Source organism: Luteibacter sp., from assembly GCF_036499525.1.
In the GTDB taxonomy this organism is placed as follows: domain Bacteria; phylum Pseudomonadota; class Gammaproteobacteria; order Xanthomonadales; family Rhodanobacteraceae; genus Luteibacter.
This window is the reverse complement of the sequence record NZ_DASYDO010000081.1, coordinates 57518-115188: the sequence shown is the minus strand read 5'-3', so window position 1 is coordinate 115188 and position 57671 is coordinate 57518. Positions and strand designations below refer to the sequence as shown.

Below are 57671 nucleotides of genomic sequence, written 5' to 3'. Positions count from 1 at the left end.
ACGACCAGGGTTGGCACGATGGATACCGTGCTGAGCACGAACAGCGAAGGGTAGCCCGCTTCCTTGACCAGGAAGCCCGAGAAGCCGCCGAGCAACTTGCCCGGCAAGTTTGCCAGCGCGCTCAGCAGCGCGTACTGCGTGGCGGTAAAGCTGCGGTTGACCAGTCCCGACATGAAGGCGACCAGCACCGGTCCGGCAAAACCCTGCGCGAAGTTGTCCCCGGAGAGCGTCGCGACGAAGGCCCAGGTCTGCCCCGGGTTGGTCGCCATGATCAGGTAGAGCATGTTGGACAAAGCCACGCCGAGGGCGGAGACCACCAACAGCCGGCGCATCTCGAAGCGGATCACCGCCCAGCCGCCGAGCAGCGCGCCCACGATGCCGACGATCACGCCATAACCCTTCGAGACCTCGGCGATCTGGATCTTGGTAAAGCCCGCATCGAGGTAGAACGGATATGCCATCACGCCCAGCATCTGGTCGGGAAGGCGAAACAGAGCGACGAAGAGGAGCAGCCCCAGTGCCAGTGCGAGGCCATACCGCGAGAGGAAGTCCTGGAAGGGCCGGATGAAGCCTTCCTGCACCGCCTGGCCCAGCGGCACACGCTCGCGCACCCGGTGTTCCGGTTCGCGCGCCACCAGCACGGCGATCACCGGAATCGCCAAGAGCGCGCAGATGGCAACGTAGCCCCCCTGCCAGCCGAAGATGTCGGCAACGACGAGGATGCCCGCACCACCGGCGATGAGCCCCAGGCGATAACCCAGCGTGTAGGTGGCGGCAAGCGCGCCCTGCGCCTCCTGCGGCGCGATCTCCACGCGGTACGCGTCCACCACGATGTCGATGGTGGCACCGGCGAGTGCGGCGACGAAGGTCACCGCCATGAAGCGCGCAAGCGAGACTTCGGGCGGCATCGCCGCCATGCCCAGCAAGCCGGCGCCCAGCAGGACCAGCGCGAACATGAGCCAGCCACGGCGCAACCCGAGGCGTCCGAACAGTGGCAGCCGGAACTTGTCGACCAGGGGCGCCCAGAGGAACTTGAAGTTGTAGGCGAAGGTGACGTAGCTGGCGATGCCAATGGCACCGTAATCCACGCCGGCTTCCTTCAGCCACGCGGACAGCGTGTTGCCCACCAGCAGGAATGGCAGGCCGGAGGCCAGGCCGAAGAAGAGCATGGTCACGGCGCCCGGCTGGGCGAACGCGGCGAATACGCCGCGCAGGCCTTTGTAACGTACAGCCCCGGTCATCTGGTTACTCGGCGTAGTCCACGGTAAAGGGAGCGTGGTCGGAGAACCGCTCGTCGCGGTAGATCGAGCAACCGCGCAAGCGGTCGCGCAGGCCCGGGGTGACGATCTGGTAGTCGATCCGCCATCCCACGTTGTTTGCGCGCGCCTGGCCACGGTTCGACCACCAGGTGTATTCCACGGCCTCGGGCTTGATGGCGCGGAAACTGTCCACCCAGCCGATCTCCTTGAACAGGAGGTCCAGCCACGCCCGTTCTTCCGGCAGGCAGCCGGAGTTCTTCTGGTTCGAGGTCCAGTTCTTGATGTCGTTCTTCGTGTGCACGATGTTCCAATCGCCGCACAGCACGTAATCGCGCCCGCTGGCGGCCCACTCGCGCAGGATCGGCGTCAGCCATTCCATGATGCGGAACTTGTACTGCTGGCGTTCGTCGCCGGACGATCCCGATGGGATATAGAACGACACCACGCTTAGATTGCCGTAGCGCGCTTCGATGTAGCGGCCCTCGCAGTCGAAGTCCTCGCGGCCCAGCGACACGCGCACCTCGTCGGGCTCGCGCTTCGAGTAGATCGCCACGCCGCTGTAGCCCTTCTTGCTGCGCGCGTCGTGATAGAAGCAGTGATGTCCGTCCGGGCGGAACATCGGATCGGTCAGTTGCACTTCCTGCGACTTGGTTTCCTGCAGGCAGACGACGTCGGCATCCTGCTTGCGTAGCCATTCGAACACGCCCTTGGTGGCGGCGGAGCGGATACCGTTGGCGTTCAGGGAAATGATGCGCATGGGACCTTGATGGGACATTCGGCGATCCGGCCATGATAACGGGTTGTACCATGGCGGCCATGCCGGGCCCGCGCGAGCTGCCCGCCCCCTTCGTCCCACATCGGCCCCTGAGAGATCCCCCGTGCACGATTACCAGCGCGAATTCATCGAACTCACCCTCGCCCGCGACGTCCTCCGCTTTGGCGAGTTCACGCTGAAATCCGGTCGCAGCAGCCCTTACTTCTTCAATATGGGCCGGATCGATTCGGGTGCGGCGCTGGCCCGCCTGGGCCGCTCCTATGCCGCCGCGGCCACGCGCTCGGGCGTGCCCTTCGACATGCTCTTCGGCCCTGCCTACAAGGGCATCGCCCTTGCCGCGGCCACCGCTATCGCGCTCGCGGACAATGAGGGGCGCGATGTCCCCTGGGCCTATAACCGCAAGGAAGCGAAGGATCACGGCGAAGGCGGCACGCTGGTGGGCGCGCCCCTTCGCGGCCGCGTGCTGATCGTGGACGACGTGATGACCGCCGGCACGGCCGTGCGCGAGTCGCTGGAACTCATCCGCGCCCAGGGCGCGGAACCGGCCGGCGTGCTGATCGCGCTCGACCGCCAGGAACGCGGCCAGGGCGAGCGTTCGGCGGCGCAGGAGGTGTCGGCACAATTCGGCATCCCCGTCATCGCCATCGCCAGCCTTGCCGATGTGCTCTCCTACGCGGGGGAACGGCCCGAACTCGCCCCCGAGCACGGTCGCCTCCTCGCCTACCGCGAGCAGTACGGCGTAAAGGCCTGAGGAAAACGGCGACTGCGTCACGTGCCCGACGCCGCTTGCCGGCCGGGCACAATCCGTGCACCTGTGCTGGCTATACTCCGCCCACAGGAGGGGACAGCATGCGAGCAGCGCGTTACATCCTGGCGGGGGCGGCCCTGTGCATCGGCACGGCCGCATTCGCCCAGAAGAATCCGACGAACAACAACGCCTACCGCTATCGCTGGAAGGACCCGTCGGGGCAATCTTATTTCAGCGACAGCCTCACGTCCGAAGCGATGAAGGCTGGTTATGACGTGGTCAACGCCCAGGGCACGGTGGTGCACCACGTCGACCGCCAGCTGACGGCGGACGAGCGCGCGGCGGCGAAGAGGATTGCCGACCAGAAGGCGGCCGCCGACCAGGCAAGGCAGCAGAAGCAGCGCGAGGATGCGCAGGTGCTCAATGCGTATCCCACCGAGGCCGACTTCACCGCGGCCAAGAACGCCGAGCTGGACAACTTCGAGCAGGCGGCGCGAACTACCCGGCTCAACCTCCAGGGCCAGGAAAAGGCCCTGGCCGACCTGCTCAACCGCGCCGGCGACCTCGAGCGCGCCAAGCAACCGGTTCCGAAGTACCTCACCGATCGCATTACCGACCAGCGCAATACCGTGGCTGCATTACGCGCCACGCTGCAGCGCCAGCAGGATGCGAAGGAAGCGGCACGGGTGGGTACGGAAGCGCAGCTGCGCCATTACCGCGAGCTGAAAGCGGCCGACACGGCGAACCCGGGGCGCTGACGCGGAGCCCCTGTGGGAGCGCGCCTTGCGCGCGGCAGATTTTCGCCCCTGCCGGGCCGTTCGCGCGCCAGCTCCAGTGCGCGGCCTCAGAACATGTCGCGCGCAGGGCGCGCTCCTACATAGGAGCTACCACTTTGGCCGCCTAGAACGGCAGCGGCAGGTTCCTGTCCACCGCCAGAAGGCGCTGGCGGAACGTCTGCTTGATCCGCTCCAGTGCGCGGCTGCTATCGGCGTCGAAGCGGAAGATCAGGGCCGGCGAGGTATTCGATGCCCGCACAAGGCCCCAGCCATCGTTCCAGTCCACGCGGATGCCATCGATAGTGGTGATGCGCGCATCGTCGAAGGTCGCCGAGGCGCGGAACGCCTCCATGAACCGGAAATGCGAACCTTCCGCCATCGGCAATCGCAATTCAGGGGTCGAGACGCTCTTCGGCAGATGGTCAAAAAGCTCGGCGACGGTACGCTCTTCCGGGTCGCCAGCCACGATCTCGAGAAGGCGCGCGGCGGCATAGATGCCATCGTCGAAGCCGTACCAGCGATTGTTGTCGGCGAAGAAGAAATGTCCGCTCATCTCGCCTGCCAGTGCCGCGCCGGTCTCGCGCATCTTCGCCTTGATCAGCGAGTGCCCGGTGCGCCACATCAGCGGCACACCGGCGGCTTCCTGGATCACGGGACGCAGGTGGCCGGTGCACTTCACGTCGTAAATCACCGTGGCGCCCGGATTGCGTGCCAGCACATCCTGAGCGAACAGCATCAGCAGGCGGTCGGGGTAAATGATCTCGCCGGTTTGCGTGACCACCCCGAGGCGGTCGCCGTCTCCATCGAAGGCGACGCCGAGATCGGCACCGATCGTGTTCACCGCGGCGATCAGGTCGGCCAGGTTGTGCGGATCGGACGGATCAGGGTGATGGTTAGGGAAGCGGCCATCGACGTCGCAGTACAGCGGAATCACTTCGCAGCCGATGTCCTCGAGCACGCGTGGCGCGACCGCGCCGGCCACGCCATTGCCTGCATCCACGACCACCTTGAGCCGTCGTTCCGCGGCCACGTCGCCGGCGATGCGCCCCACGTAAGCATCGACGATGGGCTGCTCGCGCCAGGTCCCGCCGCCATCCGCCGGCAGGCGGCCTTCGACGATGCGCCGGTGCAGGTCGGCGATGGCGTCCTCGGCAAGCGTTTCGCCGCCCACCACGATCTTGAAGCCGTTGTGGTCCGGCGGGTTGTGGCTTCCGGTAACCGAAACGCCGCAACCCGTGCCGAAGTGGTACGCGGCGAAATACACCAGCGGCGTCGGCACCATGCCGAGGTCGATCACGTCGATTCCAGCGGCACGCAAGCCGTCGGACAGCGCGCCGGCAAGCTCCGGGCCCGAGAGCCGGCCGTCGCGGCCGACCACGATCTCGCGCAGGTCGTGCTCGAGCATGCGCGCACCGATGGCCTGGCCGATGCGATGGGCCACGCCGGCGGTCAGTGCCGAACCCGCCACGCCGCGAATGTCGTACGCGCGGAAGATCGAAGGATCGACCGCCTCCGCTTCGCCCGGCGGCGAAGCGGGTGCCGGTGCCGGTGCCGAGGTAGACATCGCGGGAGGGAGCCGCGGCTTACGCACGACATCGGCGACGAGCACGTCTTCTTCCGGGGCGGGCTCCGGCAGTGCCACGGGCTCCCGGCGCATCGACCACAGAAGGAAGGCGCCACCGGCCAGGCCCACGAGGGCAAGCAGGATGGCCAATGCCTCCGAGTGGGGGATGACGATGAAGGCCCGCGGCATCGCCGCGAACACATAGAGGGTCGTGCCGGTCACCTGCTGGCCTTCGGCCTCCAGGTCGGCGGAACGCGAACCGTGGGAGAGCAAGGCAAGACTGTCGCGTCCGCCGCCCTGGCGCAGTTCGACGCGTCCGCCGCCAGGCGAGACGGCCTCGAAGCGATGCGCCAGATCGTCGAAGGGATACTCCAGCCAGATCCAGGCGCGCACCCCTCCGCCGCTCGTGACCGGCTCGACCATGGTGAGCCGGCGCTCGCCGTGGTCCATGGAGGTGGAAGCGGGCGGAGACCCCTCGCTGCCAAGGGCGGCCATCAGTTGCGCCGCCTTCGCGTAACCGAACTCGCGGTAGTTCGCCCGCACGACTTCGTCGAGCCCGCCGCTGTAGACCTCCACGGCCCGCACCGCGGGCAAGGTCCCGCGCAATCGAATGGCCGTGGCCTCGTGATCGTCGATCGTTTCCACCAGGCCACTGCCGGCCAGCGCGCGATGCAGCGCCTCGCGCTTCGCCGCGACAAGTTCGCCAAGTTCCCTCACCGCTTGCCGTTGCGCCGCGCGCGTCCGTTCGGCCGCGCCGCCTTCGTCGGCGATCAGCCAGGCCTGCCACGCGCAGAACGCTCCGGCGACGACCAGCAGCGTCGCACCCGCCAGGGGCAGCAACCGTCGCAGATCGATGCCGGGCAAGCGCCTTGCCCCTCCCTCATTCCGAGCCATGGTGCCCCTTGTGTCCCCGGAGAATCAGACTACACCGGTGGAACCGAATCCCCCTTCGCCCCGCAGCGAAGGCGTGAACCCGTCGACGACGCGCAAGCGCGCCCGACCTACCGGTACCAGCAATAATTGCGCAATCCGGTCGCCCGGCGCGATGGTCACGTTCGCGTTTCCACGGTTCCAGCAGGAAATCATCAACGGACCCTGGTAGTCCGCGTCGATCACGCCCACCAGGTTACCCATCACCAACCCTTGCTTATGGCCCAGGCCGGAACGCGGAACGATCAGGGCGCACCATGCCGGATCGCCGATATGAATCGCCATGCCGCTCGGTACCAGCACGCTTTCGCCGGGGGCCAGGACCACGGGGGCATCCACCGCGGCGCGCAGGTCCATGCCGGCGCTGCCTGCCGTGGCGGGCTCCGGCAGGGGGATGCTGTCGCCCAGCCGTGGGTCGAGGATCTTCAGTTCGATATCGATCAAGGGGTGGTTCCGGATCCGGAGAGGAATCGTTCCGCGATGCGCGCGACGAGCTGGCGGGCCAGTTCCGTCTTCGGCATCTCGGGCAGCGTCTCCTGGCCGCCGGGCCAGTAGAGGTGCAATGCGTTGTCCGCCACTTCGAACCCCTTGCCGTCGCCGACTTCGTTGGCCGCGATCATGTCGATGCCCTTCCGGCGCAGCTTCTCGCCGGCGTAGCTGGCGAGGTCGCGCGTTTCCGCCGCGAAGCCGACCAGGTACGGGTGCTCCGTGCCGGCCGCCAGCGAGGCGATGATGTCAGGGTTCTCGGTGAGTTCGAGGTGAAGCGGCGCGCTGGCCGTCTTCTTCAGCTTGTGCTCCGCCCTCTCGCTCGGACGGTAGTCGCCAACCGCCGCGGCACCGATGTAGATGTCGGCACCCCGTGCGGCGTGGAGCACGGCATCGTGCATCTGCCGGGCGCTGCGCACGTCCACGCGGCGCACGCCCGGTGGCGTCGGCAGGGCGACCGGACCGGCGACGAGCGTTACGTCGGCCCCGGCATCGCGCGCGGCCGCGGCCACGGCGAAGCCCATGCGGCCGGAACTGCGATTGCCGATAAAACGCACGGGATCGATATCTTCGTAGGTGGGTCCGGCGCTGACCACGACCCGGCGTCCGCGCAGGGTCTGGTCGCCGAACGAGGCGACAAGGATGTCGCGCAGTTCGTGCGGCTCCAGCATCCGCCCCGAGCCGATGTCGCCGCACGCCTGGTCGCCGTCCGCGGGGCCGAGCACGCCGATGCCGCGAACCCGCAGCGTGCCGACATTTGCCTGCACGGCGAGGCTCGCCCACATCTGCTGGTTCATCGCCGGCGCGACGTAGATCGGCGCGGCGGTGGCGAGCACCACGGTGGAGAGGAGATCGTCGGCGAAGCCATGGGCCAGTCGCGCGATGGTGTCGGCGCTGGCGGGCGCGATCAGCACGCGCTCGGCCCACCGGGCCAGCTCGATGTGACCCATGGCGGCCTCGCCCTGCTCGTCCCAGAGGCTCACGCGCACCGGTTGTCCGGACAGTGCCTGAAAGGTGGTGGGCGTGACGAAATGGGTGGCCCCTTCGGTCATGACCACGCGCACGTCGGCCTCGAGGTCGCGCAGGCGTCGCACGAGCTCGCAGATCTTGTAAGCGGCGATACCTCCGGTAACGCCAATGAGGATGCGACGCTGGCGAAGACTCATGACGGAACGACACTCTTCGGGTGGATCGTTAGCTTAACGGATTCCATCCGGGCACTCCGGGCCCGTTTTTCAGAATTGTTCTATCGCCACGCACCCGCGCCAACCCTAACTTGTAGCCTGCGCCGCGCGCCGCGTGCGGCATCGACATGAGGTAGGGAAAATGAAGTCCGGGTCCGACGATCCGTCCGCCATTCGCGAAATGCCCGTCGCGACTCCGGCGTACCGTTCACAGCCCATCCGCAGCTGGGCCGCTCACGAGCGCCCCCGCGAGCGCCTCTACGCCCATGGCGCCGCCGCGCTGTCCGATGCCGAACTCCTCGCCGTGCTTCTCGGCAGCGGAAGCGCCGGCAGCGATGCGGTCGCCACCGGGCGCGCCCTGCTCTCCCGCGCCGGCAGCCTCGGCCGCCTGCTGGCGGAGGCCGCAGAGATGCCGCCGGTCAGTGGCTTCGGGCCGGTGAAACGCGCCCGCCTGATCGTCACGCTGGAATTGGCGCGCCGCGCACTGGGCGAAGGCCTGATCGACCTGCCGCGCATCGAAAGTCCCCGCGACAGCGCGCAATACCTTCGTGCCCGCATGGTCCACCTGCGTCACGAGGTCTTCGCGTGCCTCTTCCTCGACACCCGGCACCGCGTGCTCGCCTACGAGGAACTGTTCCGGGGCACGATCGACGGGGCAAGTGTCTATCCACGCGAGGTGGTCCGGGCCTGCCTGCGCCACCACGCCAGCGCCGTGATCCTCGCCCATAACCATCCCTCGGGGGTGGCCGAGCCCAGCGCCGCCGACGTGGAGATCACACGCACGCTGGTCGACGCCCTCGCGCTGATGGACATCCGCGTCCTCGATCACCTGATCATCGGGCACGGCCAGCCGGTATCCCTGGCCGAGCGCGGCCAGCTTGGCCAGGGCTAGAAAAGAAAGACGGCGCGAGTGCCGCTCGCGCCGTCATGGGTTACCTTTCGAGGGAGGGGCAGGTAACCCGCCGTGCCGTTGGCCGGGGAGACACCGGGCACGTGGAGAATCATGACAAGGGGCCATGACAGCCGAATGACGCGCTGCCGCAATCCCCGTGACCAGCCCGGGCGTACACCAGTCCGTGGACTTATGCACATCGGCCAAATTTGGAACTTGGGCGTCACAGTTCTTGCTTCCGCGCAGGTCACGCCCGTAACTTATTGATCGATTTGATCATTACTCGTTACGCCATGATGTCAGCGGGCGCTCCCGGCGACCGGCGCGGCCGGCGGCCTTTCTTGCCCACAGAGTTATCCACAGCCTGTGGACATGCTGTGGGGCATGTCCGGCGGGCCCCATCTGATAGGATTGCCGGTTCCATGGCCGCGTCGCACATCCCGTGAAACAAGAGTTGAAACAACTGGTATTGCAGGCCATTGGCATCATGCGCGAGTCCGGCAAGCTGCCATCCGATTTCGTGGCGCCCGTGTTCGTGATCGAGCGGACCCGCAGCCGCGAACATGGCGATTTCGCCACCAATGCCGCGATGATGATGGCCAAGGTGGCCGGCCGTAAGCCGCGCGACATCGCCACCGATCTGGTGGAGGCCCTGCCGGTCTCCCCGCTGGTCGGCAAGGTGGAGATCGCCGGTCCCGGCTTCATCAACTTCTTCCTTCCCCCGGCCGCCTTCCACGCGGAAATCGAGCGCGCCTTGGGCGAAGGCGACCGCTATGGCCACAATCGCGATGGCGCGGGCCGCACCGCGGGCGTGGAGTTCGTCTCGGCGAACCCTACGGGCCCCCTCCATGTGGGCCACGGCCGCGCGGCCGCCATCGGCGATAGCCTGAGCCGCCTGCTCCAAGCCGCCGGCTGGAAGGTGACCCGCGAGTTCTACTACAACGACGCCGGCGTCCAGATCGCCAACCTGGCACTTTCCACGCAGGCGCGGGCCAAGGGCATCGCACCCGACGAGGCCGGGTGGCCGGAGTCGGGTTACCGGGGCGATTACATCGCCGAGGTGGCTCGTGCGTTCCTCGCGAAGGAGTCGGTCGAGGCCGACGGCGAAACCGTGGTCGCCAGCGGCGATGCCGACAACCTCGACGACGTGCGCCACTTCGCCGTGGCCTACCTGCGTCACGAGCAGGATCTGGACCTCAAGGCCTTTGGCGTCGGCTTCGACGTGTACTACCTCGAGTCCTCGCTCTACACCGAGGGCAAGGTGGAAGAAACGGTGGGCGAACTCGTCGCCCAAGGCCATACCTACCAGGAAGGCGGGGCATTGTGGTTGCGCTCCACCGATTTCGGTGACGACAAGGACCGCGTCATGCGCAAGTCCGACGGCACCTATACCTACTTCTTGCCCGATGTCGCCTACCACCGCACGAAGTGGCAGCGCGGCTACGAGCGCGCCATCACCGAGTTGGGTTCGGATCACCACGGTTCGCTGGCTCGCGTGAAGGCCGGCCTCCAGGCGCTCGATACCGGCATTCCGCCGAACTGGCCGGAATACGTGCTGCACCAGATGGTGACGGTGATGCGCGGCGGCGAAGAGGTGAAGATCTCCAAGCGCGCCGGCTCCTACGTCACCCTGCGCGATCTCATCGACGAAGCCGGCCGCGATGCCACGCGTTATTTCCTCATCGCGCGCAAGACCGATTCGCAGCTGGTGTTCGACATCGACCTGGCCCGCTCGCAGAGCAACGACAACCCGGTCTACTACATCCAGTATGCGCACGCTCGCGCTTGCCGTGTGTTCCGCGAGCTGGCCGATCGCGGCCTGTCCACCGACCGTGGCAATGGCCTCGCCAAGCTCGACCGCCTCGACACCGTGCACGAGTCGGTATTGATGGTCGAACTGTCGCGGTATCCCGAAACGGTGGAGTCCGCCGCCGCCAATCTGGAACCGCACCTGATCGCGCAATACCTGCGCGAACTTGCGGGCGCGCTTCACAGTTACTATCACGAGCACAAGTGGATCGTCGACGACGCCGACCTGCGCGACGCACGCCTGGCCCTCGTGGCCGCGACGCAGCAGGTGTTGAAGAACGGTCTTGATCTGCTGGGCATTTCCGCCCCGGAGAGCATGTAATGGCAACACGCAAGAAGGGCAAAGGCCGCCAGGCCGTCCGCAATGGCTCGAGCGGCATGCCGGGCTGGAGCTGGGCGCTGATCGGCATCCTCGCCGGCGTCCTCCTCATGGCCTTCGCGATGCGCGGCACCTGGATGCCGATGATGCGCCAGCACGAAGGTCCCGAGCCCAACCCGCAAGCCACGGCGCAGAAGGGCAGCGACCCGGGCGTGGTGGACCAGGCCGAGGCCGAGAAACCGAAGAAGCCGTCCTACGATTTCTACTCGGTGCTGTCGGAGAAGGAAGTCCGCATTCCCGACGCGGAGATCCGCGCGCAGGCGAGCGCCGAGGCGCAGCAGAAGCAGCAGCAGACGGCCCAGCAACAGGCCGCGCAGCAGGCTGCCGCCGCGCAACAGCAGCAGGCCCAGGCCACCGCCGCCGCGGCCAACCTGCCGAAGGCCACCACGCAGACCGTCACCGCCGCTCCGGCGCAGCCGGCACCTGCCGCCGCCTCGGGTACCTCTGGTTACCTGCTGCAGGTAGGCGCGTTCCCGAGCGCCGCCGACGCCGAGGCACTGAAGGCCAAGCTGGCCTTGCAGGGCTTCGTCGCCAACGTGCAGTCGGTGAAGGTCGGTGCGCAGACGTACAACCGCGTGCGCCTCGGCCCGTTCAAGTCGGCCACCGAGCTGGAAAGCACGAAACAGCGCCTCCAATCGACCGGGATCAGCGCGATCGCACTAAAGGAAGGCGGTTGATGTAGGAGCGCGCCTTGCGCGCGACATGTTTTGAGGCCGTGAGCAACAGGGCCTGCTGCTCATCGCGAAAAACATGTCGCGCGCAGGGCGCGCTCCTACAACGTCTTCGTGCGAACGATTAGGGACGGCGCTTCAGGCGGATGAGTGCCGAAATATCGTCGTCGCCGTAGCCGCGCGACATCAGTTCGCCGAAGTCGGCCAGCGATTGTTCGATGATGGTGCGGTCGGTGCCAGCGTCGCTGGCGATACTGCGGACGATGCCCAGGTCCTTGTGCAACAGGGCCAGCTTGAAGCCCACCGAGAACTCGTTGCGCAACATCGTGGCGCCGCGCTTGTCGAGGAACCAGTTGCCCGCCGCGCCGGCCGCCAGCGTGGGGAGCAGGCGCTCCGCTTCCAGACCGAGCGCTTCGCCAAGCGCCAGCCCTTCCGTCACCGCGTGCGCGATGCCGGCGACCAGCACCTGGTTCACCGCCTTCGTAGCCTGGCCGCTGCCCACGCCACCCATATGCGTGACCCGCGCGGCATAAGCCTCGAGCACAGTCCGGGCGCGTTCGACCACCGCGGCATCGCCGCCCACCATCACCGAGAGCTTGCCGTTCTTCGCACCTTCGACGCCACCGGATACCGGCGCATCGAGGAAATCCGCGCCCACCTCGGCAAGTATCTGCGCCGCTTTCTTCGCGGTGGCCGGTGCCACGGTGGAATGATCGACGACGATCGTGCCCTTCTTCAGTGACGGCGCCAGCGCTTCGACCACGCCGATCACATCCGCATCCGCACTGACGCAAAGCGCGATGACATCGCAGGATGCGGCGATGCCGGCCGTATCCGGTGCGGCAACGCCGAGTTCGGCGGCGAGCGCATCGGCCTTCGCCTGACTGCGGTTGCCCACGGCGGTCAGCAAACCCTTGGTCTTGAGGTGACCGGCCATGGGAGCACCCATGGCGCCGAGTCCGATAAAAGCTGCCTTCAGGCTCATGTCGTGGTTTCCGCGAGGTAGGTGTAGCCCGTGAGGCCCTTGTCCAGCGTCGCGGCCAGCGTCTCTGCCTCGGCACCGGTGATACCGGCGGCAGCGAGGCGGTCGCTGTAGGACTGGCGCAGGGCCTTCAGGTCGTAACCGACGTAGTCGAGCATCAGGTCGGTGGTGTCGCCGCGACGGATGTGCGCGAACTCATAGCCGTCGTCCGTGGCGCGCACGTTCACCGCGTCGGTATCGCCAAACAGGTTGTGGATGTCGCCCAGGGTCTCCTGGTAGGCACCGACCATGAAGATGCCGAGCCGATAAGACTCGCCGTCCTTCAACTCGTGCAACGGCAGGCTCACATCCACGCCTTCGGCATCCACGTAATGATCGATGCGGCCGTCGGAATCGCAGGTGAGGTCGGCGATCACGCCACGCCGCAAGGGTTCCTCGTCGAGGCGCGAGATGGGCACGATGGGGAAGATCTGGTCGATCGCCCAGATGTCGGGCACCGACTCGAACACGGAGAAGTTCACGAAGTACTTGTCGACCAGCTTCTCGTCGAGGTCGTCCAGCGCCTGGCGATGTGCGCGCTCGGCCGGCAGAAGGCGCGGCCGCACCGCGTTTGCGATGGCGTAGAACAACTCGTCCAGCCGTGCGCGGTCGCGCAGGTCGAGCTGGCCAAGCGCGTACAGCGTCTGGCCTTCGGCGAAGTGGTGCTGGGCCTCGTGGAAAAGCTCCAGCGGCGGTCGATGCTCCAGCTCCGCGTGCGTGTCGCGCAGGTGGCGGAGCACCGTGGGCTCGCCCTCGCGCTCCGGCGGAATGGCGCCTTCGGGTACCGGTTCCACCTCGCTCACGTTCACCACCATCACCGCATGGTGTGCGGTCATCGCGCGGCCGGATTCGGTGAAGATGATGGGTGCCTTCATGCCGTACTCGGCGACCGCCTCGGCCAGCGGCTGCACGATGCTGGCGGCGTACTGCCCCACGCTGTAGTTGATCGAGTTGTAGCTGCGCGAGCGCGTGCCCTCGTAGTCCACGCCGAGGCCGCCACCCACGTCCACCACGTCGATGGACACGCCCAGCCGGTGCAGTTCCACGAAGTAGCGCACCGCCTCGCGCATGCCGGCCGCGATATCGCGCACGTTCGAGATCTGCGAGCCCATGTGGAAGTGCTGCAGTCTCAGGGTGTGCTTGAGGCCCGCGGCATCAAGGCGCTCGATCAGTTCCAGCACCTGGCCAGGGCTGAGGCCGAACTTGCCCTTGTCGCCGCCGGTGTTCTGCCACTTGCCGGCACCGATCGAGGCCAGGCGCACGCGCACGCCCAGGAGCGGCTCGACGTCCAGCGCCTTCGCCTCGGCGAAGACATGATCCAGCTCGGACAGCTTCTCGATCACGATGTGCACGCGCAGCCCGAGCTTGAGGCCGATGAGGGCCAGGCGGACGTATTCGCGGTCCTTGTAGCCGTTGCACACCACCATGCTTCCAGGCCGGGCGTGGGCGAGCACCGCCATCAGCTCCGGCTTGGAGCCGGCTTCGAGGCCGAAGCCTTCCTCGCCGGCGGCGACCAGTTCGCTGACCACGCCGCGCTGCTGGTTCACCTTGATCGGGTAGATCGCGGTGTAGGAACCGGCATAGCCGGCGTCCTCGATGGCCTTGCCGAACGCCCGCTGCAGGTGGGCGAGGCGATCGGCCAGGATGTCGGGAAAACGGATGAGCAAGGGCAGGCGAAGGCCTTCGGCGGTCGCCTGCTTCACGATCGCCGGCAAGTCGAGGGCGGGACCCTCGTCGCCGCGGGGACGCATCAGCAGGTGGCCATTGCCGGCCACGTCGACGTAGCCGTTGCTCCAGTGGGGAATCGCGTAGGTCAGCTTCGCGCGATCGGTGGTCCAGTTCGTCATGGGGGTGACGATCTCCATTGATTGTGTCGAGTCCCCGGGAGGGGGCGCGGAACAGTCGCAGCGGCGAACCTTGACCTGAAGCGGGCCTGGTGGCCGGGAGCCTCGCACGCCGCGGGGCCGACCAGACGGGGTCTGCGTTTCCGGCCAGGCGGACGGCAGACCGCCTATTGTAGCGGTGCCTCATGACATCAGGGTATCGGCGGGCCATCTGTCAGACATCCCCTACCTGCGACCGGGCCAAGGACTTGGCCGCTTTCTGGCCCAGGGCGGTACAATCCACCGTTTAGCCCCCTACCCGTTTCCAGGAAAGCGTCATGTCGCAGCAGCAGCTCAGCTGGTTCACCGAAGCCCACCAGGCCTCGGGTTCCTCCATCGGTTTCCGCGTCGAGCGCCTGTTGCACGCCGAGAAAACGCCGTTCCAGACCATCGAGATCTACCAGACCACCGACTGGGGCAACCTCATGGTGATCGATGGCTGCGTGATGCTCACCGGCCGCGACAATTTCCTCTACCACGAGATGATGACCCACCCGGCGCTGTTCACCCACGCCCGCGCCAAGCGCGTGGTGATCATCGGTGGCGGCGACTGCGGCACGCTTCGCGAAGTGCTGAAGCATGAGGAAGTGGAGACGGCTACCCAGGTGGAGATCGACGAGCGCGTCACCCGTCTCGCCGAACAGTACTTCCCGGAACTGTGCGACGCCAACAACGACCCGCGCGCCGAACTGCTCTTCATCGATGGCATCAAGTACATGGCGGAAGCCGAGCCGGAATCGATCGATCTCATCATCGTCGACTCCACCGACCCGGTCGGTCCGGCCGAGGGCCTGTTCAACGCCGCCTTCTACGGCAGCTGCTACAAGGCCTTGCGCCATGGCGGCATCCTCGTGCAGCAGTCGGAGTCGCCGCTGGCGCACATCGAACTGATCAAGGCCATGCGTTCGGCCATGCGCACCTCGGGCTTCAAGGCCGTGCGCACCCTGCCGTTCCCGCAGCCGTGCTACCCCACCGGCTGGTGGAGCTGCACCATGGCGCGCAAGGATGGCGATCTGTCCGGCTTCCGCGAGCGCGGCGCCATCAGCAAGAACTTCGCCACGAAGTACTACAACGCCGACGTCCACAAGGGCGCGCTGGCGCAGCCGGAGTTCATGCGCGAGCAGCTGGGCGACTGATACCGACCTTGTAGGAGCGCGCCTTGCGCGCGACAGCTTTTCGCGCCAGTCCTGAAACTGGCGCGCCAGCTCCGGGTCACGGCCTCAACAGATGTCGCGCGCAGGGCGCGCTCCTACGGAAAGGCGCCCTCGTGGGGCGCCTTTTTTATTTTTCGACCGTTGCCGGCTGCCAGTCGGCCGGCGCTTCCGGCGGAATGCCATAAGCGCGTAGCGAAGCCAGGATCACGCTCATTTCCGTGCCGCCGCTTCGGGCCAGGGCGAGCAGCTTCTGCGCCGTGGCCTTGTCGCCCTGGGCCTGGATGTTGAGCTGGGCGAAGCGCTGCATCTGCCAGATCAGGTTGAGACGGGCGTGCTTCGCATCGGCCTGGTCGGTGTCGTTAGGCGACAGCGTCTCGCGCAGGTGCAGGCCAAGCGAACGGCCCAGCGGGCTGCTGCCCCATTCCAACACTTTCGCCAGCTTCAGGCAGTCGCCGACGACGGCGGCGTCCGCCTTGTTGTCCTCGCAATACTTCGCCGTGGCCTGGAAGCCGGGGGTTGGCTGCGCGCTGGCCAGCCCGAACACGATCACCATCTGCACCCCGGCTGCGCCGGCGCCCTGCAGTGCATTGAAGGTATCCGCCGGCGGCGGCAGCTGGCTTACCGACCTGGCCAGCGCCTTCAGGCTGGCGCCCAGGTAATCGTCGTACAGCTTTGCGTTCGCGGCGCGGCCGAGGTCGGCGCGGACGGCATCGCTCGCGTTCGCGTGTTCGTCCATGCCCAGCTTCAGCAACCACACCGCGGCGTTGTCCGGCGCCTGCTTCTCCAGCTGGGCCAGCGCGTCTGCGTTCGGGCAGGCGCCGCCCTTCGTGTCGCAATCGGCCAGTCGCGCCCAAGCCACCTGTGGACCGGCATCGGCATTCCGCGACGCGCGTTCCAGGAGGGAGTGATAAGTGAGCACGTCCGGAGGGTTGGCCAGCGGTCGGGCCAGCAACGTGGCGCCGAGCAGCGGCTCGGCCTCGGTCCGCAGGGCGAGAACGCTGGCAAGGTCCTTCTGGAATTGCAGCAGCGCCCTGGTCTGGTCTTTCTGTACGACCGGACCCTTGCCCGCACCCTTGGCGGCACCGGGCCACGGACCGTCGGCCAGGGCGGGCAGGGACAGCAGGCTCGCCAGGGCCAGGACTGCGATGCAGCGTCCGCGCATGGGCCATCTCCGTGAAATAAAGCGACAAGGATACGGTTCTTCCATGAACGGAAGCTGGGCCATTCGACCCGGATCCTCGCCTTTTACTTCTGCCGGCACTGACCGCCCCTGCAGGCTCCTGTCGCGGATCGGTGCCGGTGTTCATCGCTGGCCCGTCCTTCGAGCGCAGGATAGGTGTATTCCAAAAGCCGGGTCTGGTCGACGGGCGAATGCACGACGGCGGCCACCCTCTGTTGCCGCTCATCCGCTACTAGCACCGGTCCTCCGCTGTTGCCACTCCCCAGTCCACAGTTGGAAAGCCTGATGCCACCGACCGATCCCGTGGCGGTGGTGCTTTCGCATCCATACTGCTCCGCTCCCGAGTACGGACCGGCACCGGGATAGCCTACGACCCTCATTTTGGGAAACAGCACGGCGTCGTGCGTGATGAGCGGTACAAATCCTTCACCCACTACATCCTCGATGGGCCGGCCCAACTGGTCGAATACACCCGCAATCGCCAGATCGTATTCCGCGCGTAATAGATAAAATGGATTCACCTCAGCAATAGCTGGTACATAGACACGCGTGACCGGCCAGAGGCCGAACGGCGCGCGCTGTTCATCAGACAATCCGCGCGTGCCGTCGTAGGCGGGAACGAAGAGCGGGTATTCCTGCCAGACGATCGGAGATTGACCCGTAACGGAAACCACGCAATGGGCCGCCGTGACCAGAAGGCTGCGGCTTCGCGACCGCACCACACTGGCGGTGCAATGGCCGTCCTTGTTGCCGTTGGGATCGTGAAAGAACAATTCGCCGGTTATCCGGCCGACCGGATCGTCCTGGTACGGTGACGGAACCGGTGCATAGCCATTTTCATCGCCGCCGGGGGTGATGGGTGGCTCCGCAGGCATGGATACGGTGCCGCCGTCCAATCGTTCGGCTGTCTTCATCCTCTCCGGTGTCCAGTAAAACAATGTGCGCACGCGATCCTGCCAAGGGCCGGCGGTTGCCCCTTCCACGTGGTGTCTGGTCTTCAGCTGCTCAGCCGAAGCGGATGACGAAGCCGGCAAGAGCGTGGAGCAGCACGCCAGCAGTGCAGACCCGGCAGCGCATGAAAAACGTGTAACAGACAGGAGCCTCATTAGCCTCTCCCTGGATAACCCGAGCGGGCCCGAACGGTCCCTAGGGGGTATCGATCCTTGAAATGATCGCGGCCGAACATCTCGGCCGATCTCAGGCTATAGGGATGCGTAACGGCCGGCAACCGCATGGCCGCACCCGTTCTGGCGGTGCGGCCGGGACATACGCGACGGCTGCCGCAAAAACGTGCTCTTCGACAAGCAGGACATTCGAGGGAAACAGGCGTTCCTGCCCACAAAGCAGCCATGGCTGTCGCGAGCTCGGTTAATATCGGAAAGGGAAAGGACGTCCCACCCGTTGACCTGGATCGACCGAACCAACCAATCCTGCGACAGAACAGGAGCTTACCGTGGACCAATTCGTCCTCTTCGCCAGCGATCGCGCTGTCTTCTTCGTCGGCTGGGGCACGCTCTCGCTGATCAACGCCGGTCTTGCCCAGGGTAAAAACCGCAGTGGTCTCATCTGGTGGATCGTTTCGCTGTTCCTCGGCCCCCTCGCCACCTTCATCCTGGTCGTGATGCCCAAGGTGCGCGCCAAGCTTTTCTGAAGAGCGGACTTGGCCGCTTGCTCCCGGGGTGTGTAGGCTAGGGCTCTCCCAAGGCAGGTGCGCGCGAATGCTTACGACGCTCGTGGCAAGCAGCAAGGGCGGTTGCGGAAAGACCACGCTGGTGACCCAGCTCGCAACCCATTGGGCGCAGGCCGGAAAGCCGACGGCCGTGATCGACGCGGATCGCCAGCACTCCAGCCTGCGCTGGGTCGGCCGACGACCGGAAAACGCCCCCGCCATCACCGCCATCGAGGGCAGCCGCCGCGCCTTCGACCGCCTGCCCGGCGATGTGGAGCGGGTGATCGTGGATACGCCCGCCGGCGTGGACGAAAAAGACCTCGAGCCGTACCTCGAGCGCGCGGACGTGATCATCGTGCCCGTGCTGCCCTCGCACTTCGACCTGGACGCCACGCTCGACTTCCTGAAGGTGCTCAAGGGGTTCAGCCGGGTGAAGCGCGGCAAGCTCCCCGTGGGGCTGGTGGGGAACCGGCTCAAACCGTGGACCAACGCAAGCCAGTCGGCACTCGCCGAACTGGGCGAGCGCGCCCCTTTTCCCGTCGTCGCGGAACTTCGCGACTCGCAAGCGTACGTCTTGCTCACGGCGCTCGGTAAGGGCATCTTCGACTACCACTCGGAAAACGTACGCGGGCACCAGGACGACTGGGCGAAACTGCTGCGCTGGATCAAGCGCAGTACCTAGAGCCGGATGGGACGCGTCATCGATCACGCCACCGAAGGTGGCCTTGCGGAGAGACGGTACCCATGCACGAACTCATCCTGTTACGCCACGCCGAAGCCACCCCGCACGGCAAAGACGGCAAGGACGACCGCGAGCGAAGCCTGACCGAACACGGCCGCAGCGAAGCCCGCGCCGCCGGCGAATGGCTTTCCGAACACCGGATCGGCTACGACCGCGTCCTCTGCTCCCCCTCTGAACGCACCAAAGAAACCGCCGCCCTCGCCCTGGGCCAGGTGGAACCCGATTACGAAGACCGGATCTACGACGCCACCGTCGGCGAGCTCTACGACGTGCTGGACAAGAACTGGGACGCCGAGAGAGTGGTCCTGGTCGGTCACAATCCTGGCATCGAACAACTGGTAGCGTTCCTCGTCGAAGGTCGCTCCGAGGACTATCGGGGCATGCCCCCGGGCGGAATCGCGCGTATCCAGTTCGACGGCGCGCTGAGCCCCGGCGTGGGCAAACTCACGGTTTTCTGGTCCCCCCCGAACTGAGCCTGCTTGAATGCGCCACTTGCTGTCGGCGATCGTCGTACTCCTTGCGGCGACGCCCCTGTCCGCCGCCGACCTCCGCATCGACCCGGTGCGCTCGCGCGCGGAATTCAGCGTCCGCCTGCTCTGGGTCAGCACGGTCACCGGCAGCTTCGAGGGCATTCGTGGGCAACTCGCCATCGATCCGGCGAAGCACACGGCGGTCGTCAGCGCCGACATCGATAGCGCCAGCGTGCGCATGGACTCCGCCCGGTTTCGTCGCTGGGTGCTCGCGCCTGAGTTCTTCGACGCCAACCGCCATCCGCAGATCCACTTCGAGTCGTCGCCCCTCGCCCTGCAACTGCTAAGCGAGGGCGGCGACGTGGCGGGCCGGCTCACCATGCGCGGCGTGACCCAGCCGGTGACCTTCCGCCTCGCGCCGACCCATTGTCCGCCCCAGGCCCTGAGCGGCTGCGTGCTCCAGCTGAAAGGCAGCATCGACCGCACTGACTTCGAGATGCGCGGCCGTCGCGGCGCCTTGTCGGACCGGGTGAACCTGGGCATGGCGATTGTCCTGACAGCCCCCTGAGGTGGTTCGCAAGCCCCGAAACTCACGTGGCGTTGCGACTCGTCACCTATGATCGGCGGCATGCTCCGCCTCCTTACGATCCTTTTTATCGCCGCCACGCTCACCACAAGCGGCTGTTCGCTCTCTAGGGCGCGCATCCAGAAGGCCGACGCGGTCGTCGCCCTCACGGTGGACCGGCAGGAAACCTGCGATCCCGCCGACGCCAGCCATTGCGCCACGCCCTCGCCATTGATCGACGCCGCGCTCGAGGCCGACGCGGCCTCCACGGACGCGAAGCCCGTGCACGTGGCCACCCTGCTCGAGGACGGGGAGAGTGCCATGGCCGCGCGCATCAACCTCATCCACGCGGCCAGGAAGAGCATCGACATCCAGACCTATATCTGGGAGCAGGACGATGCCGGCAAGCTCGTGCTCGACGAACTGGTGCGCGCCGCGCGCCGTGGCGTCCACGTACGCATCCTGGCGGACCAGCTGTTCTCCTTCAGCGACCCCGGCCTGCTCGCCGCCCTGGCACGCGCCAGCGACCGCATGGAGATCCGCCTCTACAACCCGACCTTCCATAGCGCACGCACGCCACCGCTGGAATTCGCGGCCGGCGTGCTGTGCTGCTTTTACAAGTTCAACCAGCGCATGCACAACAAGCTGCTGGTCGTGGACGACCTCATCGGCATCACCGGGGGGCGCAACTACGAGGATCGCTACTTCGACTGGGACGGCAGCTTCGACTACGTGGACCGCGACGTGATGGTGGGTGGCCCGGCGGCGAAGGCGATGGGCGCCAGCTTCGAGCAGTTCTGGACGCACAAGCGCTCCGCGCCGCTCACCCACCTGCGTGATGTGAACCGGGAACTCCTGGCCGATACCGACGATCCGCGGCATTGGGATCCGCCGCGCTACGAACATCCCGACCGCGTCGCCCAGATGGTTGCCGATGCGGCGGACCCCACGTGGATCGAAGAACACATCGTGCGCGCCAGCCTGCGCTTGAACCGGGTGGAGTACCTGTCGGACCTGCCCGGCAAGACAGACGAGCCGAAGCGGCGCGAAGTCCGTGCCCTCACCCGGCACATCATTGGCCTGCTGCGGAACGCGAAGAGTGAGATCGTGCTGCAGACGCCCTACCTCGTGATGAGCAAGCCGGCGCAGAAGATCTTCAGCCGATTGCGCGAGCGACCGACGCCGCCGCGCGTGGTGGTCTCGACCAACTCGCTGGCTTCCACCGACGCGTTCGCCGTGTATGCGCTCTCGTACAAGCACCGCAAGCGCTACCTCACCGACTACGGTTTCGAGATCTACGAGCTGAAGCCGCATCCGTTCAATGCCGACCCCGAGACGCTCGAGGGACGCCCCGGAGGCATCGCCACACCGGCAGTGGAGGATTCCATCGCAGGGCCGCCCGTTGGCTCGCACGGAAGCGGACGAGGGCGTCGCTCCGGTGCCGAGAGTGCCGGACCACCGTCGGAATCGTCCGGCTTCCTCGGCATGGGCAGCCGCGCCAGCCGTGGCCCACGCAACCGGCCCGCTCCGTTGCTGACGGCGGGCGTGCGCTTCGGACTGCACGCGAAGTCCATCGTGGTCGACGACACCTTCGCCATGGTGGGCACGCACAATTTCGATCCACGGTCGGACCACTACAACACCGAGTCCGGCGTGATCGTGTACGACAAGCGCTTCGCCGACCGGCTGCGCGATTCGATCATGCAGGACATCCAGCCCGGCAACGCCTGGGTGATCGCGCCGAGGCAGAAGAAGGTGCCGGTGCTGTCGTCGATCAACGAGTTCATCGGCGACGTGTCGGAGCGCCTGCCATTCTTCGACCTGTGGCCGTTCCGTTATGCCACCAGCTACGAGCTCAAGCCCGGCTGCATCCCGATGCGCTGGACCGACCCGCGGTTCTTCGAATGTTACGAGCCGGTGGGCGACTTCCCGGAGGTGAACGTGTCGCTGAAGCTGATCTACACCCGGATGATCACGGCGTTCGGCAGCTCGGCAGCCGGCATCCTGTAGAAGCGCGCCCTGCGCGCGACAGCTTCTCGCGATGAGCAACAGGCCCTGTTGCTTACGGCCTCAAAACATGTCGCGCGCAGGGCGCGCTCCTACCTGAAGGGTGGGGTCCCTTCAGTCCGTTCGGGTCAGCTGGAAATTCACCGGCAGGTCGGCCGTGTAACGCGCTGGACGGTCGTCCGCAGCGGCGAAGCGCCAGCCGCGTACGGCTTCCTCCGCCGCCCTGTCCAGCGATTCGTCGCCGCTGGACCGGCCCACGGAGACACGGGTGACATCGCCGTCCGGCGTGACCGTCACACTGAGCACCACCCGCCCTTCGCGCTGCGCACGCAAGGCAGCTATCGGATACCGAGGCGACGGCATGTACACAGGCACCAGCTCCGCCGGCGTCGGCGTCGGCGCCGGTGCCGCAGCCGCCTTGCTCCGGCTCTGCGTGGGAGCCGCTTCAGCGACGATACGCGACGCAGCACGAGGCACCATCGCCCCGCGCGAAGGCGCCACAGACGAAACTGTCCTGGAAACCAGCGCCGGTGCAGCCGTCGGCAACGTCACCTCGGCCAGCCCACGTGTCTTCGGCGCTCGCTCGTAGGTAAGGGCGGTAAGCCAGCTGGTGCCCGCGATACCGAGCAGCAAGGCCAGCGCGCTGAGCGATGTACTGCTACGTAAGGCGGCCATCGGTCAGGGACGTTCGAGGATCGCCGTGACGCCCATGCCACCCGCCGTGCAGATGGAGATCAGGCCGCGGCCCGAGCCCTTCCGCTCCAGCATCTTGGCCAGCGTGGCGACGATGCGCGCACCGGTCGCCGCGAACGGATGGCCGGAGGCGAGGCTGGAACCGTTGACGTTGAGCTTCGCCGGATCGATCGATCCCAGCGCGGCATCGAGGCCAAGCCGGTTGCGGCAGTAATCGTCGCTTTCCCAGGCACGCAGCGTGCAGAGCACCTGGGCGGCGAAGGCTTCGTGGATCTCGTAGTAATCGAAATCCTGCAGCGTGAGCCCGGCCTGCTTGAGCATGCGCGGCACGGCGATGGTCGGCGCCATGAGCAGGCCCTCGCCATGGACGAAATCCACCGCCGCGACCTGTGCGTGCGTGATGTAAGCCTGGATCGAGAGCCCGCGCGCGGCCGCCCACTCGTCGCTACCCAGCAGCACGGCAGCGGCGCCATCGGACAGCCCCGTGGAGTTGCCCGCGGTGAGCGTGCCCTGGCCGGAGGTCTTGTCGAAGGCCGGCTTCAGCGCGCCCAGCTTTTCCAGTGTGGAATCCGGGCGCAGGAAACCGTCGCGCTTCAGGCCGCGGAACGGCACCACCAGATCGTTGAAGAATCCGGCGTCATAGGCGGCCGCCAGCTTGACGTGGCTGGCAAGAGCCAGTTCGTCCTGCTCCAGCCGGCCGATCTTCCATTCCTTCGCCATCGACTCGCAATGGTCGCCCATCGACTTGCCCGTGCGCGGCTCGGCCACGCCCGGGAAGGAAGGCTTCAGTTCCTTGAACGAAAAGCCGCGGGTGGCGATCTGCAGCTTTTCCTTCAGCGTCTTCGCGCGGTTCATCGCCAGCAGGCGCTTGCGCAGCTTCTGGCCGTAGACGATGGGGACATCGCTGGTGGTGTCCGAGCCGCCGGCGATGCCCGCGTCGATCTGCCCGGTGGCGATCTTGTTCGCGATGATGATGGCGTTATCGAGCGAGGTGCCGCAGGCCCGCGCCGTGGTGATGCCGGGCGTGGTGGGCGCCAGCCCCGAGGACAGCACCGCTTCGCGAGCGAGGTTCCAGTCGGACGAGTGCTTGATGACGGCGCCCATGGCCACTTCGCCCAACTCGGCGCCATGCAGCCCGAACTTCTCCACCAACGCCCCAAGGACCTTGACTGACATCCCGAAGTTGCCGACGTCGGCATAGGCGGTGTTGTTGCGGCAGAAGGGAATGCGGACACCGCCGACCACACCCACGCGCTTTTGCGTCTTTTCCATGCTTGAGAAACTGTCCAGGCCGAGGGATGCCCGCGGGCAGCCGCATTGCGAAGAAGGGATCGCGGACGCCGACGATCGCCGACGAACACGTATCGGCAAGGCTAACCCGCATCCCCGCCCGGCGAAAGCCCGATCCGGGCGGATGATAGAATCGTGTTCCTTTGCCGTTCGGAAAAACCTGCCGTGAACGAGTCGCTGATCGCCTGCCCCGCCGTCCTGGCGCTGGAACTGGCCGGGGGCGGCTCGCCCGATCGGCTGGAACTCACGCGGGACGAGGCCCAGACGCTCGCATCCCTCATGGCCAACGACCTGCGTCCCCTCCTTCCGGGCATCGAGACGGCACGACTGGCCGTGGCCGGCGCCATGTTCGACGGCGTGGAGCTGCTGCGACCCGGTTTTCCCGTGTTCGCCACGCTGGAAGAACTGGCCCGACGCATCCCGCGTGTCGCCGGCGCCAGTGGCGTCGTGGCCTTCGGCACGCATGAAGGCCACATGCCGGCCCAGCCCCTGGTGCCCGATCCGGCCTACGTCGGCGGCCCCATGCGCCTGATCCCCTGGATGCTGCTGGCGCCAGCCGACCAGGCCGAGGACCTGGCCAGCGGTATGGAAGTGGAGTTGGTAGGACGCGGCGAAGCCGGCACGGCCACGGCGGATTTCCTCATGCGTACCCTCGGCATGCGGCTGGAGCATGCGCGATATCTCAGCCGCAACGACGTCCTCGCCCTTACCTGCGTGCAATACGAGCACGTCAACCTGGCCCCGTTGTGGACCGTGCTCGAGTCCGCCCTGCTCACCCCATACAAAGACGAGACCGCGCTCGGTTCGCGCGGCCTGCCCCTGCACTACGCCGACGGCCGCGTGGGCATTCCGGGCCCGGCGGCGTGGTTCGCCCGCGCCGGAAGCCGGGGCAACGATGCCGCCCACGAATTCGCCGGGACGCTTTTCGAACTGCGCCAGTACGCCGCGCTGCTGGCCGCGCACCACGTGCCGCTGCACCTCGAAGGCGAGCCGGCACAGACCGCCGGCTACCTGATCGAGCCGATGGCGGAAGCCGATCCCGACCTGCCGCCGCCCGCGCTGTACGCCCACGAGGCGGCCGGTCTGGGGATGGCCGCGATCACGGTCGCGCAGCCCGCGCCCGGCAAGGCCCGCGTGCTCGCCCATGGTTACCCGCTGGCGCCGGATGCGCTGGCACCGTTGCTCGACGCCATGGTGGAACGCTATGACGCCACTGCGGAAATCCACGCGCTGGGCAAGGTGCTGCTCGACGCCGAGGGCAAGTTGTCGGCCCCGGCGCCCGTGGTGCATTGAGACACTTTTCACGAATCGTTCGATGTACGCGGCGGGACTGACGAATTAGAGTGGGGTCACGTCACCCTGGCGGTTGCATGCGCTCCTCCATTCCCCCTACGAACGACTCATCTTCCGACTGGTCCGCTTACCTCATGGAGCGCGCACCGGCGATGATCGCGTACGTCGACACGACGATGCGCTATCGCTATGCGAGCCCGGCGTACCTTGCCTGGATAAATGTCCGCGACACCGACGTGGTCGGGCGGCGCATGGCGGAGGTGATCGACCCCATCCTCTATGCGCGGATCGAACACGACATCCGCGCGGCGCTCAGCGGCACCGTCATGGTCGCCGACCGCAGCATCCGCAACGGCGTGGGCGACCACTACGCCCAGGCGACGTTCTCGCCCGATCTCGACGACGACGGGAACGTGCGCGGCCTTGTCATCCTGCTGGCCGACATCTCGAGCCGCCGCGTGCTCGAGGCCCGGCTGAAGGAAAGCGAGCGGCGCTTCTCGCAAGCCTTTCGCTATGCCGCCATCGGCATGGCCCTGGTGCTGCCCGACGGACGCTGGCTGCAGGTGAACAGGGCACTGTGCGCCATGCTCGGCCACGGGGAAGAGTCGCTGATGGCCACCTCGTTCCAGCAGATCACCCATCCCGACGATCTGGCCGCCGACCTCGGTTACGTGACCCACCTGCTGTCCGGCGAGCGCCTCTCGTACCAGATGGAGAAGCGCTACCTGCATCGCGACGGCCACGTCGTGCATGTGCAGCTCAGCGTGTCGCTGGTGCGCGACGAGCACGGCGAGCCGCTGTACTTCATCTCGCAGATGCAGGACATCAGCGAGCGCAAGGCCTTCGAGGATGCCCTGTTCCGCGAACGCGAGCTGGCCGAGGTCACGCTGAAGTCCATCGGCGACGCGGTCATCACCACCGACACGCAGCTCAACATCACATCGCTCAATCCCATCGCCGAAGCCATGACCGGCTGGTCGCACCACGAGGCCGTCGGCCGGCCGATGGACGATATCTTCCAGCTTCGCGATCCGCTCACCCGCCGGCCGATTCCGAACCCGCTGATCATGGCGGTGAACAAGAACAGCATCGTCGGCCTCACGACCGACGCCATCCTCATCCATCGCAACGGCTTCGACAGTCCCATCGAGGATTCCGCCGCACCCATCCACGACCATGCCGGCAACGTGGTGGGCGGCGTGGTGGTGTTCCATGACGTGAGCGAAACGCGCGCGCTGGCGCTGAAGATGGCGCATCTTGCGCACCACGACACGCTCACGGGCTTGCCCAACCGCGCCCTGCTTACCTCGCGCATGGAATTCGCCGTCACCGCGGCCGCACGGCGTAACCAGCGCGTCGCGCTGCTCTTCGTCGACGTCGACCACTTCAAGCAGATCAACGACTCGCTGGGCCATGCCGCCGGCGACGCCCTGCTCCAGGAGTTGGCGCGTCGCATCCGCGGCGCCGTGTGCGCCGACGACACCGTGAGCCGCCTGGGCGGCGATGAATTCGTGGTGCTGCTGCCGCATATCGACGGCCCGGGCGATGCCAGCGCCGTGGGCGAGAAAGTGCTGGCCGCATGTAGCCAGGCCGTGGGCGTGGGGCCCGACGCCTCGGCGCTCACCATCAGCTTCAGCATCGGCATCAGCGTGTACCCGGATGATGCCGAGGACGCCGAGTCGCTCCTGCGCAATGCCGATACCGCCATGTATGAAGCGAAGATGCAGGGCCGCAACGGCTACCGCTTCTTCAATCCGAGCATGAACGAGCGCAACACCGCCCGTGTGCGCATCGAGGTGGAACTGCGCAAGGCCCTCGCACGCAACGAATTGAGCCTGCACTACCAGCCCAAGGTGGATGTGGAACTGGGCGCCATCGTCGGCGCCGAGGCCCTGCTGCGCTGGCAGGTGGATGGCGAGGACGTCTACTCGCCCGAGCAGTTCATTCCCGTGGCGGAGGATTGCGGCCTGATCGTGCCCATTGGCGAATGGGCACTGCGCGAGGCATGCCGGCAGGCGGAAGCGTGGACGCGACTTTACCGGCCGCTTTCCGTGTCGGTCAACGTGTCCGCCCTGCAGTTCCAGCACACGCGGTTCTATGAGTCCTTACGCGCGATCCTCGCCGAGACCGGCATGCACCCCACGCTGCTGGAGCTCGAACTCACCGAGCGCACCGTGATGGAAGGCGGCGACCACATCGCCGGACTGCTGCGCAACATCAAGTCACTGGGGGTGGCCCTCAGCCTCGACGACTTCGGCACCGGCTATTGCAGCCTGTCGTACCTGAAGCACTTCCCCATCGACATCCTGAAAATCGATCGCGCCTTCATCCGCGACGTCGCCTGGGACAACGACAGCGGCGCCATCGTCAGCGCCATCGTGACGATGGGCAAAGGCATGAACAAACAGGTGCTGGCCGAAGGCGTGGAAAACGCCGAACAGGCGGCGTTCCTGAGCTCCACCGGCTGTTCCCAGATGCAGGGCTTCCTCTTCGGCAAACCCATGACCGCCCGCGAATTCGAAGAGCGCATCTCCGTCGTCGACATGGGCGACCCGACTGTCGCCGTCGACTGAGCCCCTCGGGGAGGAGCCAGCGCCCGGTGGGAGCCGACCCTGTCGGCGATTCAATCTTGCAGCGGCGCCTCATACATGAAGTAGTGACACCGCTCCATCCCAAGCCCCGAGTAGGTCGCCTGCGCCCGCTCGTTCTCCAACTCCACATAAAGCCGAAGCCCCACCGCCCCGGCCCCTTCCGCCATCGCCTTCACGTGCGCATACATCCCACGGAACGCACCGGAACGCCGCGCTTCGGGAGCGACATACACGCTCTGTACCCACCAGAAATCCCCACAGCGCCAGTCGCTCCATTCATAAGTGACGAGCAGACAGCCAACGGCAACACCATCAAGCTCCGCCACGAGATAAAAACCCCGCCGCGGCTCGTCAAATACAGCCCGCACACCGCGCCCGATGGTGTCGGGATCGAGCGTCTTACGCTCCGTCTCCCAAGCCATGGCGATATTCCAGCGAGCAATGGCTCCGGCATCCTGCTCAGCCGCGCGACGAATCTCCAGTGACATGACGTTATCCATTCGAAGGCCGCCGCTTGCGCGACGCGCCGAGTTTACGGGTAAGGGTGTTGCGGCCGACGCCAAGGGCAGCGGCCGCATTCTGCCGGTGACCATCATTGGCGATCAGCGCGACTTGCAGCAAGGTTTTATCCAGCGCCTCGCGAGCGCGGGAGTGGATGTCCGGCTCGCCCTGGGCCAAGGCGTCCTGCGCCCATAGGCGCAAGGCTTCCGTCCATTCGGTGCCACGCGGTTGCCCTGTCGAAAGACCGCCGAGATCGCCCGCCTGGATTTCCCCGCCGGGTGCGATGACGGCGAGCCTGCGGCAGAGGTTTTCCAGCTCGCGCACATTGCCGGGATATTCGCGCTGTTCGAGCAGCTTCATCGCGCCACGGGAGAAACGCTTCGGCGGCAGGTTCAGCTCGGTCGCTGCCTGGGTGAGGAAGTGTTTCGCCAGCAGGGGAATATCGTCGCGGCGGTCACGCAGGGGCGGAAGCCCGATGTGCACCACATCGAGGCGGTGCTTCAGATCGGCGCGGAATTGGCCGGCCGCCACGCGCGCTTCGAGGTCCTGGTGCGTGGCCGCAATGATGCGCACGTTGCTGCGTATCGGTTCGCGACCGCCCACCCGATAGAACTCGCCTCCGGCAAGCACGCGCAGCAGACGCGCCTGCAAGGCCATCGGCATGTCCCCGACCTCGTCGAGGAAGAGCGTGCCACCTTCGGCCTGCTCGTAGCGTCCCGCATGGCGGCGCGTGGCGCCCGTCAATGCGCCGGCCTCGTGGCCGAACAGCTCGCTCTCCAGCAGTTCTGCGGGAATCGCCGCCGTGTTGAGCGTCACGTAAGGTTTCCCGCCTCGCGCGCTTTCATCATGGAGCGCGCGCGCCACGAGCTTCTTGCCCGTACCCGTCTCGCCCGTGACCAACACATTGAGGTCGGTAGCGGCCACACGCCCTATAAGCCGGAACACCTCGCGCATCGCTGCGCTTTCGCCCAGCAACGCATGGGTTTCCGCACGCGTCGCCGGCACGACGACTTCTTCGCGCGCAGCGGCAAGCGCACGTTCCACGGCATGCACGGCCAGATCGAGATCGAAAGGCTTTGCGATGTAATCCGCCGCACCGGCGCGATACGCCGCAGCCGTGGTCGCTACATCGGTATAGGCGCTCATCACGATGACCGGGCCGATGTTGCGACGGGTCAGGTATTCAAGCAGGTGCAGGCCATCCTCGCCGGGCATGCGCACATCCGTAACGAGCAGGTCAGGACGCCCTTCCGCCAGCGCAGCGCGCACCGCGTCGCCCGCGCTGAACTCACGTACGTCATGGCCCGCGTCGCGCAGAGCCTCGGCAAGCACGAAGCGCACGCCACGATCGTCTTCGGCGATCCATATCTCGGTCATGGGCGTTCCATCGGGAGGTACAGGGAGAAGGTCGTCTCGCCGGGGTAGCTGGTGTAGCGGAGGTCGCCGCCGTGTTCGAGGGCGATTTCCCGGGAGAGGGCGAGGCCCAGGCCGGTGCCATCGGGTCGTCCCGACACCAGTGGCTGGAAGACGGTGTCACGCAGGTATTCCGGCACGCCCTGGCCGTCGTCTACGACGTCTACCCGAAGGGCGGCCCGTATGATGCGGTCGCCGAGGCGGACGGCGTGTTCGACTCGCGTGCGCAGGGTGATGGTTTGGGCACTTGCCTGGCTGGCGTTGCGGGTGAGGTTCAGCAGGATCTGGAGGAGGCGGTCGGTGTCGCCGAGGATGTCCGGCAGGCTGGGGTCGTAGTCGTGGCGAACGCGCGGTGCTTCCGCTTCGGCGGTAACGAGGCCCTCCAGACGTTCGAGGAGTTCGTGGACGTTGACCGGCGCGATCCGCGCCGCGCCGCCATGTCGTAGCAGGTCGTCGGCCAGGGCTGCGAGGCGGTCGGCTTCGGCGATGACCATGGTGGCGAGCCGGCGTAAGTCGTCGTCGCCTACCCGGCGTTCCAGTAGCTGGGCTGCTCCGCGAAGGCCCGCGAGTGGGTTCTTTACCTCGTGGGCGAAGCCGCGAAGGGTGGCGGATAGCGGGGTACCCGTGGGAGCCAGATCGGAGGCGAGTGGATGGACTTCGACCAGGATCTGGTTCTCGTCAGTTGGCTGCATGGAGACGTCAGCCGTCAGTTCACGGCCTCGTCCGACGCCGAAGCTGGCGCCTCTCAGACTGAAGGCGCGCTGCTCCGTCAACGTCCGTTCCAGACGGGAAGCCAGTGCAGGGTTTCGCATCAAGGCGGCCAGATCCTGGCTCATCGCCGTTCGCGGGCCTACGCCGAGTATCTCGGCCAGGGCTGGGTTGAGCCAGAGCACGCGGCCGGTCGGATCAAGCAGGGTAAGGCCTGTGCCTAGGAGCGTCAGGAGGTCGGCTTGATTGGGGGCGGGCATTGCACCAATGTAGGGATTTTACGGGGTGGGTGCAATTTGGTCGCGGGCGCTGGAGTGGTCAAGACTGAATCGCCCTTGAAGGCAATGCGGGTTCCGGATCGGCGTTGACCGTGCTCGACGGCACTGGGCAGCGTCGTCTTGGCTTCATACTGGGATTCCCTTGTTTCATGCTTCCGAGAGCTTCGACCCCGCCTACATCTAGGTTGCGTCGCCAGACCACCACCTGGTTGGGATTGCGGATGTCATAGACCGCCACTTGACGGCTCGATAGCTGTTCACGATCCTGATGGGACAGCACCTGCAGCTTGAATTCCGTGCTGTATGCGCTGCGTTTGGGACGCAACGCATCGACGCCATGCAGGCGGTAATGGCTCACCCAGGTGCGGATCTTCTCCTCGGGCACCAACCAACGCCGCGCCAACAACTTCGCACCGCCTTCACCGGCCAAAAGCTTTTGACTACCTTGAGCTTGAACTCTGTTTCGTACTTTGCCATGAAACCCCTTGAAGTTCGTCCAACTTCTGGGGGTCAGTTCAAACCCGGGGCGGTTCACTTCGGCGATGCCGGCTACATCGGCGCATCCCGTTACGCGCCCGAGTGCACACACCAGTGGCATATCGCAGCCAAGCGCGGTTCGGTGAAGGCGATTGAGGACAAGGTTTTGCGTGAACTGACCGAGCAAATCGAGCACATCAAGGCATCGATCCGCGTCGCCGTCGAACACCCCTTCCGGGTCATCAAGCGACAGTTCGGTCACGTCAAAGCGCGCTATCTTGGCCTGGCGAAAACGGGGCACAAAATGCAGACGCTGTTCGCCCTGGGCAATCTGTGGATGGCACGCAAATGTCTCTTGCACGCAGGGTAAATCCGTCTGGCGGATGCGCTCAGGCGCTTTCGCCCGACGTAATCACGGAGAAATCCGTCTTTTTCACACGTTACGACAGCGCGATCGAGCGCCAGACAGTATCTGATACAGGGGGGGCGCCGTGGCGAGCGTTGATCAGATGATCCCTAGCGCACGCTGCGGCGGAGCGCGAACGGGAGGAAAGGGCAAAGTCCGAAGGCGCGGAGTTCAGACGGAAAATGGACCCCGCTCCTACGAGCGGAGCGGCCATTTCCTAACGTCAGCTCCTAGCCTCGATTTTCGCAAGTGCCCTCTTCCGATCCACGATCGCCTTTCTCCACTCCTCCAACTTTTCGATGTCAGCGCTAATCTCGTCGGGGGTTGGCACCTCGACGTCTCCCCTCTTGGGCGTGTCATGCGCATGGTTTGAGCAGTGCGCCATGTTCTCCACGACGATGGCGACGTCGCCATCGCGGACCTCCACCTGCTTCAGTCGGTTCGTTTCGACTGATTTCCTAAATCGCTCCACCGTTCCGTTCAACAGCACCTCCTCAACGCAGCCTTCCCAGGCATCACGCAAGGTCTTGTAGAGTTTCCCGACAGCTTCTTGGTAAGCCAGCTGCTCGCCGTTTTTCCGGAGTGTGGCGCACTTAACCTGCTCATTGCGAAGCCGACCGACTCTCGCGGACGTGGTCATCCCTTCGAACGGAAGGGCATCGGTTGCAACGCCGTAGCCGTCTTGCGTCTGGGACAGAGTCCGCGTGGTCACGGCTACCTCGATCTTCTCTACCGCCTTGGTGAGCGCGAACAGAAAGAAGATGTCATGGGTGAACACGATGACCTGGCGCGCCTTCGCCTCCGCGGCAATCCTGCGTGCCACACGCTGACGCCGCAGATGGTCCAACGAACATACCGGATCGTCAAAAATGATACCGCTGCCGTCCCCCGACAAGCGTCGCTCGGTCAGAAATGAGGCAATGGCGACCGCCCGCTGCTCGCCTTCGCTGAGCACATCCCTGGCCGGATGCTTACCCGGTCGCTCAAGCACCAGTTTGAATGTGGAGCGGCCCCGCTCTCCTTCTGGTTTCATGGCTACCCGCAGGTCCGCGATGTCCAAAATCTCAAGTTCCTCGTTGAGCGCGTCTGCGAGGATCTGGGTGGCCATGTTGTTGGTCAACTCGGTGGACTTCCGGGTGATGCCCGCGGTTGCCACGTCCGCGAGACAGGCTACTAACTTTTTCTGGTGCGCATGCCGTTCGATTGCTCGGATGGCCGCTTCCTTCAGTTCGCCTAACAGGCGCCGGTCTTCGAGTTCAGCCCGTTCTGCCACCAACGACTTCTTCAGCTCTTCGTCGGTAGCCTTCTCCATGGTCTCCTGCTGATTTTTCAGAGAGGCGATCAAGTCATCCAGTGCCTTGACCGGACTTTCCGACAACTCAGGAACTTGATCCCACTCGCTACTCCCTGATGCGCGGACAATGGCGGCCTGTCGCTCGTTTAAGGATTTCTGGAAGGCGGCGCACAGCACCGCCAGAGGTTCGGCCAGTTGTTTAAGTTCGCCATCAACCGCCTCTGTCAGGCCGATATCCGCGGATGCCGACCGCAAATCGACAAATGCGGCCGACGCCGTTGCCTTGGCGGCTTCCGCCTTCCGCTGGGCCTGATCCGTAACGAACCGTTCAAAGGATGCGAGGCGTTCGGTGGCCTCAGGCGTCAGTGCCTGCTGACACAACGGACAGGCCTGTCCTTCATGGAGGTGCGGGAACGCTTTGATCGGCTCCGATGTGATCGCAAACGCACGGGCAGCTTCAAACATCGAACGCCACAGGTCCCCACCCGTGTTCGGTAGCTGACCAGGCGTTTCGTGGAAGGCCTTGGCCGTCAGCGCGGCTTCCGACTTAGCTTCATTGGAGCGGCCAATCAGGGCCTTTAGGCTTTCTGTTTTCTCTGGGCCGATCGCCGCCATGGCGGTATTCGCACTGTCCCTGACCGCCTGGATGCGGAGCGCCTGATTTTTCAGAGCGAGTGCCTGTGCTGCTGGATCAGGAACCGCCAACGCCCGAATGATCGTTTCTAGCCGCTCCTCTTGCTCTGCTTTCAATCCGGCGGCACCGAGGACCTGAGCCTCCGATACGTTGCCAGGAAGCCCGGCCGCGATTTTTCCCGCAACTGTGCTTCGCCTGGCCAAGTCGACGAAAGGCTGGGCATCGGGAGTGTGCTCGCCGCTCTCCTTCTGAATCAGCGCGCGCAAACGGCCGCATGCCGTCCCGAGGTCGGCCAGGATGTCGAGGCCAGCGGGGCTGTAAGCAAAGTCCCCGTTGTTGTCGAGAAAGGCGCGCGCACACCGGTGATCGAACACCGCGATTCGATTGACAGGTGGAACCTCAACAGCGCCGTTGACCCACTCGATGGCATGCTCTTCATCACCAACCGCGGCCACCAGTTCCGCCGTGGGAACGCCCGCATCTTCCGTCGGAACGTTCGTGTTCGGGTAAACCTTCTCGCTCTTGTCCCGGGCAAAGCAAGCCTGCTTTAGCACTCTGGCGTAGCCAGATTTTCCGGAGCCATTCGAGCCGTAGATCACGGTCAGTCCAACGGTGGAAAACGTGAGGTTTCCATTCGGGGCAAGCGCATTGACGTTGCACGGGCTCCGGATCGCCAAAAGACCCACCGGTGGCCCGGCTTGGTCTCGAGCAGGACCCTCACCACCGACCGCTCGCGCCTCCCGCCTATCGGGATCAGCGATGCCATGCTTTGATTTCAGGATGGCAAAGAGATCGCTGTCGTCGTCGGCGCTGAGGGAACCGGCTTCATCCAAGCGCGCAACTGCCTCCCGCTGCCAATCAATCTGAGCCCGCGACCAGGCTCTCACCTCGTCCAATATCGTCATTAGCTTTCCCCTGTTGGCGTCCTGCCGCAGCGATCTTCGCCTCGGCCAGCAGTCCGGAGCATACGATGTGTCGGTCAAGCGGGGGATTTAGCGAACGGGGAAATCATGCGCATTTTCGGATGTATCTAGGGCCTCGGACGCGACCCGGGCGGTTGGTAAGCCAGCACTGGTTCGACCATCGGGGCTGGACGACTACAACCTCGAGATACCGCACGACAGTGTTGGCGGGCTAACGCCCGCCGAATTCAGGCACGTCAATGATCCGGCCGCCTCGGGTTATGGTTGGGACCAACCAACGGGGGCGACAATGCGTGTTGTCCTACCCGGAAGCCCCGCAACGAAAAACGCCCAGTGACCTTTCGGATCACTGGGCGCCAACGGTTTTACTGTGCTTGGCGGAGAGGGTGGGACACCGTCGCCCCCTTCCGCGCCAATCTCATCAAGCCACGGACCGATATACCGGTGTGTGGCCCGATCTTGAACCACCCCCCGTTCGGCGACAAGATGCCTTACTGAACGGCACTGGTCGGCACAAGGCGGGCAGAGTCGATCAATTGCCTCAAGGGAACAGGTGCGCGAGAGGAACTCTCGGCGGCCCATAAAGGTGAGGAGAAGCCCTGAACTGTTCGGCCCACTGCCGGCCGAGCTCAGGAATCCGCTCCTCTACTTCCCGACCCACGATAACTTCCGTCACATAGCCCATATTGAGCATGTCGACCAACCGGCACAGGTACGAGCGGCCGCACTCCCACCAGGTGAAGTGGCTGTCGATAAACAGAAAGTGCTGGGCGGTAATGTTCTCGACCTGTGCCATTTCTTCGAGCTCGGTGGCATCAAGAAGTGTTTCATAAACCCCGTCCGCGACCCTGCTACCAAAGGTCTTGGTGTAGTAATACTCCTTGATTTCCCAGATCGCGATTGGATTGACCGCAGAAGGAAAAGCCCCATCGACTCTTCGGGCAAGCGTACGCACCGGCACACCCTCCCGAGTAAATGTGGTAAGAACCCGTGGGTCAAAATCGCAGGGCAATCCACCGGTCGCCTCGTCTACAAGCATGTTCACGAGCCCGGTAAAGAAGTTGTACGCTTTCTTTTCCGCTTTCTGCTTGTTCATGGGGAGAGGACTAGTCGGCCGGAGGCGGCTGAGATGAAACTCGAACAAGCGCCGCGCCTCTTCGACGTCCATGAGTCGCGGCTCGACATATCGGTTGAGAAGGTCAGCCCGGCATTGGAAGTACCTCTCAAGCATGTCCCCCAGCGCTGTCGGTGCTCCGTTGACGAGAACGGCTTCTGGTTTCAGTCCTAGGCTAACAAGAGCCTCTGCCATGCTTCTGACGCTATGCACCGCAACTTGTTTATCCTCCCCCCGTGACCCCTTGAGGGTATAACCCAAGCGCTGGGACAACGTTCTCACCATCGCCCAAAAACTCTTTGGCTGCGACGCAAACAATGGGCTTGCCTTCACTGGCTGCTTTCCTCGAAGTGTTGGGTGACCTGTGATAGCGTGAGCCCCAGAGCGCGAGCCAAAGTTTCGAGTTCGACGAGGTCCAGTCGCCTCTCCCCGGATTCATACTTGCTGACGTAGGACTGTGGCTTATCCAGAGCAGAGGCGAGCTCCGTTTGTGTGAGCCCAGCCGCCGTCCTGAGTTCCCTCAGCGCATGTGCAAGGTCAAGGTATCGGTCCGATTCACGCTTCATTTACAAAGCGTACTGGCTGCTTGACCAGTATCCCAAAATAGGATATTTTTCAGCCATGACGATCATGCCCTCCGACCTCCTGGCTTCTCCCCTCATTGGCCGCAAAGCGCACAAAGGTCAGCCACAGCAGCTCCTTAAGTGGATTGGAAACAAGCAGCGCTACGCCGTGGAGATCATCAGCCATTGGCCGAAAAGTTTTAGCACCTACTTTGAACCCTTCACCGGAAGCGCGGCGGTCTTGGGAGCCTTGGGGCCAGAACGCGCGGTGGCCGGTGACATTTATGCACCGCTTATCGAAATCTGGCACGCCGTGCAGAGGTCTGCTATTGAGGTAGGTGAGTGGTATGCAGAACGGCACGCACTGATCGAGCGCATGGGAAAGACCGAGGCATACCTCTCTGTCCGCGACTCTTTCAATAGCCGTCCAAACGGTCCTGACTTTCTTTTTCTTTCGCGCGCTTGCTATGGCGGCGTTGTCCGATTTCGGAAAAAAGACGGAGCGATGTCCACACCGCCCGGTCCGCATAACCCTATTTCTCCCGAGAAGTTCACGGCTCGTGCGCAGTCTTGGCATGAGCGCCTTCAGGGCACCGAATTTATAAGAGCGGACTATCGCGAAGTGATGGCCCGCGCAGGGGCTGGGGACGTCGTCTACTGCGATCCTCCTTACTCTGACAGCCAGTCCATTCTTTATGGGGCGCAGGATTTCCGGCTATCAGACCTCTATTCAGCTATCGAAGCCTGTAAGAAAAGAGGGGCGTTCGTCATCTTGAGCATCGACGGAACTAAGAAGTCTGGCTCTGACAACATTGATATTGCCCCCCCGGAAAGCTTGTTTGAGCGGGAAGTATTTGTTAATTGCGGACGGTCCATGCTCCGGCGGTTTCAGATGGTAGGTCAATCACTTGAACAGGAAGAAGTCACCGACCGACTCCTTCTGACGTGGTGAGCTAGAACGGGCAACCCACCTCTCCTCAGGCGGTCCCCACGTCTGCCGTCTCGGAAATCCTCTGGAACTCCTTGATGTACTCCGGTCGGTGCCGGGCGAGCCACCGGACGACCGAGGCATTTCTCAGCCACTTGCCCAAATGTCCTTTGACAATGGTCAGGTACAGCACGTCAGGGCCGTAGGAATCCTCAACGGCCGACGTCTGCATTTGCAGCGCGGCTAGCTCTCGTTCCATTCGGCCCATGGACTCGACAGTCCCGGGGCTGGCCGCCACCTTCGGCTCGAAGGCAGGAAGGGGTGGCGGGGTCGCAGCCAACATGGCGTTGGCAAATTGCACCATGTGGTTCTTGTTGCCGACCATCAGTTCCGCTGCCTCAATTTGGCGGACAGCTTTCATCTGGCGAAGGATTGAAAAGACTTTGGCGAACTGTTCCAGCGTCTTCACCGCCGGCATCGTATGCGGACATTTTATGCTTCGAACGGTGCGGACAACTTATGCTGGGTTCTGGCGGTGACCGTGATGGTTTGCGGTTGCTGGGGCGGGTGGTAAGCCTTGCCAAGTAGGCGCACTGCGGGCATGAGACGAGCACAAATCCGCGAAAAAACGGCTAACTCATGCCGCCCCACCGCATGAAGAACAAAAGGTAAGGATCGCGGATATCAAACACGTCCTGCGTCGCGTCCCACCCGACGATGTCTCTCGCCTGCCCGTCATTCGCCAGCAAAGCGATGTGCTGACAAGAAGTGGTGACGCTCGAACCCGGAGGCGTATCGGATTCGCAAACGACTTTGATTCGTGCGAGAAGGTCTGCGTACTGAAAATGCAGCGTCGGAGGGTCTTGCGCGAGCGCCTGAAGAAGAATCGTGTAAACATCGCCTACGGATCTGTCGGTCAGCCGATACTGGTTTCGCTCTGTCCCACGCGTCTTGGGTCCCTCGTGGAGTCGTTCGAGCGTGCCTGAGTAGTCCGCGGAGTGTGCCGTCCGACCGCATACGGTCCTTGCCACCCCTTCTTCGAACGGCAGCGATGCTAAGTTCTTTTGCACCTCGCGAAACCCAGTCTCAAGGCATGCGTTAAGGCAGAGCGCTTGCATGAGCTGCGGAGACCCAGCAGCTTCGCTTGCGAACTTTGCGATCAATACAGGATCCGCCTCCACCTTCAACGCGGCGAAACCTAACGCACCGATCTTTCGCAGAGTCGGCTCGTCCCAATAGTCAAAATCGATGCCAACGACACGTCCACGCAAATCGGGGTTAGCACGCAGCACATCTTCCGAACGATACGGAACCGAAGCACAGATAATTTGCACACCGCTTGCGATCGCGTCTTTGATTTGCCGGGCTAGTTCTTCTTGGAGTTCCCTCGGGACGTAGTGGAAATCATCAATGAAAAGCACCATCCCAGTACCCGCCATTTCTCGGACGAGGAGGCCAAGGTGACTGGACGCTTCCGTGTTCGACACTGATTCTGTATCAGACGATGCCTTCTCTACGTTCACGCCGATCTGACCCTTTGCAACGAGAACCGACCCGGACACCTGGCCGGTAGCGCCCACCTTCGAGCTTGCCTGGCTCGACGTGGAACTGGTGCTGGTAACGGGGGTACCGATGGCATGGAAGACGCGCTCCCAGAGCTGGTCGGGGGATGTAACCCCGGCGCCTGTCACGAAGACCACGCACTCGGCCCCCAGAACGCTTCGAATAAATACCGTCTTCCCAGACTTCGATGGCCCTGAGATAGAGATCAGCATACCGCCCTGTTCCAGGGCGTCCCGCAACATGCCTTCCCGCTTCGCCAGATGGTCACCAACGAAGGTGACAGTGGGCGCCTTCCCAGGCGTAAAGATGTCGACCGCTCGCATGGCTTCCGCTCCCGTGCATATGAAGCTGCAGGATGCCTGAAATCCCTGGCGCCTGCGACCGGTTGAGCGGCCCGTCGTAGGCGGCTTAGTGTGTCGCCCGCACGGGATGGCACTCGGATCCTGAGCACGAGATCACGACCTTGTGATCAGAGCAATCCGCTAGAAACTCGTCGGCGACCGCTCCACTCCGGACATCACCGCAACCGAGTCTTCCCGACATTTTTTGAGCCGCGAGGACCGTAGTGGCCAAGCCCTCCGCGCGGAATACCAGTGAGGCCTCCGGTGTTGCGGCCGCGGTAGTGGTCCGCGACGCGGTTGAAGGACCCGGATTGACCTCTCCAGACGACCTCGGCCTGATGCCGTACTTGGTCCGCATGGACGCCGCCAGAAACCGCGCATCTAGTACGCCGGGCCGCTGGTCATGGAAGAACCGGGCGGTCACCCATCGGGGCCGTGACCTTGAACCCCGAACGAGACGCCGTCATTGACACGCACGCAAGAGGCATCCGAAAGCAGCTTATAGCTGGGCGGTTTCAAGGACCACGCGCAACACGGTCAGTGCATTCCACAACGCAGGATCATCCAGTTTACGAACGATGCACGGTTTGCGCCGGCAGGTCTTTGCGTGGCGGTGCGCAGCCTGGTCGCGATAACTGTCGTTGCTGACCGGGACACGCCGGCGCTCACGACTGATCGTGCTTGGCGCGCGTCCGAGCGTACGGACTATGCGCGGAAGCTATCACCAGCCTGCATGCGCTGCTGAGTTTCCACGCGCTCGTCCAAGGACAGCTGTTGGTACGTTCTCATTGCAACAGCCTATCCTTCGAAGTTGGTTGTTGCACATGGAGTTTGAGATCGCTCTCCTATCTGCTCAAGGGAACCGTTATTACCCAGACGACGACTAGGAAGAGGGCAGCAACAAGGAAAAGTGCAGCCCACGCGACGCTATAGAATAAATTAGCCGCGTTCTGAGCAGGGCCATCTACGAGCTGGTCATAGTCCGTCGTCGCCATGAATCCGTAAGTTCGGCTCTTCCACTGAGCCCTTACGTCGTTCTGCAATTTGATAGATCGGTGCCCCGCCCATATCGCCGCGAGCACGTACGCCGTGATGACCACGGTCACTGCACCAATCAGCCGACCATCGGCTCCAGCCGCTACTCGGGCTGCAACCAAGCCGATACCGACTGACAAGGCCGTAGCCACAGTCGCGACGAGTTGCCGTGTGGCATCACCTACTTTCGAAGCCTCATCTATAACGCTCTTACGCAAATCGGTGAGCATCTTCAGCGTATCGCTGCTGAGCTTGGACATGCCCAGTTGGTAAGCCGTTTTCGCGCCTTCTATCGCATTGACAAGCTGCACCCGCAATGTAGCAAGGGTAGCTTCAGGTGGCATGAACAATCGAGAAAGCTCTGCGCTCATCAATGGATGGCGCATGTCGGTTTCTGAGGCCATTTCATAGACCCATATCGCAGCCTCCTGCAAGCTATCAAAGCCCTCCTTTCCCAAGATATCCAGTAGGTCGCCGGCAGGAACCGGAACGGATCGTTTGGGTGGCCCCCGGAGCACCAAGGAAGGCGGCTCGCCTTCCACCTCGTCAAATATAGCGTACAGAGATGCCCGCGCAGCCCGAGAAGCCCAGACCATGAACATTGGTTCGTCCATGTTCCAAGTGCCTTGTCGAAGGAGCCATGGCCGTATGTCTGAAACCACCCTGCGAGGCTCAGTGAAGTCTCGGACGAACTTACGTGGACTCTTCATTATGGAAACCGGAAGGTCGCCAAAATCCTCTGGCGCACCCCAGCGAACGAAGCGCGATGAGTAGGTGGAAAAGTCTTCAACCAGTGTTGCGATACGCCATGCTTCGACGTCATCTAAAGACTCTAACAATTGCTCGAAACCGCGCCTGGTGAGCACACATGCTTCGCCGACACGTACTAACGGCTTTGTTAGTACGACCCGAAAAGGAGCAAGATCATCCATGAGATTTCCACCCTGAACCACCGCCTCTGACGCGTCAATTCCGAACCATTCCCACCCGAGGCTACCTGCACCATTGATGACGGACTTGGCGTCCTCGGTGTTCAAGCTGGAAAGCGCAACAGACTCTCGCGACTCCACAATATCGCAACCGCCTCGGTTACGACATTCATCGATGAACAAGCCAAGCTCGGCCAATTCCATAGGATGTTCCAAGCCCGTCAACGGTCACGAATTACACGATCTTCAACGACACGCTCAGTCTTCACTGTAATCGTCTCGCCCCCACCTTCGTTTTGTACACGATCAACGATGGGCGCTCCAGGACCGTCTGTATACTGAATGGTCACACCTTCGGCCGTTCTTATATATCGCTGGGAGGGACGTCCGAGAGCCTCAGCACTTGGCGAAAAGTCAATCCCGTCCAATCTAGCAGAGGCCATACGACGATTTAGCGAGCGTTGCATCGCAATCGAAGCAGCTTCGTCATTTGGGTCGGCGACAACGCTCACAACAATCTCCACGACGGCCTCGTACGTGATGTTCTGCCTTTCTCTGAGCGCATTCTTTGCACGCTTGAACGCAACCGCTATATTTCCTTCAGGCAAATGCTCTTTACAGTCGCCGAGCACCTGTCTCACCACCTCCACAACGTCCCGCGTCAGATCAACATCTGTTCTTGTTCGAATCACGCCGAGGTAGTTGTAGAAATAGTCGCTAAGCTCTGGAGCAGGCTTTACGCGATCTCGAGCAGCCACCGCCGTCTCAACCTGACCGTTCACCACCCGGATCAGGCAGCACTTCTGGACAGCACGCTTTTCCTTAACAAAAGCGTGGATTATCTGCCGAAGAACACTCTTGCCTTCTTCGTCTCGCTGTTCGATTGCTTCGTGATAGTCATACTTGATTAGACAGAAGATTCGAGCACCGTCATTCGCCGAAAGGTCGAATACGAAGAATGCGCCCTCTTTACTGGTTGCGACATGTAGTCTTGAGAAGTCAAACGCTAATTGCTGTGCGCCTGCCTCAAAACTCAGCTCACCGGAGACGATCTGCTGCAAAATTCTTCGGACAACCGAGTCCTCTTTGAACGCGTACACGGAGTCGATGTCGTTTCCGCGCACCCGGTCCACAAAGAATTCTTCATGTTCGATAACCTCACGACGCGGCTGTGGCTCGAAATCCTCAAGGCCGACCACATGCAAACTCATATCGCTTATGGACAGCGACAAGCGCTCTCCATCTGTTAGGTAGCCCATCCCCTGCTCCTTGACCCCTGACTGGCGACAGTATGGTATCCGCGTCGCGTACTGCGAGACTACCGGATCGTAAAAGACTCACTGGACGAGGGATGCCGAATGGAGTATCGGAAATATCCGCAACTTACACTTTGCCGTAGTATCAATACGTTATGATGCAGTTGTGGGGCTGGCGTGTCCTCGACAGAAGACGCATCCACGGCCGTCTCCGTCAAGATACCGCAGGGAATTATGGTGGTTGGCCGGTATCAGCTGTTGTTCGCCGCACTTTCGGCGCTCCCTCACCACACGATCGGACTTACCTCGCTTCTCCGACAGCCATGCCCTAATCACTCTGTGAATCCAAGGTGCGAAAAATCACGGCCTCCTGCTAAGGCCGCCAGTAATCGACCGGTGCGTCGATGACGGCCGCCGGATGGACGAGGCATGAAACCTCCCAAGCAACAACTAACTTGAGAAGTCAGCCACCGAGCGCGACTGTTCCCACACCATCCGCCCGTGCGCCTCCGCCGCGCAACGCATGCCAATGCTCATGAGTGCGTCCACGGTTTCCAGCGCGTAAGTCATCCGTTTACCCTCCACGCCGCCAGCCTCACGAACTAGGTCGATCAGTAGCCGATTGAGCCTCTGCGTGTATTGCAGCCACTCGTTGGCCGCATTCAACAGATCGTGCGCGCTGGTGTCCGGGTCGATGTGGAAGTGACGATCGATCAAAGCATTCATGGCTTGCTCCCTTGTGATCTTTTGCGTCCGTGAGGTGCGGCACGTCGCCACGAGGGCGACGCACCGCGGGTGGAACAGTGAAACGACGGACTCGCGGGTTCACCGGCGGCCCGTGACCGGGCGCCGGGCGATTTCGATGGAGAAGTAGGTGGCGGCCCCGTCAACTCTGGTCAGCCGGCCACGCGACAACGCGCCGGGTTGCGCGGCTGAGAAAAAACTGGGGGAGAACGGGGTCGCCGTTCTTCAGTCGGGTCGGGAAGGGGGCCAGACGGCCCGGTAACCGGTGAGGGTGTCGCCAGTGGGGAACCGGCGGGCGAGCGAGTGCCTTATGATGCGCATAGCGTCAATCAACCTATGTCGTTGGTTGTCGTTAGCGGTCCGGGGGTGTGCAACCACCCTCGGACCGCGCCTTCACCGCGATATGCGATGGTTGCCTGCGCATGGTTCTGCACCGGAGAACGCTGGCAACGAGCACACGCTACCAAATCTGCTTTGGTGTTGTCTGTAGTTACGCGTGTTTTTCAGAATCTTCGTGGTTTCGTCGCGTTAGTCGACCGCCGGAAAGTCAACATCGGTGCCGTTGATACGATTGAAGGTATTGGTGAAGATACCGAGTGCCATGGTCAGCGATATCTCCGCCAATTGGCTGTCGGTGTAACCCGCCGCACGGATGGCATTGAACTCGTCGTCGCTGATCGTGCCGCTCGTGGTGTGCAGGTGGGACACGAAACGCACCAAGGCGTCACGCTTGGCGTCACCCGTGGGTTGTCCCGCACGAATCGCACGCAGCGTCTCGTCCGGAAGGCCCACGAGTTTGCCCACGAAGCTATGCGCCGCCACGCAAACGTCGCAACCGGTCTTCTCACTGATAAGCAGCTTGATGACTTCGTGCTCTTGCCGGCTCAGGCTGCCCGAGTTCAATGTGCCCTGGGTGTCGAGCACCGCAGCCAAAGATTCCGGCATAAGGTAGCCCAGCGTGGCATACGTATTGGGGATGCGGCCACCGGAAATCTTCTTCACGCGCGCATAGATATCGGCAGTGGCGCCAGTGGCGGATGCGATGTCGGGAATAGCGATACGGCTCATGGTGTCAACTCTCGATCAGATGGCTAGATTCAGACGGGATTTGGGGGCTGATCTTCTGCCGCACAAGCAACCCCAGCCACCCGCTGGACATCCTAATGGTGGACGAAAGCCGAGATCCCACTCGTTCGGGGGTTGAGATCATCGGAGATACTCGCGCCGTGGGCGCAAAGATTGTGAAGATGATCAACGCAGCCCGGGCCAGCGCGCGCGTAGTATCGGACGGGGTCGACCTCACAGGTCTCACTCATCTTGATTTCCGGGAGGGTGTACGCGAAATGCTTTCAAACAAATCGTCGGAGTATCACCGCAGCATGAGCCGGGCCGTGATGACAGCCCTATGCCTTATCACGATGTGGTGGATGGCATCGCCCGCGAACGCCGGCGATACCGTGTTCGACGCGGCCCCAGCACGCGCCTCACTGATACGCCTGATCGGCCATCCCCATGCCGACCAGGTCGACCTAGTCGCGACACCCCGGCGTGAGAACGCCGATTATTTCCGCATCACCGGGCAGAACCACCGCCTGGTCATCGAAGGCACCAGCCCAGCCACACTGCTCGCCGGCTTTGGCTGGTATCTGGAATACGTAGCACACGCGAACATTTCGCTGGCCGGGGACCAGCTGGATCTACCCGCCACCCTGCCCCTGCCCACGAAGCCGATCGTCCGGGAATCCAATGGCGCCAACCGCTTCGCCCTGAACGACGTCGATGAGGGGTATACGGAGCCCTACGCCTCCTGGGAGTACTGGCAGCACAAGATCGACGTGCTGGCATTGCATGGCATCAACCAGGTGCTCATCTATCAGGGCCAGGAGAAGGTCTACGAACAGACCTTCCAGGGTTTCGGCTATAGCCGTGGCGACTTGCTCGCCTGGATACCGCAGGCGGCGCACCAGCCATGGTGGCTGCTGCAAAACCTGTGCTGCTCGCCGCAGCCTTTGGCGCAGGGCGTCATCGACCGGCGAGCAGACCTCGCCCGCAAGATGGCCGACCGACTGCGCGAGCTAGGCATGATTCCGGTGTTCCCGGGCTTCTACGGCACGGTGCCGCCCGATTTCGGAAAACGAAACCCGGGTGCCCACGTCATTCCCACGGGCGAGTGGGATGGCTATCGACGTCCGGACTGGCTCGACCCGAACGATCGCTGGTTTGCCAAGGTAGCCGCTGAGTTCTACGCCAGGCAGACGGCGCTGTTCGGCGAAAGCAGCATGTACAAGATGGACCCGCTTCACGAAGGCATCGAAGGCGGCGATCACGGTGGCCTCGATCTCACGGCGGCCACCAAGAGCATCCAAGGGGCGCTCAACAAGGCCCATCCGCATGCCACGTGGGTCCTGCTCGGCTGGGAAACCAATCCGCTGCCACCGATCGTCGAGGGCCTGGACAAATCCCATACGCTGATCGTGGACGGTGAATCCGAAGCCACCCTGGCCGATACCGATCGCGAGGCCCAATGGAAAGGCACGCCGTATACCTTTGGCACGATATGGAACTTCGGCGGTCACACCAATATCGGCGCCAATCTTTCAGTGTGGAACGAGCGCTTCTGGCAATGGAAGAAGAAACCGGATAGCCGAATGAACGGCATCGCCTTGATGCCGGAAGCCAGCGACAACAACCCTGCGGCCATGGCCTTCTTTACTGAACTGGCATGGCGCAAGGAACCAGTGGATGTCGACGAATGGTTCAGGCAGTGGGCGTGGCGTCGTTACGGCGGCGCCGCGCCGGATTCGCACGCTGTAGCGGCGTGGCACATACTGCAACAGACCGCTTACCACCTGCCCGCCACCTGGGACAGCAAGTACCAGACCGGATACTTCGAACTCGCGCCGAGTCTGTATGCGCATACGCTGCCGCTCGACTACGCCCCCGAGCACATCGACCGGGCCCTGGCAGAGTTGCTCCAGGTCGCTCCCGCGCTGCGAAACAGCACTGCCTATCGTTACGACCTGACCGACCTCACACGCCAGGCACTGGCGGTGCGTAGCCGGGTGTTGCTTCCGAAAATCAGTGCGGCCTTTGAAGCCCGCGACGAGGCCGAGTTCGCTCGGTTGAGCGAGCAGTGGCTGAACTGGATGAAACGTCTCGATGCCGTGCTGGGTACCAACCGGCAGTTCATGCTGGGTCCCTGGCTTGCTCGCGCGAAGACCTACGCGTCGAACCCCGGTGAGTGGACGGCGATCAACTACGACGCGCGCTCGCTAATTACGGTATGGGGCCGGCCGGACGTCGCCGACTACGCCCGCCGCGAGTGGCAAGGCCTGGTGGGCGACTACTACTACGAGCGCTGGAAGCTCTATTTCGACTCGTTGAAGAAAGCACTGAGCACGGGCGGCAAAGCCGAGCGGATCGACTGGTACGCGTTCGGCGAAAAGTGGGCGCACGAACAGAAGACGTATCCGACCGAACCGAGCGGCGATATCCATGCCTTGGCGCAACAGGTACTCACGGAGCTGACCGACGCGAAAGATCGTTAAAAGTCCAGGTTGCGCTACTTATCCCGAGTCAACGGGAGCACGCGTTCGCGAAGCACCTTGTACTCGGCATCCACCACTTCCTGGTTCGGATCGTGCCCGGAGTGCTCCAGTAACACTTCGATCGCTGCGGATGCGCCTGCACGGCATACGGCACGAGACGAAAGTCTTTCGCCTTCGTGCAAGGGCGAGCCGGCGTCGTCCAGTGGGACCAGCGGGGATCCGGCATGACCTATGGTCGTAGCCCGCCGGCGCCGGGCGAGAAACTGACCGTGCTGGCCATGCTCAACCAGGATGAGCCGCACAGCATGGCCGCCAGCCCGAGGGCCAGCACGATCGAACTCTTCATGGTCAGGTCCCCGTGATGGCAAGGACGCCACCCGACACCGAATATAGCTTGTCCGGTTTTGCGTGCACATGGGGTCGGACGGCCACACCAGGCATGTGTCGTCTCATCATCGATGACACCGCATTCTCGATTCATCCTGCCGCAAGGAATTGCTAGGCAGACTCGGTTCGGCAGTGATCCCTGCCCCGCGTCTCGTAAGGAGAAGATCCATGCGCAATACCGCCCTCTTGCTGGCCGTTTCCCTCGGCCTCGCCTTTACTTCCCACGCTTTTGCATCCGATCGGCCCGACCCCGGCAAGCTGACAAACAAATGCCTGGATGCCGCGGCGAAGAAATTCGACGTGAAGAACGATTACATCCAGTTGCAGCCACTTCAGCCCGCTGACGCCGGCTATTCCATTGCCGGCACGGCCGATGCGGGCATGGACGGCAAGAAGAATTTCACCTGCCAGTTCGACAAGAAGGGCAAGCTGGCCAACCTCGTTCCCGAGGGTAAGTAAGCAGGGCATGGGTGGCCGCGCCGATGCGCGGCCACCGTAGCGCCTTCCGATGATGCAGGAGGCGACTGCCACCTAGCCACGTGAAAGCAATGGCGCTCCCCGCCGGTCTGCTTGGATTCGTGACCAAAAACGGAGTGATCATGATCCACGTGCAACGCCGCGTTCGAGCCCTTCTTGCCATGAGCGCCATGATGATGGTGGGTTGCAGTTCCGCTGCCGAACAGGCGCAACCGCCTGTCCTGCAGGCGTTGCAGGGTCAAGGCATGACCGACATCAAGGCATTCGACGCAGGGATAAGCCTCAAGGGTTTCGCCGGCGTCATCGGTGACCAGCCCATGGCGGTCTATGTGACGCCCGACGGCAATGCCATCGTAGGCATGCGGGTTGACACAAAGGGCCACCGCCTGGACGAGAAGACGGTTGCCCGGCTCACGATCAAGCCGATGACGGATCGGGTCATGAAAGAGCTGTCCGAAGCGGCGTGGGTGCTTGACGGAAAATCCGACGCACCTCGCATCGTCTACGCCTTTACGGATCCCAACTGCCCTTACTGCCACGACTTCTGGCAGGCCGCGCGACCATGGGTCGACGCGGGGAAGGTCCAGATTCGAACCCTGCTTGTCGGCGTGATCAGGGAAGACAGCCCGAACAAGGCCGCCTCCATCCTCGGCGCAGCCGATCCGTCAGCTGCCCTCACGAAGAACGAAAAGACGTTTTCGCAGGGAGGCATCGAACCTGCGAAGTCGATTTCCTCCGCCATCCAGAGCAAACTTGTCCAGAACCAGATGCTCATGCTGTCGCTCGGCTTCCAGGGAACACCCGGCATCGTGTCATCCGGAGCCGACGGAAAGCTCATCAAGCTGAGTGGCTTGCCCCAGGATGGGAAGCTGGAGGGCCTGCTGGGCCCTCGGTAACGTACCGTTGCGAGGAATACCCCTGGCGTAATTCGGTGTGAACGGATCTTCATGCGCCCGCTTCTTCCCAGCGATCATTCTTGAAGTATTCATACACCTGACCGCCAGTCGACGGATCGCTGAATAGCAACCGATCCATCACATGCGGCATGACGTTTCCTCGATTGACCGAGGGGAGGCGGCCGGTCCACGCTGATTCCAGGGTGCGACTGCACGCACGCCGGAGGATCGGACATGAAACGCATCATGCTTGTGCTTACCATGCTGGTGACGGTGACATCGCTGAGCGGATGCATCATCTCGCCGCATCGCCCGCACGATGGATATCGCCACGACGGTTACAGCAACCATGACCGCGACCGCGACCGCTGCGATAGCCGTTACCACGACTGCAGTCGCTGGCACTAAGTCGACCAGCCTGGCGCTCGAGGCCCTCTCGAGCACCAGCCAGTTCGCTGAATTCCGATAACGTGCCGGTGACACACACCTTCGGCTCGCAGCTGTGCGAGATGGATACGGTGAAGATGGTGGACCGGTACGGCGGCGGCTCCCGTGGGTTTGCGATTCTCGGGGAGTTCGTTCCGTATAAGCTGGCCTCCGAGATGCCGTAAGAGCACCTGCGTAGCGCTTAGCGTTACCGCATCTGCCTTCAGGCGGTCGCGGTCGGATCCACCTCACGGCAGGACTGGTCCATGGCTTGCGGATGGGTTCGATCGCACGGGCGGTCGTCCACTACCGGTGCTGCCTGCGGCGCCCCTCGCGTGACGATCTCCGCGCCGGCGTGCAATGTCTTGCTTACGGGACAGGCCTCGGCGATCGCCAACAGGCGATCCCGCTGTGCCTGGGTCAGGTCGCCATCCATGAAAACGCTGCGTTCGAAAATATCGCGCGAGGTGACTTCGTCGCGACGATGCGTCACCGATGCCTGGACGTGGGCGAGCGGCAGGCCCTTGCGACGGGCATACATGCGTATGGTCATCACGGTGCACGCACCGAGGGCCGAACTGAGCAGGTCGTAAGGCGTTGGGCCGGAGCCCATTCCTCCCAGGTCCAGAGGCTCGTCGATAAGAAACGACGGCCCCTGGCCATGTGCCCTGACCTGGAACGTTCCCTGCCCTGTTTCCTCGACGATCACTGGATTCGAAGTCATTGCGGATGCTCCTATGAGATGGGGAGAGATTAACGCCACTCGCGGTCTCCTTTGGCGATTGTTGTCCCATAAGCAACACCGTGGTTTGCGGTCGCTGGCTAGCGGGGCGGACGAGCGGCGCCTACTCTGCCAGTGACACAACGACCTGCCAGGTCGGCCGGCACACGAGGGACGGATATGAATATCGTAGTCATAGGCGGCAGGGGTCTCGTCGGACGGAACATCGTCGAGCGGCTTCGCGCGGAAGGGCACCAGGTGTCGGCCGCATCCCGCGCGACAGGCGTGGATGTGATCACCGGGCAGGGTCTTGCCGAGTGCATGGTGGGAGCCGAGGTGGTAGTCGACGTCACCAACTCGCCGACCTTCGACGATGAAGCGGCGTTCGACTTCTTCCGCACGGCCATCGTGAACCTGCTTGAAGCCGAGTTGGCCGCAGGCGTGAAGCACCACGTCACGCTGTCGATCGTCGGCACGGAGCACCTGGAGGGCAGCCACTACCTTCGCGGCAAGGCGCTGCAGGATCGCCTGATCAGGGCATCCGGGATTCCGTTCACGATCGTCCACGCCACCCAGTTCTACGAATTTCTCGTCGCGATCATCATGAATGCCGTGCGTGACCAAATCGTGCGTCTGTCGCCCGCATACATCCAGCCGGTCGCGTCCGACGACGTCGCGGCCCTGATGGCGGTCCTGGCGGTGGGCGAGCCGTTGAATGGTTCCATCGAGATCGCCGGACCCGAGCGGGAACGGATGTCGGAACTCATCCAGCGTTTCGTCATCGACATGGAGGCACCCTGCGACGTGCAGGCCGATGCCGGCGCACCCTACTTCGGCGCCTCGCTCCACGAATACAGCCTCGTGCCAGGAGAAGGCGCGTTACAGGGTAGCGTCGGCTTCCAGAAATGGCTGGAGCGGTCGGAGTTCGCGCGCGTCGGCTGGTGAGGCTGCCCGTCAAAGCTTGCTGTGTTCGACCTGGCGCTCGCGCTGCATGAGTGTCCACTCCGCATGCTCGGTGAGTGCCGCGTCGCCCAGGGCATGGAGGATCGCCCGCTGCCTGTTCGGGTCGTCCGTCCGGTCGAGGGCGGCCCGCGCGCTGGCGAAGATGCGCTGCATGAACCGATATTGCCGGATGAGTTCGCGATCGGCCTTGCGGTAGGCGTAGGCTTCGCGGACGGCGGCCATGATGGAGAGCACGGCCATCGCGGTCACCAGGATCACCTTGGTTTCCGCCTCGAGGGTCGTGGCGAAGATCGCCAGGAACACGCTGATGACCACGCCGCCCCACAGGCTGATATGCCCGATCGTGGCGGTGACATGGTGAACGCCGGCACGCTCCGCCGTCTTCCGCTCGTAGTATTCAAGCTGGCCGGATTTTCCCGATCTGCCCACCCATCCCTCGATGACTTCCTTGAGCGCCGCCTCACCTGGCTCGTCCGGGTGCGTGGACGGGTAAAGGCTGGCGGCCCGCATCACGTTCCGGATCCAGCCAAGCTCGATGTTCTGCTTCTGCAGGAAGTTGTCGTGCGCGAACTCATGATCCGCATCGGGCGCGATACCGGCGCGCCGCCAGCACGACTGGATGCGCAGGCCCTCCGCGAGTGCCCGGTAGTCCAGGTACTTGCGGTGCCAGCCACGATGTCGTGCCAGCAAAGCCACCGCACCGCCCGTGGCGAACAGCAGCAGGAAAAGGTAGATGAGTGAATCGTGCGCGGGCACATGAGCGTAGAAGGTGAAGGCGATGCCCATCAGCGCGGCAGCCGTATAGGTGATGCGAAGCGCCAGCAACACGCGCTGGCGGAAGTGCACCGCCAGCCAGTCCGCGGCATGGAAGACCTCTTCGATCAGGGCAGTGGCGGCGCAAGGCGTGCCATGGATCGATCGCGGCACCGCCGCGATGCGAGCGGCATGCCGCTCACATTCCAGGTTGAACTCCGCCATGCGCGCGAACATGAGCACGAAGTCCTCTGGCATGCGCGCGTGCAGCGCCGGATCGTCGCAAGTACGCCATCCCGCTTCCAGCGGCTGGAGGCCGGGAGCGGGACCGCCGTCGCTGCGCGAGCAGACGATGTGGTAGAGCAGGCTTTCGTTGCCTCCGGCAAGCACATGGCGCTTGTGCGGGTGGCGCACGATGAGGCCTGGCAACATGCCGGTCAGGTGGTACGCCACGATCTGCGCCGTGCCGCCGAACCCACCCATGTCGTTGCCGTCCCACAGCGCGAGCAGGACGTGGCAGTGACTGGCGATATAGACACCCGCCGTGGCGTACTGGCGATCGCGCTCGATACCCGGCGTTGCGATTACGTGGCGCGGCTTGTCCATCAGGCGGGGCAGCAGCACTACCTCGGCCTGGTCGCGGAGGACTTCGAAGGAGCGGCGCACGTCCGCGTCGTCGAAGTCGTCCATGTAGAGGTCGGCCGGCAGCGGCAATGGCGCCATCAGGCGCACGCCACACGCCAGCGCTTCCCGCGCCACGAGTTGGTCGCCGCCCTCGGCCAACGATGAAAGCACCACGACGGGCAGGTCGGGAAGCTGTGCCTTCAATGCCGTGAAAAATTCACGGACGCGCTGTCGTATACCGTCGACCTGGTCGCTGGCGATATCGCGATGGCTGGTGACGCCAACAACCAGCGGGGTCGTTGGCGGTGTCGTGAGATGTGGATGAATGTCGTCGACGCCTGCCGCCGGCACCTTCATTTCGGCAGGATTCCTTTTGTTTTGAGGTTAGCGTTCCCCTGCGCGTTTTCCTTGGCCTCGCTCGCGGGTTTCCTGGGATCGACGGGCTGGGCGCGGGGTTCGGATGGTTTGCTGCTCGGTGTATTTGCCATGGTGGTCTCCCGTTGTGTTCTCTCTGGGTCTATCGGCCTCCAGCGCCTCCGTCCGTAGCCATCAGTTGACGCTGGAAGTTTTCGTTGGGCGGGTAATCGATCTCTTGCGCACTCAGGACGGACAGCAATGCCGAGTCGCGGTATCCGGTTGCCCACAGCCGCTCTATCGTCGGTGTCGCCTCCCTCTTCCGGCCCAGGGCCAGCAAAGCCTCGGTCTTAAGGGCCAGCAGGCGTGGATCGTCTCCTGCACGCTTGCCCGAGGCCAGCGCCAGCAACGCTTTCTCGCGCAGCCCGCGCGCGGTTGCTTCATCTGTCGCGACGTTGGCCTGCGCCATCCACCCCGCCGCCATCGCGAGCAGCGTGGCCTGGTCATCGGGTGACTGGGCGAACAGGGGAGCCAGCTCATGTGCGGCGGCTTGCGCCTGTTTCCTCGCCGCGGCGACATCATCGATGGCGCGCGACTGCTCGGCACGTTCGATCAGGGTCTCGGCGTACTCGCGCTTCCATGCCGTGTTGTTCGGATCCATCCGGATGAGACGGGTGAAAGTCAGCTCGGCCTTAGTCGCCAGCCGCGTGGCTGCGAGCAGGTCGCCGTCGAGCCGCCGTAACCGTGCCAGCTGCGTACCGTACAGCGCGACCAGTTCCTGCAGGTCCGCGTTGCTGGCGTCGACCAGGGCCATCGGTGCCGCTATATCCAGGGCGCGCTGCAGGCGCTCCATGCCCGATGCGAGGTCACCGATGAGAGCCTGTGTGCGCCCTACGATGGCATGAGCCGTCAGCACCCTGGTCTGGCGACTCATGTCTTTGGGGTCGGCGGCAGCGAGGCGTACCTGGATGCGCTCGTCTTCCGTGTATTTCGTCAGCGCATCACTGAGATTCCCGCGAAGAAGCGCGAGCCTTCCGAGGTTGTTATAAGCCGTACCCAGCCATTCGTTCCATTCCACATTCCCAGGTTGGGCGGCCACGATGTGCCGCACGGCATCGAGTGATTTTCGATACTGGACGTCCGCCCCCTCGAGGTTCCCACGTGCCTCCATCACGTTCCCGATGTTGTTGTCGAACACAGCGCGCTGGAAGGTGACGGCGTGGTCACTCCCTCCTGGCGAGCGCACGCGGTCCAGCATCGTGTTGGCTGACACGAAGCTGTCTTGCGCGGCGCCGAGGTTTCCCTGCCTCCAGTACACCAGGCCTATGTACGACTGCAGCTCGGCGTGGGCCAGCACGCGCTCCGTGCTGGGCGTGATCGCCGCCAGACGTTCGGCGAGTGGCAGCGCCGCTCGGTACGACGTCATCGCCGCGGCGAGCTTTCCCTGGTCCAGGCGCACGCTGCCGATGTTTTCGAGGGCCGCCACGCGCTGTTCCAGGGCGCGGGGTCCCATAGCCTCGCCGGACCTCGCCTCGAAATACGCCATGGCCTTGTCGTCCACCGCTTCCATGATGTCGAGGCGCGATACCTGCGCAAGCTTGTCGTTGAGATCGCCCAGCATGAAAGCCACCAGGTCTTCGGCTTCCTTCTGCCTTCGCTCCGCGTCGTTGCGCGCCACCAGCGCGGCCACCGCCAGCGCGCCCGTGATAGCCGTGATACAAACCGCGACGCCTGACAGGATCATGGCGCGACGTGCGCGACGCTGGTAATCGCGTCGCTTCAGCGCGTCGAGATCCAATCCAAGCATGCCGGCGACAAGCCGGCACGTCGCTTCAGCTCGCGTATCTTTCCCGGGCCGCACATCGGCGGCGATAGGTTCGACGGTTTGGCCCGAGCGCTGGCGTAAGGCGGGGGCGAAGCACTCTTCCGCTTCGCGTGCCGGCATCTGGCTGGCGTTCGGTTCGCCCGAGACAATCAGGCAACAGATGCGATCCTCGCGTCCGAGCCGTTTGAAGGCTGCCACCTCCTCGTTCACCCAGTGCGAGCTTGCCGCGTTCGGCGAGCAGACGACGAGCAGGCTGGCGGATTCCGCCAGCGCCTCGTTCACCTTTCCACCGAGATCGCCGGCCGTGGCGAGTTCGTCGCTGTCGCGGAAGATGGGGACGAGGCGTCGTGGAACCGGTCCGAACGGCGTGCGCTGCCCCACCAGGCGTCGCGGCACGACGTAACCTTCCAGCGCCTTGTGCAGCCAACGCGCCCAGGTCTCGTCCCGGTGGCTATAGCTGAGGAAGGCACGGTACCGGAAGGCCGGCACGGCGGAAGTATGGGCGGTCACGCGGGGGCACTCCCCATGCACGCGGAATTCCTGCGCGCGTTACGCTAGCACCAATAGTGTGATGCGTGTCACGTTTTCACGCGGCCTTCACGCGTCGGCATCGCCTCGCCTTCCGATGACGCTCACACTTCCGGCGGGTTCGAATCGATGACCTTCACCTTTGCACCGGTGGTGGAAGACTCGATGCTTTCGTCGGTGGCGAGCAGCACCGAGCCGGGCGAGAGCAGGGGCAATACCTTCTCCATGAACTCGCGCGGCACCGCCACGCGGTCCACCAGCGCTTCGTCCACCACCTTGCCCGCTTCATCGCCATGCCCAGGAATGCCGATGGTGATCCAGTTCGGCATGCGCAGGCCGGCGCGCTTCGGCGCGTCGGGCATATAGCCGGCGGCGACGATGAAAGCGTGGGTACCCGTCAGCGGGTCGGTGACCTGGACGCGGCTGCGGCCGATCTCGATGCCGTTGCGCAGGACGATGACGCGTCCATCGGTCACGCTCATCACCATGGAGATGGGACCGGTCGGCGACACCTCCGGCGTCCACCGGTAGGGCTCGCCGTTAGCCAGCGGCGGAAGGTCGAGGTCCGACCCATTGCGCGGGTCGATCGGAATCACCGCCGTCGGATGCACCACCGTCACCGGCGCCGTGCCCTGCTCCGCCACCACCACGGTCATGCCCATGTTCGTCGCCTGGAACAGCAGGCGGGCGAACTCGGTGGGCATGTGCACGCAGCCGTGCGATTCCGGGTAACCGGGCAATCCGCCCGCGTGCAGCGCCACGCCGTCCCAGGTCAGTCGCTGCTGGTAAGGCATCGGCGCGTTGTCGTAGGTCTTCGAGTGGTGGTCCTTGTCCTTCTGGAGGATGGTGAAGACGCCCGTGGGCGTCTCGTGGCCTTTCTTACCGGTGCTCACCGTGGTCACGCCGATAAGGATGCCGTTGCGATAAGCGTAGGCGCGCTGTTCGGTGAGGCTTACGATCACCGCCATGGGACCGATACCCACGGGGCGGCCACCCCATATCCATTCTCCGGGCTTCAATGCCGAGGGCGGCGTGTCGGCGGCGCTCGACAGCTTCGCACCCCACACGGGCACGCTGGCGACGGCGGACGTCGCCAGTGCGACGGACAATGCCATGCCGATGAGCAGGCGCTTCATGAGCGGCTCCTTATCCCGGATCCGCGGAGGTTAGCGGTCCATCCTCCGCACGTGCGAGTATGGATCGTCCCTGGTTTGGCAGGAACAGTTCTCCGGTAAGGATGCTGGACATGGGCCCGCGCGCGCCGGGCATGCGCCCCATGGGACCGAAGAGCAGGTCGCGGCACCGGCCCAGCGACGTGAGGTCGGACTGGAACAGGGGCGTCAGCCAACGGCTGATGCGCTGGTACATGCGTACATGCGCATGGCGCTCACGGCGATACGCATCCAGCACCGAATCCAGGTCGCCGTGTGCGGCCAACGCATCGGCAAGCGCGGCGGCATCCAGAAGAGCCATGTTCACGCCCTGGCCGAGTTGTGGACTCATCGCATGTGCCGCATCCCCGACCACCACCATCCGGCCGTGCTGCGGACGACCCAGGACGACATCGCGATAGCGCGCCTTGTGTAGCTGTTCCGTGTGTTCGAGGTGGGCGATGTGCGGCACGAGTTCAGGCCAGATCGCCGCGATGCGCGTCTTCATGTCGGCTACGCCGGCGTCGTCGAGTCTGTCCACGGCGTCACCGGGAAGACTGTAGAAAAAGGTAAGCCAGCGACCGTCGTGTCCCGGCCTGGTTCCGACCGGAAGCATGCCGATCATCGACTGCGTGCCGGCGTAACGCTGCAGCAGATGGGTCGACGACGGCCATTCGTCGATGCGCAGCAGGCACCAGATCGCACCCCAGGGGTAGAGCTTCTCGCGCCGCACATGCTTGCCGAAACCCGCGCGCAATACCGAATGGGAACCATCGGCCGCGATCACGAGGTCGTAGGGCCCATACACCTGGCCGGAGCTATCGCTGAGTGTATGCGCATCGGCGTCGTACCCGACGATCCGCGTACCGGTGCGAACCTGCGCGGATTCCGCGTGGGCACTCCGGAGCATCTCGAAAAGGGCACCGCGCGTCATGCCGATGCCGTAACAGCCGGGGCGGCGATCGCCATAGCGCATCGTCATCACCTTCCGGCCATGTGGGGTCGCCCCGTGCAGTTCGTCGATACGTTGGCCCAGCGCTTCCGTCTGGGCCAGCAGCCCCATGCGCTCCAACACGCCCAGTCCGGTAGGCTGGAGCAGAAAACCCGCGCCGACCGGCCCCAGTGTGGGACTCTGCTCGAAGACGGTGACATCGTGGCCCTGCCCCGATAAGAGGATGGCCGAGGCCTGCCCCGCCGTTCCATAGCCTGCGATCGCTACTCTCATTCCGCCTCCTTCGAGATGGGCTCGATCATAGTATCTTGGGAGACCGACGACTCGCGGCGCGTGGCGAACAGGCAATGAAGTTGATCAAGAGAACCATTTTTGCGATAGGTGCGCTTGCCCTTTGCTTCCTGCTATCGAAAGCAATCGCCATGGATACGGCCCCGACGGGGTTGCCCTCGGCGCAGCCTGATCCGATCAAGACGACGGCAGGGGTCCTCTACGCCGAGCTCTTCTCGCGCGAGCGGCAGGCCGACGTACGCACATTGATCGTCGTGCTCCACGGCGATGCCCCGAGCGGCTTCACGGACTACCAGTACGGCGTTGCCGAGCGGGCATCGGCCATGATCGAGCACTCGGCGGTCGTCGCGATACTCCGCCCCGGTTACGCAGACCGGGAGGGCCATCGATCCGACGGCGACCCGGGGTCGACGGTAGGCGACAGCTATACGGCCGACCGTATCGACACCGTGGCGGCTGCCATCGGGGTTCTGAAAACACAGTTTCCGCATGCGAAGGTGATCGTCGCAGGACATTCCGGCGGTGCCGCCGTCACCGCGAACCTGGCCGGCACGCATCCCGGCCTGTTCGATGGGATGCTGCTGGTGTCGTGCCCTTGCAACGTGCCACTCTGGCATGAGCACATGAAATCGCTGGT

51 protein-coding genes and 1 pseudogene (2 of these 52 running past the window's edge) are annotated in these 57671 nt (G+C 63.9%); 23 read left to right on the top strand and 29 right to left on the bottom strand.

Annotated elements, in window-relative coordinates; genetic code table 11:
- Both VGM71_RS17575 and VGM71_RS17570 read right to left on the bottom strand, forming a co-directional pair.
- Positions 1–1241 carry the 5' portion of an AmpG family muropeptide MFS transporter gene (locus tag VGM71_RS17575; RefSeq protein ID WP_331547573.1) on the bottom strand. It extends 55 nt beyond the left edge of the window, so the window shows 1241 of its 1296 coding nt (coding positions 1–1241); the start codon lies at positions 1239–1241; the stop codon falls past the left edge of the window.
- A gap of 4 nt (positions 1242–1245) precedes the next feature.
- Complete coding sequence (locus VGM71_RS17570) at positions 1246–2016, bottom strand: exodeoxyribonuclease III (RefSeq protein WP_331547571.1); 771 nt, start codon at positions 2014–2016, stop codon at positions 1246–1248.
- 121 nt (positions 2017–2137) lie between these two features.
- On the opposite strand from VGM71_RS17570, the gene pyrE reads away from it, so the two are divergent.
- Together pyrE and VGM71_RS17560 are read left to right on the top strand one after the other, a co-directional pair.
- Entirely contained in the window at positions 2138–2785 is a 648-nt protein-coding gene (gene pyrE / locus VGM71_RS17565) for an orotate phosphoribosyltransferase (protein WP_331547569.1), read from the top strand.
- 98 nt (positions 2786–2883) lie between these two features.
- The gene (locus tag VGM71_RS17560) at positions 2884–3540 is read left to right on the top strand and encodes a DUF4124 domain-containing protein (protein ID WP_331547567.1); all 657 of its coding nucleotides are present in this window, start codon (positions 2884–2886) and stop codon (positions 3538–3540) included.
- A gap of 142 nt (positions 3541–3682) precedes the next feature.
- On the opposite strand, the gene VGM71_RS17555 is transcribed toward VGM71_RS17560, so the two are convergent.
- The 3 genes from VGM71_RS17555 to coaBC are packed head-to-tail and all read right to left on the bottom strand — an operon-like array spanning position 3683 to position 7704.
- Positions 3683–5986 carry a phosphomannomutase/phosphoglucomutase gene (locus VGM71_RS17555; RefSeq protein WP_414675162.1) on the bottom strand — a complete coding sequence of 768 codons (2304 nt, stop codon included), beginning with the start codon at positions 5984–5986 and terminating at the stop codon, positions 3683–3685.
- A gap of 54 nt (positions 5987–6040) precedes the next feature.
- Positions 6041–6496 carry a dUTP diphosphatase gene (dut, locus tag VGM71_RS17550; RefSeq protein ID WP_331547563.1) on the bottom strand — a complete coding sequence of 152 codons (456 nt, stop codon included), beginning with the start codon at positions 6494–6496 and terminating at the stop codon, positions 6041–6043.
- Entirely contained in the window at positions 6493–7704 is a 1212-nt protein-coding gene (gene coaBC / locus VGM71_RS17545) for a bifunctional phosphopantothenoylcysteine decarboxylase/phosphopantothenate--cysteine ligase CoaBC (protein ID WP_331547561.1), read from the bottom strand. Before coaBC ends, dut begins: the two co-directional genes overlap by 4 nt.
- Positions 7705–7903: 199 nt before the next feature.
- Here coaBC and radC point away from each other — a divergent pair, with 199 nt between their 5' ends.
- The 3 genes from radC (at position 7904) to VGM71_RS17530 (ending at position 11479) form a co-directional block, all read left to right on the top strand.
- Positions 7904–8614, top strand: a complete 711-nt coding sequence (gene radC, locus VGM71_RS17540; RefSeq protein WP_331547592.1) for a RadC family protein — start codon at positions 7904–7906, stop codon at positions 8612–8614.
- A gap of 442 nt (positions 8615–9056) precedes the next feature.
- Entirely contained in the window at positions 9057–10745 is a 1689-nt protein-coding gene (gene argS / locus VGM71_RS17535) for an arginine--tRNA ligase (RefSeq protein ID WP_331547559.1), read from the top strand.
- Positions 10745–11479, top strand: a complete 735-nt coding sequence (locus VGM71_RS17530) for an SPOR domain-containing protein (protein ID WP_331547557.1) — start codon at positions 10745–10747, stop codon at positions 11477–11479. Before argS ends, VGM71_RS17530 begins: the two co-directional genes overlap by 1 nt.
- A 118-nt stretch (positions 11480–11597) precedes the next feature.
- On the opposite strand, the gene VGM71_RS17525 is transcribed toward VGM71_RS17530, so the two are convergent.
- Entirely contained in the window at positions 11598–12458 is an 861-nt protein-coding gene (locus VGM71_RS17525) for an NAD(P)-dependent oxidoreductase (RefSeq protein WP_331547555.1), read from the bottom strand.
- Positions 12455–14341 carry an arginine decarboxylase gene (gene speA / locus VGM71_RS17520; RefSeq protein ID WP_331547553.1) on the bottom strand — a complete coding sequence of 629 codons (1887 nt, stop codon included), beginning with the start codon at positions 14339–14341 and terminating at the stop codon, positions 12455–12457. Before speA ends, VGM71_RS17525 begins: the two co-directional genes overlap by 4 nt.
- Positions 14342–14655: 314 nt before the next feature.
- On the opposite strand from speA, the gene speE reads away from it, so the two are divergent.
- The gene (gene speE / locus VGM71_RS17515; protein WP_331547551.1) at positions 14656–15513 is read left to right on the top strand and encodes a polyamine aminopropyltransferase; all 858 of its coding nucleotides are present in this window, start codon (positions 14656–14658) and stop codon (positions 15511–15513) included.
- Between the two features lie 145 nt (positions 15514–15658).
- On the opposite strand, the gene VGM71_RS17510 is transcribed toward speE, so the two are convergent.
- Both VGM71_RS17510 and VGM71_RS17505 read right to left on the bottom strand, forming a co-directional pair.
- Positions 15659–16693, bottom strand: a complete 1035-nt coding sequence (locus VGM71_RS17510) for a hypothetical protein (protein WP_331547549.1) — start codon at positions 16691–16693, stop codon at positions 15659–15661.
- Positions 16694–16776: 83 nt separating this feature from the next.
- On the bottom strand, positions 16777–17625 hold the full coding sequence (locus tag VGM71_RS17505) for a hypothetical protein (RefSeq protein WP_331547547.1): 849 nt from the start codon (positions 17623–17625) through the stop codon (positions 16777–16779).
- 539 nt (positions 17626–18164) lie between these two features.
- Here VGM71_RS17505 and VGM71_RS17500 point away from each other — a divergent pair.
- From VGM71_RS17500 to VGM71_RS17480, 5 genes are all read left to right on the top strand, one after another.
- Positions 18165–18362: an antitermination protein NusB gene (locus VGM71_RS17500; protein ID WP_331547545.1), complete on the top strand. Its 198-nt coding sequence runs from the start codon at positions 18165–18167 to the stop codon at positions 18360–18362.
- A gap of 67 nt (positions 18363–18429) precedes the next feature.
- Positions 18430–19062, top strand: a complete 633-nt coding sequence (locus VGM71_RS17495) for a ParA family protein (RefSeq protein ID WP_331547543.1) — start codon at positions 18430–18432, stop codon at positions 19060–19062.
- Positions 19063–19124: 62 nt separating this feature from the next.
- Positions 19125–19595 carry a histidine phosphatase family protein gene (locus VGM71_RS17490; protein WP_331547541.1) on the top strand — a complete coding sequence of 157 codons (471 nt, stop codon included), beginning with the start codon at positions 19125–19127 and terminating at the stop codon, positions 19593–19595.
- A gap of 10 nt (positions 19596–19605) precedes the next feature.
- Positions 19606–20160, top strand: a complete 555-nt coding sequence (locus VGM71_RS17485; protein WP_331547538.1) for a YceI family protein — start codon at positions 19606–19608, stop codon at positions 20158–20160.
- A gap of 60 nt (positions 20161–20220) precedes the next feature.
- Positions 20221–22167, top strand: a complete 1947-nt coding sequence (locus VGM71_RS17480; protein ID WP_331547536.1) for a phospholipase D family protein — start codon at positions 20221–20223, stop codon at positions 22165–22167.
- Between the two features lie 111 nt (positions 22168–22278).
- Here the strand turns inward: VGM71_RS17480 and VGM71_RS17475 are convergent, their stop codons facing one another.
- Positions 22279–22839 (bottom strand): energy transducer TonB, encoded by a 561-nt coding sequence (locus VGM71_RS17475; protein WP_331547534.1) that lies wholly within the window; start codon positions 22837–22839, stop codon positions 22279–22281.
- Between the two features lie 3 nt (positions 22840–22842).
- On the bottom strand, positions 22843–24129 hold the full coding sequence (locus tag VGM71_RS17470) for an acetyl-CoA C-acetyltransferase (protein WP_331547532.1): 1287 nt from the start codon (positions 24127–24129) through the stop codon (positions 22843–22845).
- A 183-nt stretch (positions 24130–24312) separates the two neighbouring features.
- Here VGM71_RS17470 and VGM71_RS17465 point away from each other — a divergent pair, with 183 nt between their 5' ends.
- Both VGM71_RS17465 and VGM71_RS17460 read left to right on the top strand, forming a co-directional pair.
- Positions 24313–25440: a hypothetical protein gene (locus VGM71_RS17465; RefSeq protein ID WP_331547530.1), complete on the top strand. Its 1128-nt coding sequence runs from the start codon at positions 24313–24315 to the stop codon at positions 25438–25440.
- A gap of 77 nt (positions 25441–25517) precedes the next feature.
- Positions 25518–28013 (top strand): EAL domain-containing protein, encoded by a 2496-nt coding sequence (locus VGM71_RS17460; RefSeq protein ID WP_331547528.1) that lies wholly within the window; start codon positions 25518–25520, stop codon positions 28011–28013.
- A gap of 50 nt (positions 28014–28063) precedes the next feature.
- Here VGM71_RS17460 and VGM71_RS17455 read toward each other — a convergent pair whose 3' ends face one another.
- From VGM71_RS17455 to VGM71_RS17440, 4 genes are read right to left on the bottom strand one after another with little or no spacing between them, the layout of a single operon-like run.
- Entirely contained in the window at positions 28064–28531 is a 468-nt protein-coding gene (locus tag VGM71_RS17455) for a GNAT family N-acetyltransferase (RefSeq protein ID WP_414675161.1), read from the bottom strand.
- A complete protein-coding gene (ntrC, locus tag VGM71_RS17450; protein WP_331547526.1) occupies positions 28524–29909 on the bottom strand; it encodes a nitrogen regulation protein NR(I) in 1386 nt (461 codons plus the stop codon). The genes VGM71_RS17455 and ntrC overlap by 8 nt, the downstream gene beginning before the upstream one ends.
- The gene (locus VGM71_RS17445) at positions 29906–30913 is read right to left on the bottom strand and encodes a two-component system sensor histidine kinase NtrB (protein ID WP_331547524.1); all 1008 of its coding nucleotides are present in this window, start codon (positions 30911–30913) and stop codon (positions 29906–29908) included. Before VGM71_RS17445 ends, ntrC begins: the two co-directional genes overlap by 4 nt.
- A gap of 58 nt (positions 30914–30971) precedes the next feature.
- Positions 30972–31361 carry a hypothetical protein gene (locus VGM71_RS17440; RefSeq protein ID WP_331547522.1) on the bottom strand — a complete coding sequence of 130 codons (390 nt, stop codon included), beginning with the start codon at positions 31359–31361 and terminating at the stop codon, positions 30972–30974.
- A gap of 99 nt (positions 31362–31460) precedes the next feature.
- On the opposite strand from VGM71_RS17440, the pseudogene VGM71_RS17435 reads away from it, so the two are divergent.
- Positions 31461–31778, top strand: a pseudogene (locus VGM71_RS17435) (transposase); the annotation flags it as partial.
- Positions 31779–32037: 259 nt separating this feature from the next.
- Here VGM71_RS17435 and VGM71_RS17430 read toward each other — a convergent pair.
- From VGM71_RS17430 to VGM71_RS17420, 3 genes are all read right to left on the bottom strand, one after another.
- Positions 32038–34647, bottom strand: coding sequence for an AAA family ATPase (locus VGM71_RS17430; protein WP_331547520.1), 2610 nt, complete (start codon positions 34645–34647; stop codon positions 32038–32040).
- 559 nt (positions 34648–35206) lie between these two features.
- Complete coding sequence (locus tag VGM71_RS17735; protein ID WP_422655641.1) at positions 35207–36064, bottom strand: DUF7687 domain-containing protein; 858 nt, start codon at positions 36062–36064, stop codon at positions 35207–35209.
- 44 nt (positions 36065–36108) lie between these two features.
- Positions 36109–36345, bottom strand: coding sequence for a helix-turn-helix transcriptional regulator (locus VGM71_RS17420; protein ID WP_331547516.1), 237 nt, complete (start codon positions 36343–36345; stop codon positions 36109–36111).
- A 55-nt stretch (positions 36346–36400) separates the two neighbouring features.
- Between VGM71_RS17420 and VGM71_RS17415 the strand changes: the two genes are divergently transcribed.
- Positions 36401–37294, top strand: a complete 894-nt coding sequence (locus VGM71_RS17415; protein ID WP_331547514.1) for a Dam family site-specific DNA-(adenine-N6)-methyltransferase — start codon at positions 36401–36403, stop codon at positions 37292–37294.
- A gap of 25 nt (positions 37295–37319) precedes the next feature.
- On the opposite strand, the gene VGM71_RS17410 is transcribed toward VGM71_RS17415, so the two are convergent.
- The 6 genes from VGM71_RS17410 to VGM71_RS17385 all read right to left on the bottom strand — a co-directional run bounded on the left by VGM71_RS17410 (position 37320) and on the right by VGM71_RS17385 (position 44206).
- Positions 37320–37739 (bottom strand): plasmid partitioning protein RepB C-terminal domain-containing protein, encoded by a 420-nt coding sequence (locus tag VGM71_RS17410; protein WP_331547512.1) that lies wholly within the window; start codon positions 37737–37739, stop codon positions 37320–37322.
- 163 nt (positions 37740–37902) lie between these two features.
- Entirely contained in the window at positions 37903–39156 is a 1254-nt protein-coding gene (locus VGM71_RS17405; protein WP_331547510.1) for an AAA family ATPase, read from the bottom strand.
- A gap of 863 nt (positions 39157–40019) precedes the next feature.
- Positions 40020–41342: a hypothetical protein gene (locus VGM71_RS17400; RefSeq protein ID WP_331547508.1), complete on the bottom strand. Its 1323-nt coding sequence runs from the start codon at positions 41340–41342 to the stop codon at positions 40020–40022.
- A gap of 17 nt (positions 41343–41359) precedes the next feature.
- On the bottom strand, positions 41360–42397 hold the full coding sequence (locus tag VGM71_RS17395; protein ID WP_331547506.1) for a nucleoid-associated protein: 1038 nt from the start codon (positions 42395–42397) through the stop codon (positions 41360–41362).
- A gap of 447 nt (positions 42398–42844) precedes the next feature.
- Complete coding sequence (locus tag VGM71_RS17390) at positions 42845–43120, bottom strand: hypothetical protein (protein ID WP_331547504.1); 276 nt, start codon at positions 43118–43120, stop codon at positions 42845–42847.
- A 546-nt stretch (positions 43121–43666) separates the two neighbouring features.
- Positions 43667–44206, bottom strand: a complete 540-nt coding sequence (locus VGM71_RS17385; protein WP_331547502.1) for a carboxymuconolactone decarboxylase family protein — start codon at positions 44204–44206, stop codon at positions 43667–43669.
- Between the two features lie 359 nt (positions 44207–44565).
- Between VGM71_RS17385 and VGM71_RS17380 the strand changes: the two genes are divergently transcribed.
- From VGM71_RS17380 to VGM71_RS17355, 6 genes are all read left to right on the top strand, one after another.
- Positions 44566–46686, top strand: coding sequence for an alpha-N-acetylglucosaminidase (locus VGM71_RS17380; protein WP_331547500.1), 2121 nt, complete (start codon positions 44566–44568; stop codon positions 46684–46686).
- Positions 46687–46910: 224 nt separating this feature from the next.
- On the top strand, positions 46911–47048 hold the full coding sequence (locus VGM71_RS17375; protein WP_331547498.1) for a hypothetical protein: 138 nt from the start codon (positions 46911–46913) through the stop codon (positions 47046–47048).
- Positions 47049–47241: 193 nt separating this feature from the next.
- Positions 47242–47532, top strand: coding sequence for a hypothetical protein (locus VGM71_RS17370; RefSeq protein WP_331547496.1), 291 nt, complete (start codon positions 47242–47244; stop codon positions 47530–47532).
- Between the two features lie 140 nt (positions 47533–47672).
- The gene (gene dsbG / locus VGM71_RS17365; protein WP_331547494.1) at positions 47673–48446 is read left to right on the top strand and encodes a thiol:disulfide interchange protein DsbG; all 774 of its coding nucleotides are present in this window, start codon (positions 47673–47675) and stop codon (positions 48444–48446) included.
- Positions 48447–48680: 234 nt separating this feature from the next.
- A complete protein-coding gene (locus VGM71_RS17360) occupies positions 48681–48854 on the top strand; it encodes a hypothetical protein (protein ID WP_331547492.1) in 174 nt (57 codons plus the stop codon).
- A 68-nt stretch (positions 48855–48922) separates the two neighbouring features.
- Positions 48923–49057, top strand: a complete 135-nt coding sequence (locus VGM71_RS17355) for a hypothetical protein (protein ID WP_331547490.1) — start codon at positions 48923–48925, stop codon at positions 49055–49057.
- Between the two features lie 38 nt (positions 49058–49095).
- Here the strand turns inward: VGM71_RS17355 and VGM71_RS17350 are convergent, their stop codons facing one another.
- Complete coding sequence (locus VGM71_RS17350; protein WP_331547488.1) at positions 49096–49596, bottom strand: OsmC family protein; 501 nt, start codon at positions 49594–49596, stop codon at positions 49096–49098.
- A gap of 177 nt (positions 49597–49773) precedes the next feature.
- On the opposite strand from VGM71_RS17350, the gene VGM71_RS17345 reads away from it, so the two are divergent.
- Positions 49774–50538, top strand: a complete 765-nt coding sequence (locus VGM71_RS17345) for an SDR family oxidoreductase (protein WP_331547486.1) — start codon at positions 49774–49776, stop codon at positions 50536–50538.
- A gap of 9 nt (positions 50539–50547) precedes the next feature.
- On the opposite strand, the gene VGM71_RS17340 is transcribed toward VGM71_RS17345, so the two are convergent.
- The 4 genes from VGM71_RS17340 to VGM71_RS17325 all read right to left on the bottom strand — a co-directional run bounded on the left by VGM71_RS17340 (position 50548) and on the right by VGM71_RS17325 (position 57016).
- Positions 50548–52290, bottom strand: coding sequence for a hypothetical protein (locus tag VGM71_RS17340; protein ID WP_331547484.1), 1743 nt, complete (start codon positions 52288–52290; stop codon positions 50548–50550).
- 160 nt (positions 52291–52450) lie between these two features.
- Entirely contained in the window at positions 52451–54622 is a 2172-nt protein-coding gene (locus VGM71_RS17335) for a toll/interleukin-1 receptor domain-containing protein (RefSeq protein WP_331547482.1), read from the bottom strand.
- A gap of 122 nt (positions 54623–54744) precedes the next feature.
- A complete protein-coding gene (locus tag VGM71_RS17330; protein ID WP_331547480.1) occupies positions 54745–55776 on the bottom strand; it encodes a L,D-transpeptidase in 1032 nt (343 codons plus the stop codon).
- Between the two features lie 10 nt (positions 55777–55786).
- Entirely contained in the window at positions 55787–57016 is a 1230-nt protein-coding gene (locus VGM71_RS17325) for an NAD(P)/FAD-dependent oxidoreductase (protein WP_331547478.1), read from the bottom strand.
- Between the two features lie 74 nt (positions 57017–57090).
- Between VGM71_RS17325 and VGM71_RS17320 the strand changes: the two genes are divergently transcribed.
- Positions 57091–57671, top strand: the 5' portion of a protein-coding gene (locus VGM71_RS17320) for an alpha/beta hydrolase family protein (protein WP_331547476.1). The gene runs 274 nt beyond the window's last position; the window shows 581 of its 855 coding nt (coding positions 1–581); the start codon lies at positions 57091–57093; its stop codon lies off the right edge, out of view.

Bases quoted from the DNA above. Each gene is read 5' to 3' on its own strand.
- dsbG (WP_331547494.1), top strand. From the start codon at position 47,673: ATGATCCACGTGCAACGCCGCGTTCGAGCCCTTCTTGCCATGAGCGCC.
- VGM71_RS17380 (WP_331547500.1), top strand. From the start codon at position 44,566: ATGGCATCGCCCGCGAACGCCGGCGATACCGTGTTCGACGCGGCCCCA.
- VGM71_RS17560 (WP_331547567.1), top strand. From the start codon at position 2,884: ATGCGAGCAGCGCGTTACATCCTGGCGGGGGCGGCCCTGTGCATCGGC.
- coaBC (WP_331547561.1), bottom strand. From the start codon at position 7,704: ATGAGTCTTCGCCAGCGTCGCATCCTCATTGGCGTTACCGGAGGTATC.
- VGM71_RS17460 (WP_331547528.1), top strand. From the start codon at position 25,518: ATGCGCTCCTCCATTCCCCCTACGAACGACTCATCTTCCGACTGGTCC.
- VGM71_RS17735 (WP_422655641.1), bottom strand. From the start codon at position 36,064: ATGGTGAGAACGTTGTCCCAGCGCTTGGGTTATACCCTCAAGGGGTCA.
- VGM71_RS17345 (WP_331547486.1), top strand. From the start codon at position 49,774: ATGAATATCGTAGTCATAGGCGGCAGGGGTCTCGTCGGACGGAACATC.
- ntrC (WP_331547526.1), bottom strand. From the start codon at position 29,909: ATGACCGAGATATGGATCGCCGAAGACGATCGTGGCGTGCGCTTCGTG.
- VGM71_RS17445 (WP_331547524.1), bottom strand. From the start codon at position 30,913: ATGCCCGCCCCCAATCAAGCCGACCTCCTGACGCTCCTAGGCACAGGC.
- VGM71_RS17400 (WP_331547508.1), bottom strand. From the start codon at position 41,342: ATGGAATTGGCCGAGCTTGGCTTGTTCATCGATGAATGTCGTAACCGA.
- VGM71_RS17415 (WP_331547514.1), top strand. From the start codon at position 36,401: ATGACGATCATGCCCTCCGACCTCCTGGCTTCTCCCCTCATTGGCCGC.
- VGM71_RS17505 (WP_331547547.1), bottom strand. From the start codon at position 17,625: ATGAAGACAGCCGAACGATTGGACGGCGGCACCGTATCCATGCCTGCG.
- VGM71_RS17485 (WP_331547538.1), top strand. From the start codon at position 19,606: ATGCGCCACTTGCTGTCGGCGATCGTCGTACTCCTTGCGGCGACGCCC.
- VGM71_RS17530 (WP_331547557.1), top strand. From the start codon at position 10,745: ATGGCAACACGCAAGAAGGGCAAAGGCCGCCAGGCCGTCCGCAATGGC.
- VGM71_RS17405 (WP_331547510.1), bottom strand. From the start codon at position 39,156: ATGCGAGCGGTCGACATCTTTACGCCTGGGAAGGCGCCCACTGTCACC.
- VGM71_RS17340 (WP_331547484.1), bottom strand. From the start codon at position 52,290: ATGAAGGTGCCGGCGGCAGGCGTCGACGACATTCATCCACATCTCACG.
- VGM71_RS17395 (WP_331547506.1), bottom strand. From the start codon at position 42,397: ATGGGCTACCTAACAGATGGAGAGCGCTTGTCGCTGTCCATAAGCGAT.
- VGM71_RS17360 (WP_331547492.1), top strand. From the start codon at position 48,681: ATGAAACGCATCATGCTTGTGCTTACCATGCTGGTGACGGTGACATCG.
- VGM71_RS17570 (WP_331547571.1), bottom strand. From the start codon at position 2,016: ATGCGCATCATTTCCCTGAACGCCAACGGTATCCGCTCCGCCGCCACC.
- VGM71_RS17455 (WP_414675161.1), bottom strand. From the start codon at position 28,531: ATGGATAACGTCATGTCACTGGAGATTCGTCGCGCGGCTGAGCAGGAT.
- VGM71_RS17470 (WP_331547532.1), bottom strand. From the start codon at position 24,129: ATGGAAAAGACGCAAAAGCGCGTGGGTGTGGTCGGCGGTGTCCGCATT.
- VGM71_RS17430 (WP_331547520.1), bottom strand. From the start codon at position 34,647: ATGACGATATTGGACGAGGTGAGAGCCTGGTCGCGGGCTCAGATTGAT.
- VGM71_RS17370 (WP_331547496.1), top strand. From the start codon at position 47,242: ATGCGCAATACCGCCCTCTTGCTGGCCGTTTCCCTCGGCCTCGCCTTT.
- VGM71_RS17490 (WP_331547541.1), top strand. From the start codon at position 19,125: ATGCACGAACTCATCCTGTTACGCCACGCCGAAGCCACCCCGCACGGC.
- radC (WP_331547592.1), top strand. From the start codon at position 7,904: ATGCCCGTCGCGACTCCGGCGTACCGTTCACAGCCCATCCGCAGCTGG.
- VGM71_RS17330 (WP_331547480.1), bottom strand. From the start codon at position 55,776: ATGAAGCGCCTGCTCATCGGCATGGCATTGTCCGTCGCACTGGCGACG.
- VGM71_RS17510 (WP_331547549.1), bottom strand. From the start codon at position 16,693: ATGCGCGGACGCTGCATCGCAGTCCTGGCCCTGGCGAGCCTGCTGTCC.
- VGM71_RS17325 (WP_331547478.1), bottom strand. From the start codon at position 57,016: ATGAGAGTAGCGATCGCAGGCTATGGAACGGCGGGGCAGGCCTCGGCC.
- speE (WP_331547551.1), top strand. From the start codon at position 14,656: ATGTCGCAGCAGCAGCTCAGCTGGTTCACCGAAGCCCACCAGGCCTCG.
- VGM71_RS17350 (WP_331547488.1), bottom strand. From the start codon at position 49,596: ATGACTTCGAATCCAGTGATCGTCGAGGAAACAGGGCAGGGAACGTTC.
- VGM71_RS17390 (WP_331547504.1), bottom strand. From the start codon at position 43,120: ATGAATGCTTTGATCGATCGTCACTTCCACATCGACCCGGACACCAGC.
- VGM71_RS17525 (WP_331547555.1), bottom strand. From the start codon at position 12,458: ATGAGCCTGAAGGCAGCTTTTATCGGACTCGGCGCCATGGGTGCTCCC.
- speA (WP_331547553.1), bottom strand. From the start codon at position 14,341: ATGACGAACTGGACCACCGATCGCGCGAAGCTGACCTACGCGATTCCC.
- VGM71_RS17475 (WP_331547534.1), bottom strand. From the start codon at position 22,839: ATGGCCGCCTTACGTAGCAGTACATCGCTCAGCGCGCTGGCCTTGCTG.
- VGM71_RS17385 (WP_331547502.1), bottom strand. From the start codon at position 44,206: ATGAGCCGTATCGCTATTCCCGACATCGCATCCGCCACTGGCGCCACT.
- VGM71_RS17480 (WP_331547536.1), top strand. From the start codon at position 20,221: ATGCTCCGCCTCCTTACGATCCTTTTTATCGCCGCCACGCTCACCACA.
- VGM71_RS17420 (WP_331547516.1), bottom strand. From the start codon at position 36,345: ATGAAGCGTGAATCGGACCGATACCTTGACCTTGCACATGCGCTGAGG.
- VGM71_RS17495 (WP_331547543.1), top strand. From the start codon at position 18,430: ATGCTTACGACGCTCGTGGCAAGCAGCAAGGGCGGTTGCGGAAAGACC.
- VGM71_RS17375 (WP_331547498.1), top strand. From the start codon at position 46,911: ATGACCTATGGTCGTAGCCCGCCGGCGCCGGGCGAGAAACTGACCGTG.